Source organism: Marseilla massiliensis, from assembly GCF_016899955.1.
GTDB classification, from domain to species: domain Bacteria; phylum Bacteroidota; class Bacteroidia; order Bacteroidales; family Bacteroidaceae; genus Prevotella; species Prevotella intestinigallinarum.
Map to the genome: position 1 here is coordinate 1 of NZ_JACJJL010000021.1, position 57,671 is coordinate 57,671.

The following is a 57,671-nucleotide window of genomic DNA, read 5'->3' on the forward strand; positions in this document are numbered from 1 at the left end:
TGTTCCATGGGATGGTTTTTCGGTTTCAAACTGCATTTGATATGTAACGAGAAAGGCGAGCTGCTGAACTTCATGATAACTCCGGGTGATGTCGATGACAGGAAACCGTTGGAGTATAAGGCGTTTGTCGAATTCATCTACGGAAAGTTGGTTGCAGACAAGGGCTATATCGGCAAGAACCTCTTCCGACGCATGTTTGTTGACGGTATACAGCTTATTACAAAACTCAAAAGTAACATGAAGGGGGCTTTGATGAGTGTGTCGGACAAATTGCTGCTTAGGAAACGGGCTATTATAGAGACGGTAAACGACGAATTGAAAAACATTGCGCAAGTGGAGCATTCCAGACACAGAAGCTTTGACAATTTCATCGTAAACATACTGGGGGCGATTGCGGCGTACTGCATGTTTCCAAAAAAGCCGTGTATCAATGTACAACGTACATTTGACACACAGCTTGCTTTGTTTTGAATTCGTCGAATTCACGTTATTTTACAATATAGTATTTTTTCTGGGGATTATTTGGATATGGGCGAGCCGGATATAACATCAACAAAAATTACCCTGTGCTTTTCGGATGTCTCAAACAATAGTATAGAAAAACAGCCTGGTGGCTTAATAATAAGCCACCAGGCTGTGAGGATTAACGTTATATTCATTTACTGAATACATCGGAAACCCATTACCTCATACTGTTGCAGTATTACCCTAAATAACCTCAGCTATTACAGTGAATACAGATAACATTATTTCAAATAGTGTCTACAAAAGCATTAAACGAATTTATCATTGCAGACTAGCTCATTCTCTTTCCACTACCCAATAGTAACAAAGCAGAAAAACACGACAAAACGACAATGCCAATATACTGCATAGTCTCACACACCATGAACAACCTCTTCATTTTGCCTTTGCCACGTAGAATTGTCACAATAAGCCCAATACTGCTCATTACAGCCGTATGGTTATTAACACATTAATACAAGGCCCATTCACAGCGGAAACACGCTTACACAAATGTCGCGACGTAGCCCAACAAAGCCATCGGCACAGCAAACAACCTGTCTGGCCAACGATATAATAGACGTGTTCTGGACTGCATGATTGATTCGGAGTTTATCTCACAGATTGAGAGTATCAACCATGATTAACAGGCCAAGACATCTCATATCTCACAATATCCTCTTCAATAAGAGGAGAGCCTAGTTGCACTTCAACAAAACGAAGATCTGTCACCGCCCGTACGGCGTGCTTTTGCCCGACTGCAATATTGACAACATCACCCCTACGAACCGTTGTTACCTCACCATCAAGCATCAGTTCGCCCTCGCCTTCAATAAATGTCCAAACTTCTGAGCGATGGTTATGGGCTTGATAGCTAATGTTTTTACCCGCATTGAGGAAAATGTGCTTAACAAGCGTATCGGAGTTTGATTCTCCACCATTATGGTGTTCAAGCACCTTATATGTTCCCCAGCGGCGCTCCTCAAACATCGGGCGTGCACACAGGCGCTCAACATAAGGCTTGATTGACTCACAGCAGTCCTTGTCTGCAACGAGAATTCCGTCAGGACTGGCAGCAACAACCAAGTTCTTGACCCCAATACAAAGACACGGTATACCGAGTCTGTTTACCACATGAGTATTTACAGAAGCCGAGTCGAGTGTAGATTTACCGATAGTGCTACTGCCAAGAACCTCGCTTAATGCATTCCATGTGCCAAGATCCTTCCATACCCCGGCAAATGGCACAACAGCAACAGAGTCTGCCTTTTCAGCCACCTCATAATCGAAACTAATCTTCGGAAAACAAGAATAGCACGAACGCAAATCATCAAAGCTATGGCCACAGTCCACATATTTGGAAATAATTTCAAGAAGGTAACCAAGTCGGAAAGCAAATACACCCCCATTCCACAAGGCTCCCAGAGATATAAGTTCAACGGCTTTCTCCGCTGTAGGCTTCTCCGTGAAACGCTTCACCCTCATCGCGTCGGCTACATTGCTGCCGGAAGCCGCCTCTGGTACAATATAACCAAATTTAGTGGAAGGATAATCAGGACGGATTCCCATGAGCACCAGATTGGCAACATACCCCTTCACAGCCTCAACCATCCGGCCTATTGCATCGAAATAGCTATCGTCAATATATGGGTCACTTGGCATAACGACCACCGGTTCGTCGGCAGCACAACCTTTTTGCTTGGAAAGATAAAGGCATGCCAAAGCAATTGCAGGGAAAGTGTCGCGGCGTTCGGGTTCTGTCACAACACCCACGGTATCACCAAGCTGGCAGCTAATGGCATCACGTTGAGACTCGCCGGTAGCTATCGTTATGTCTGCCCCAAGCGCAGACGATTTTATCTGGCGCACTACCCGCTGAACCATCGACTCTTCGCCACCGTCTGGTGCAGGCAGGAGACGCAGAAACTGCTTTGAATAAGAATCGTTTGAAAGCGGCCACAGGCGTTTGCCTGAGCCGCCGGATAAAAGAACAAGTTGCATATTTATATTACCTTTCTGCCCTCATAGGATTAGTTAGGAAGTCATGATATGCAAGGCGGATGCCGTCTTCGAGCTCCGTCTTATATGTCCAGCCCAAGGCTGTGGCCTTTGATACGTCGAGAAGTTTGCGTGGCGTACCGTTTGGCCGCGTAGTGTCCCAACGGATTTCACCATCGTAGCCAACAACCTTTGCCACCAGTTCCGTCAGAGCCTTGATAGTGAGCTCCTTGCCCGTACCGGCATTGACAGTCTCGTTTCCGCTGTAGTTGTTCATCAGGAACACACAGAGATTCGCAAGGTCGTCTACATACAGAAACTCACGCAACGGCGAACCGTCGCCCCAGCAGGTAACGCTCTTTGCGCCAGCCTCCTTTGCCTCGTGGAATCGGCGGATAAGTGCAGGCAACACGTGGCTGTGCTCTGGGTGGTAATTGTCGTTCGGGCCATAGAGGTTGGTAGGCATCACGCTGATGTAATCGGTACCGTACTGACGGTTCAGAAACTCGCAATACTTAAGTCCGCTAATCTTCGCCAAAGCATAAGCTTCGTTGGTCTTCTCCAGTTCACCAGTGAGCAGGCAACTCTCCTTCATAGGCTGAGGCGCCATTCGAGGATAAATGCACGACGAACCAAGAAACTCCAACTTCTTGCAACCGTTTTTCCAAGCCGCGTGGATGACGTTCATCTCCAATATCATGTTATCATACATGAAATCCGCCAGTGCAGACTCATTGGCAACGATGCCGCCCACCTTGGCAGCGGCGAGAAACACATACTCTGGCTTCTCATCAGCGAAGAAAGCCTCCACGGCCTCCTGCCTTGTCAGGTCAAGTTCCTTGTGCGTGCGAGTGATTATGTTTGTATATCCCTGACGCTTCAGCTCACGCACAATGGCCGAGCCAACCATTCCACGGTGGCCGGCAACATATATCTTTGCGTTCTTTTCCATAATGCATTAATGCTAAGTTCCGCCGGACTGCAAATCCGACGGAACAAAGATTTGTTATTTTACAATACCCTTCTCAAGATATTCGGCAAGGTTCATCTTGCGCACCTTCTCGCTCGCATCCTCTGCAGCCACCTTGTGCATGTCATAATCCACCATGATGCGCACAAGTTCCTCGAAAGATGTCTTCTGTGGATTCCAACCGAGTTTTGCCTTCGCCTTGGTGGGATCCCCCCAGAGGTTCACAACGTCAGTCGGGCGATAGAAGTCCTTCGATACCTCAACAAGTGTTTTGCCAACAAGGTTCTCGGGACCGGACACACAGATGCCCTTCTCGTTTTCGCCCTCGCCCTCAAACTCCAGTTCAATGCCTGCATAACGGAATGCCAGTTGACAGAACTCACGTACACTGTGCTGAACTCCTGTGGCAATCACGAAATCTTCAGGATTCTCATGCTGCAGAATTAGCCACATGCACTCCACATAATCCTTGGCATAGCCCCAGTCGCGAAGCGACGAAAGGTTGCCAAGATAGAGCTTCTCCTGCTTCCCCTGTGCAATGCGTGCTGCAGCAAGTGTAATCTTTCGCGTAACGAAAGTCTCGCCCCGACGCTCACTCTCATGGTTGAAAAGAATGCCCGAGCAGCAGAACATATTGTAAGCCTCACGATACTCTTTAACAATCCAGTAACCATAAAGCTTGGCCACGGCATAAGGACTATAAGGGTGGAACGGCGTATTCTCGTTCTGAGGAACTTCCTCCACCTTGCCATAAAGCTCTGATGTGGAAGCCTGATAAATGCGGCAGGTGTCCTCCAGATGGCAGGCACGCACGGCCTCCAGCACGCGGAGCACGCCCGTGGCGTCCACATCAGCTGTGAACTCAGGCGAGTCAAAGCTCACCTGTACATGGCTCTGTGCGGCAAGGTTATAGATTTCGGTAGGTTTCACCTTGTCCACCACCTTAACAATCGACATAGAGTCACCCAAGTCGGCAAAATGGAGGTGGAAGTTGGGCTGGCCTTCCAAATGGGCAATCCTTTCCCTGTAGTCCACCGACGAGCGACGGATAATTCCATGCACATCATAACCTTTTGACATCAAAAATTCAGACAGGTAAGAACCGTCCTGACCGGTAACACCAGTAATCAATGCTACTTTTCTCATAACTCTTATTAATATACTATTTTCATTATTTCGTGTTGGGATACTGAGATTCAACACCTTCGACTTCGCGTCTACAAGCTTCATCTAAGGGAGTTTTTCCAAAAGAATGCAAAACCAAGACTTTATCTACTCCATAAGATTACTCATAATTATTGTTGTATAAATTATTCACATAATCCGTTATAGACTTCCGCCACTTTGTCAGCAATTTTCTCCCAATCGAACTTACTCATATCATAAGTCACGTGCTCGACAGGAGTCTCGATGATGGATTTTAGCTTAGCAGCAAGAGCGCCTACATCCCCACAAGTGAAATAGGCCTCCTTTGGTAAACCAACTTCAAGGTTGGCTGGAATATCGCTGACAACAACTGGTGCACCATAGCTCATGGCCTCTAGCAAGGCAATGGGCAGCCCTTCGTGTGATGATGGCAAGCAATAGCATCGACAGTTGGTGAGCAATGAATGTAACTTGCGGCCTTTAATGAATCCTGTAAGCACTGCACCATTCTTCTTTGCCAAGTCTTTCAGACCAAGAGAATAATTATCTTCAAAATCTGCATCACCTGCAAGCACCAGCTTGATTCCTTCTTGCTTTACCTTGGAAAAAGCTTCCACCAAATGGTGTAGGTTCTTCTCCGGAACGAAACGACACATACCAAGGATGTACTTACCTTTCTCTATGCCCAGTTCCCTAAAGTATTCTGGATAGTCACATATATATGGATTAGATACGCCATTATAAATAAGGTGCACTCGCTTTGTCCGCCCATACTTGCGTTTGATAAGATTACGTATCACATCTGATATCACAATAACATCGTCAGCAAATATGCAGCCCAGCCTTTCGCCAAGCTTTAGCATAGTCTTCGCTGCAAAGCCCCATTTTTCACGATTGTAATCAGGCCCATGGTTGGTAAACACCACCTTCATGCCTAGCATCTTGGCATACGGCACAAGTAGTGCAGGCCCAATGGCATGAATGTGGAGTATGTCTGCTCCTAACTTCTTTGCCTTGTTGATGGCACGGAACGTGTGTATTATGGCTTCAAATGATTTCTTCTTAGGGGTGTCCACATCCACGAGCTTCACCCCATTCCACTCCTTTAACCCATCGTTAACGTATGTGGAGCGGCGAATTACCGTAACATCAAATCCTCGTTTGACAAGCCTTTGGAAAAGTTCCTCGCAATGGCTCTCCACTCCTCCCATCACATTTGGGATGCCGCGAGTGCCTGTAACAACTATCTTCATAAAAGTGGTATTAATGTCTATCGTATGATTAATGGCCCATCAGAGTTTACGCCCCATTTCACAATCCAATCCTTGCCATAATCTTTTCCACAACATAGTATTTCACTATATGCGCAAAGCAAATGGCTCCGAGTATGGTCAGCAAACTTGTCGTTACATACAGCAGGTTTATATTAGTTATGACATTTTCTATATGCACTCTTTCCACCACTCTATACATCACCATATGGCATAGGTATATCTCCATACTAATGCCACTCAAATATTTTACTACTATATTGTTGAACACTACATCCTTTGATCCTATGGCATAGAGCAACCAAAGTGAGAAGAGGGTCAGTTCTGCCACATAATGGATGAATCCACCTGGGATTAGATGACGGAATGCCAAGTAGGCTACAGTCAGCACAATCGTGACTATGGCTGAAACTATTGCATTCTTGCGCGCCCAATCAAAGATATTCCCGCGGTAGATATAAGCCAGGCCGCCTGCCATAAACAGCGGGGCGCAGAAAATCATATTCTTCCTGTTGATAGGTTCGAAATGTGTCAGCGCGACTAGTACGAAAACAATCGCAAGTCCGAATGAAATCCAAGCCCTTATGCGGTTGTCCATAAGGAAGACAAAAAATGGGAAAAGCAAGTAGAAAAAGAAAACGACTCCAAGAAACCATCCCACGCCAATCACTGTGATATCCGCCGTTGATGGCAACAGACCGAAGCACAATGTGAGATTGGCAAATACCTCACATAGTGAGCCCAAGGAAGGCGAGAGTGCTAAATCCAACAAACATAGCAGTGCGAAGAAAGGCAGAATCCTCAGATAGCGCTTCTTATAGAAGGCATTAGGTGTTATCGCTCCGGTCTTTATTCTTTCGTAGTACCCGCAACAGAGAGAAAAACCGCTCACAACCATAAACAAAAGGGTGAAGTCGGTAAAGAACGGGATCAGCTTTGTTGTGAGGTAATTGGCCGTGGGTTTTGTCGCAATGTTTGCCAATACATGCATCAGCACAATACCTATCGCAGCGTAAGCCCTCAATCCATCTAGAGAATCGTACCTCTCCTGTTTTAATGTTTCTTTTGCTTTCGAGGGGGGTAACACTTTGTCACACATGCCTCTATTTTATCTATTAGAACATCTCTCTCAAATCGCCTTGTTGTGGGTCTTGACCGACGTCACACCATTTCGGTTCTATGCAAGCTGGTTTTCCCTGCATGGAACGCAACTTGTTTTGCAGTGCCCATTTTGCTGGGTACTTTACGTACTTGTGCATCACTGGGCTTGCAGTGCCCACCATCCAGCAATTCTTGGGGCACTTGCGAACCATGTCACGCACTTTCTGCGCCTGTTCGCTCTCCCATATCTCCATGAATGGTTTGTCGTGGATATTACCCATGCTCTCCTTCCAGTATTTCTCCTCCAGACCGTTGCAAGGCATTACCTCACCCCATGGATCGATGAAGAAGTTTACGGTACCCGCCTCGCAAGGAAGCATTCTTTTTCCTCCATCAATGTAGTTGATGAGACCCATATTAAACCAGGCCCTGAACCAGCTCTTAGGATGGTTCTCTTTGAGCTGCCATTCAATGAGCTGCTTGAAGTTATTGGTAACCTCGCCCTTGTTGGTGATTACATTGTCACTCTTGTGGAAGTAGTATGAATTATGGAATGCAGCGGTGGCGAACTCCATTCCCAGTGACAGGGACAACTGATACAGAGACAGCATGTCCTTGGAGTTGTGATTGGACACAGTGCAGCCGAAGCCGATGTCCTTGAGGCCCATCTGCTTTAATGTAAGCAGAGTGCGGAGCCCCTTGTCAAAGCCGCCGGCGTGACCGCGGAGCTCATCATTCTTCTGGCTGAGTCCCTCAATTGAGATACGGATACCAACATTGGGAAACTTCTTGGCAAGAGCCACCACCTTGTCCTCAAACCATCCGGATGTGGAAATCACAATGCGAGGAGAATGCTTGTAGCACTCCTCAACAATTTCCTCAAGATCTTCACGGATGAAAGGTTCGCCTCCGGTGAGATTGATGAACTTAAGTTGGGGAAGGCTCTTCAGATCCTCAGCCTTAATTTCCTCACTCTTTTTGGTAGGATTATTCCATATGTTGCACATCTGGCAGCGCATCGGGCAACGATACGTCAAAATAATACTTGCGTCGGTAGGACGCGGAATGTTGATGCTAAACATGATGTATCTAATTTTAATTATTCGTATATCTTGATTATATTCTCGTAGTATTCCTCGGCGTCATATTTAGATTGAGATGACATAGCGATACTGTGGTGATCGAAATGCGAGACAAACATATTTTCTATTTTGCCTTTCAAGTCAGATTCATTGCGGCTTTCGAAGGTCATACCTGTCTTGCCTTCCTCTATCAGTTCCGGAATACCACCAATTCTAGCACCCAGAACCGGAGTGCCCAGACATTGAGCCTCTATCACAGATAACGGGTTGTTCTCGTACCACTCGGAAGGTATCACTGTGAATCGTGCCTTGCCTATGAGTAATTTAATTTCATCCCACTGTTTGTAGCCCATGAACTCTACATTCTTTTTTGCAATGCCTTTTAGTTCAGCCTCCAAAGGGCCGCCGCCAATAACTTTTAGTTTATATGGCAGTTGGTTCGCGGCTTCAATTAGCGTCTTCACACCTTTTTCGTGGGAAAGTCGCCCAACGAAGCAATAGTAATCCTCGCGCTCTGTATAATTATCGCGCTTACATTTGCCAGCATCAATAAAGTTGCAAAGCACTTTTAGCTTAGTCCTATTAAAGCCACCCTGGGCCATCTTTTCAGCCATAAAAGCACTTGGACAGATATATAACTCAGTGCAAGCCTCCAATCTATCCCTTGTCCACATCTCCGCCTCCTTCCGACCAATAATAGATGCCAATGTAGAGCCTTTCATGCATTTGTTCGCTTGACAATGCGATTTATTCCCGTCGAAGCAAAGCTCACAAATATCTTCTCCGCCACGGAGACAGTCATAGCGTGGGCAAAGCAGTTTATAGTCGTGTAACGTCCAGACCACTTTGATACCTCTCTTGCGTGCAATCTCTGCCATCACAGGCGACAGCTGAGTGTGGACATTGTTCAGATGAACTACATCCGGCTTGAAGTCTTCAAGCAACTTACCAAACTTGTCCTTGACCTCTTTGGAGCCAAATGGCCTTGTGAAAGCCATCAATTTGCTCATATTGCCAGGGAAATATCTCTTCCACGGAGTGTCAATGTTCTCCGGATAGTCCATGGCAAACACCGCCACCTCGTGCCTATGAGCCTTCAACAGCTGCTCTAGGTTGAGCACATAGATGCAGTCGCCACCACGGCGGTAGTAGAATTTATTGGAGAGTAGTATGCGCATAGTTAATTTTGATATTTATTACATAAACATTAGGCCCTTACATTTATAGCATTTAATGAGAAACCATCAAATTTTCTACAGATTATTTTTAATTTGCAAGGATTCTTTATTTTGTGTGGACTCAGTATATACGACCAAATGATAGTATCAAGCAACTGTTGTTGCGTCAGAATCATATCAGTTCCTTCCCCTATTCTAGTTATGCCCGAACCAAGTATTGTTAAGCACACGTCTTTCTGACCGTAGTATTTATCTAATTCATTCCACATCGTAAAAAGGCAATCAACATATTCTTTCAAGGAAGTAAATCGGCCTCTACCATCTTTGTCGAGGGGAGCAAAAGCCATTAGTAAATCATCTCCATTTTGAATGATGGTGCCTGATTTATATCTATCCCTTTGCTTATAACAAGATTTGCGTTCTTCAGGTTTTATGCTAGACTCGTTTATAAGTTTTGCAATATCAAGCATTGAATTTTGCTTGAGATATTGACCACATAGCGATGTTGCCTTTATATCTCCGACATTATTACCCACTGTAGCCGTAAAGCACTCGTCAAAATTAATCACCCGCTTACAATTCGCTTGTTTAAGTATATCGCCATATTCCACCTCAATTGTATAACCATTACCTTTTATAGTAATCGACTTCCGTAGCAACAAACGGACGGAACAAAAAAATACACACAAAGCCACAGTCCCAAACAATACGATTGTTCTAGAGAACAAGACATCCCAATTGTTGGCATCTAAACACAAGTGACCATTTAACAAGTCTGAAAGTGAAAAATGGAAATGACTGAAAATAGAATCAGGGACAATCGTATAGATTACTGATATAAATCCCAGCGCAATTGCTAAACCTTCCTTAGCAGCTTTCTTAAAAGCCAAGCACACTTTTGACATAAGAGTAGTTCCCCACTTTCTGACCGTATGAATTATATATCCAAAATGGCACAGCATTATCTTCATAGCCTTTCATGTAATCAGGAAGCCACGCGACCTCTTTCCTAATTGAATTATACAAGATGATAATGGTTTTCTCCTTCTTCTTTGCTTGTTCGAATTCATGGCGCAAGTAAGAATAACTGTTGATGTAACCAAAATCTTCATCTACACCGGGAATGCATACAAAAGGTACTTTACAATACTCAGCTCCACAGAAGTTTTTCTTATAAGGCGTACATTTACAGCCTGATTGTTCGTGCGACATTCTATAGCACCCACTTCCGGCTGTTCTTTTTGCTGTCATATCACCTACTATAAAAACAACAGCGGATGAAGCATTTATCTGTCTGTTGAATTCCGCTTTTAAATCACAAATTCTGCAGTCAAGCGTATTGGCTACCGTACCGGATTTAACCTCTGACATATCTATGAAGTTAACTTTGTGAAGTGCGTCTTGTCCCCACTTGTTAAGTTCTTCTACTACTAAACGATCGCCATTATCTTCATCATAATCGGCGCTGATATAAACTCTTTTGCTCATAAGTATGTGATTTAGACTGATATATGGTCTTGTATTGTTCATTCTTCTTTGTAAAGACTAATTACGTAGGCATGTATAAGAACAGAGTTCTATTGCTTTGCAGGTTGCAAGAAGTTATCTTTGAACCTCACGCAACACTCGGCTATATATGTTGTTTAAAATCCCTACTCTACATTCCCATAGATATTGCTTCGAACATTCTATCACTCCCTCTGAAAGGTTTGTTACCTTATCAGGGTTTGACGATAACATTTCTATGTTATGAGCTATGTCGTCGGTTACTTGTTTATACGAATGTATCGGTATCTTTATGCCGCATTTTTCGCAAACTACTCCAGCCATTCCGCAGTGATCGAGCGTCATAGTTGGCACAGCCCATGACATTGCTTCCCATAGAGTTGTAGGGTTACCTTCACCAAGTGATGATATCACATGGAGATGTGCCGATTGTATCGTTTTCATCACCTCAGTTCTGGGAATCGCGCCTCGCCATTTAATGTTTTCGCTTATACCATACTGGTCTGCTTTTTGTCTCAACCGTTCAAGCAAGGGGCCATCGCCCAAGACGTCTAGGCGCCACGCCTTTGTCTTCACTTTGCTTAATGCGTCGATAAGCAATATGAGAGCCTTACGATGACAGACTGAACCTATCCATACTATGCGTAAAAGTTCATTTTTACTTTTATGTATGGGCTCCGTCCTGCACATGTGTGTTATACCATTCTCGGGTAGGTAGACAGTCTGTTTGCCAAACACTCGCTTCATCTGTTTTACCGTATTAGGCGTTGCTGCCATCAGACAATCAGCTCGTTTGACGGCTCGTCTTACTCTTGGGGAAAAGAACATTATCCCATTATGCAGCACGAGTCGTGCAATAGCATCTATAATGCCCGTTTTTCCCATTGCTTTCCATAAACAGAGCGGCCGATTTTCAACTCCTTGCATCGGCCCCCAAACGTATAACTTATCTTTTATTTGCCAACAGAACCCTGGCTCTTTAAAGCCAATGGGGTTTAAGTAATGGATTATGTCTATGTCTTGTTTCTCAACGATGGCTGTTACAATTTGATAAACTTTTTTGTGCCATTTCCTGTAGTTCCAGTTATATTTTATGTCGGTGATAAACCCTTTGCCATCAATTTCGACATAAGGTACGTTTATAAATGTTACGTTCTCTAGCTCGTTTGCTTGCAGATATTTCTCTATTTCTTCCTTTCCCCTTCCATATAGCACTATCAACTTATGATAAAACCGCATGTTGCAGACATAATTCCAACTGACAGAAGCTTCACTTCCTCTATATGGTGAAATGTCGTATGTAATTATTGCAATGGTCATCATCTTTGCTCGTTGTTGTAAATATTTATAAAATCTTGTGCTGCATATTCACTTGACAATTTATATCTATATTCCACACAGTTTTTCACATATTCAGTATTATTGTCCACGATTTCTTTAATATCGTTTTCATCCCACTCTTGTTTTGCTATCCCTAATTTGTACTTTATAACAAAATCAGCGGAAGCTGGTTGTAAATTCGTTAGAATTGGAGTACCGGAAACAATCGCTTCTGGGATGGATACCATATTTAAGTCTTTGCGCGTGTTGACTAGAAATGCCATTGATGTGCGAATGTATCTGTTTAGTTCTATTTGCGGCAGAAAGCCCACAAACTCAACAAACCCATCCAAATTCAAGCCCTTAGCGAGATCTTTCAATTGGCTCTCTTGTTCACCACGCCCTGCAATGATAAGTTTGAAGTTTTCATACCCAGGTATTTTGTGGAACTTGGCATATTTATGGATTATTCCATCAACATTCTTCCTGTGAATTAGCTGAGACGAACTGATGATTTGTTTTTCTTTGGAAGCTGAAAACTTGAATTTATCGATGTCTATGCCGTGATCAATAATTTTATCTGAAACTAAAGGCATATATTGGGCGATAAATTTTTTTGCCTTAGTTGATCGTGCTACTACGCATTTCACGTTTTTCATTAGAAATCTAGCAATAATATTGTGCCATATTTTTGAGGGAATTTTATGGAGTTTGTTTTGGTGCGCCGTGAGTTCCTGCCATATTATTGTCTTGTTTGGGCACAATAAGGCTGCAAAAAGTGAATGGAAAGAGAAAGTCTCACTCGATATGACCATATCAAATTTCGACTGGTTGATTTTAAGCCATTTCCAGAGCTGTGGAGAGAACGGCAATGCGTTGGTTAAAACCCTCTGGCACATCCCTTTCAAGAAAACAATTTCAAAGTCATAGTTCTCTGGCTGAGAAGCACGGTAGTCATCCAAGGCAATCAAAGTTACTTCATGTCCGAGCTTTTTAAAAGCTAGGCACATACCATAAATCATTGTGTCCTTGATTGTAGTAACTGTAGGGATTAATCCGTCTGTTGCTGTAAAAAGTATGGGGTTAAGTATGGCAATTTTCATGATTCTTAGTGAATTATTGCTTTGATGTGATAAAGTGCTGAAATTAACCACGATGCACATAGATAATGTCTTCGCAATATAAGCCACCTTGTCAATGCAAAATGAATTTTTGTGGGCCTTGATGATTTTATAATGTCGTATATAGTCTCATCTTCTACAATGTTTTTTATTGACTGGCCTCGTATAATATTTGATTCTAGATGCGCTTGGATTGATACATAAAAGTCATTACAAACTGTTAGTTTGTCAAAAGCAATATTCCAACTTTGGTGTAATTTACAAATATCCGCATAAAGTACTTTTATCGTTAAATAATAATCTTTAGGTAAGCGAAGTGCTCTATCCTTTCTAAGCACTCTATACATATATCCCGAGTAGTCGCAAACTAAGACATTACTAATATAATTATAGTACCGATAGTTAAAAACAACATCCTGAGAACGCCGTAAATCAGGAAACCGAATATTGTTTTGCTTGATAATACTATTTTTATATATCTTGCAGTGAGGTGCAGCTATAAGCCCTTTGCTTAATAATTCAACATAACTCTTTCTGACATCCTCTTGACCTTTGATAACTTTATTCTCTGAATGATATTCAACAATTGAAGTTTGTTTACCCTTGTCATTGAAATATACTGCAGTTTCTTTTGTTGTGACTAAATCATAATCATCTTTTTCAATTAGATGAACCATCGTTTCCACGAAATCCTCTTTCACCCAATCATCAGGATCAATGAATATCACAAATTGTCCATTAGCATGAATAAGTCCATTATTGCGTGCTGGCCCTGACCCAGCGTTTTCTTGCCAATATACGCTGAAACGCCTATCTCGTTGACAATATTCCTTTGCCAGCTCATAAGAGCCATCATTGGCCCCATCTATGACAATGATTACCTCAATATTCTTATATGTTTGGGCGACGATGCTATCTAGGCACTGAGCCAAATAGGAGTAGACATTGTATGTGGGAAGAATTATAGATATTAATGGGTTATTCATACTATTAAGATTTTGTTCTAGTCTTACTTACTTGCTATTTTTTTTGCGTATTGCTTATCGCTCAACACATTGTTGACATGTAGCGCAACGAATATTTTAATTGCTTCCTTTATTCCAAAATGCCGAAACTTATATCGAAACTGAACAAAGGGATTGTCGCCCATAGGGGAATATAACCGTTTGAAACGAGCGGCAATTGTAAGGCCATCTTTTCGTGCTCTATTATTGCGTACTGTATTTGGTGTGCACACTCCGAGGTACTTCCGAGTTGTAAGAACTTTTATCCCAGCTTCCCTTGCTCTGAGTCCATAGTCGAAGTCTCCAAGATGATGTTGAAACATGTAATCAAGCAATCCTATTTTCAACACGACGGCTCTGGACACCAACACACAATTGCCATTAAGCCAATACACGTCCTGCATGGTACCATTTGGAATGATGGCTGTATCATCATTCCTACGCCCACCATAACTGAAGTCGCCATTCTCTGAACAAAACGCTCCACAAATGATGCACTCGTCGTTGCACAAGCCTGAGCAATATATGAGCTCCCTCAAAGCATCATCGTTTAAAAAGGTATCGTCATTTAGCCAAATGTAGGCATCATAATCTTTAGTTTCACGAGCCTTTTCCCAAGAGGCTAGCATGCCACGATTCCAAAAAAGATTACCTGTACCACGAAAAACATGCACTTTAGGGTACGCAGAACTCACTGCTTCATAGGTCCCATCTGATGAGCCATCATCGCATAGGAAAACATCCATTTCAGCACTCTTTTGTTGAGCAAAAAGCTGTTTGAGACATCTTAATGTTGTATCCTTCCTATTGAAACATGTCAAGAGAATAGCTACTTTCTTAATCATAGTGCATCTTGTAAATTTAAGTTACCTCCAACATTGGGATAAAAATCACGTCTTGCAACGTTTTGTTTTAGAACTTTATTGGGCTTTCCGCCAAAAATCGAATTCGGGTTGTTGTACGACTCTATTATTGTTGAGCCATAGGGAAGTATAGTTCCATCAGCCAAGTTTACTCCTTTTAAAATAGATGTCTGTGCTCCCAGCCAACAATTATTCCCGATATGAATTGCCTTTGGCTCATTTAATATATCACTAGATCCATTGAGCGATTGCAACTCGTGATCATCTCCATCAATTATGGTTGAGTCCATCCAATATTACAATTTCTTCCTATAGTAATTTCTATCACAAGAAATGAGCAAAAAAACAATTGGGCTTAAAACCTTTACCCACCTCCAGATGTCCTTTCAAGTTGAGCACCGAGCCACAAGGTATATCTAACGTGTCTTCAATTACTAGTCTAGATTTACCCCCGATGCATAAATTTACTGGGTTGCCATTTCCACGAAGAAACGATCCCTTGGTCCTACCAATGGTTATCCGCTTAAACGAGACTCCCTTTTGGAACTCTATCCTGTTGCGGCATATTGTGCCACAACAAACATCCGCGCCACAAACTATTGGGAACTTCATCGCGTCTTTGAAACTAAAGGCTTTGAAATTCAAGTACAGTGTATTGTGACTCGCCTTTATAAGCTTTATCATTGCTATGGGCATCAACTTCTATGAGCAAATATAACGCATATTGCGTAGAAAGCAAGACTTGTAAAGCATGATTATAGCTTATCCTTTCGAGCCACTCCTGACTTGATAACTCTATTCGGCATACCTCCGAATATGCAATACGGCTCTTCACACTTCTTGGTGATAATGCTGCCATATGGTACTATTGTGTTATCGCACAGATGAGCGCCCTTCATAATAGTTGATTTAGCACCTATCCAGCAGCCTTTGCCAATCACAATATGCCTTGGGGTATTTATAACTTCACCTCTTTCTATATTGATAATGTCATGTCCATCACCATCAATGAAAGTACAATCCCATCCGGTACCCACATTGTCGTCGACTTTAATAAGTGAACTTGCGCTGATGATACTGTTGGCATTGATGTGCACATTGTTGCCAATGTTAATTTCACCTTTGTTATTGATGGCAATTGCGTAGCCCATATCTATAGAACAATGTCCCCTAAATACTAACCTGCAATCTGGTTCAATATAGATGGATGCTCTCTTCTGGCCTAGACAAAACGAACCTCTTCGAGTGCCGAATGAAATCATCCCCAAAGACAAAGATGATGAGTCGATAGCAATACCCCCTCGGCTAAGTGCACGAATTTTAACGTGGGGATTAATTGTTATCGGGAATTTTATAGCTTGTCTTAATGGCAAGTATCTGATATTGAAATACAGCGAATATATAAAAATACGTATTTTTAGGAACATGGTATTTTGTTTTTAATATTTGTTACTTGCTGCGTTATTGAGTTACATAATTTCTATTCCATGAAACGCCATCTTTTACCTTCCGCGCAGGATTGCCCACATATATTGAATTAGCGTCAATGTTTTTAGTTACAACAGAAGACATTCCAATAATTGAATTATCCCCTATAGACACACCTTTCAACACGGTACAATTCTTACCTATCCAAACGTGATTGCCAATTATTATTGGTTTGCTATTATTGATTGTTTTGCCATCAATGTCAGTAATCTGATGAGAATCAGTATTCCAAATATCTATGTTCTCAGAGAGCATGCAATCATCACCTATTATAATATAGTTATCTCTGCCCATGCAAGTTATCATACAATTTATATTTTCAGTGAAATGCTCACCAATAACAACACGACAGTCTTCGCCTCGAACTACAATTCTTAAACCGAAAATTACCGCTTTGTTTTTTATTTCAACCACGTTGTCATTACCATAAACCTTAATCGACAACCCGAAAATTTCCTGTGTTGTATCGCCTATTGAAATTTTGTTGTTGTTACCCCTAACAATAAATAGAGATTTTACTATTTTAAAATGGCCTAAATTGATATGGTTTACACCAGACTGGACCTCGAATGCACATTTCTTAACATACGCGTTTGAATGATAAATACTTTTGCCATATCGTATATTTAACAATATAGACGATATGAGATTGTATATTCTGTCTAACATCTTCTTGTATTTGGTTTAAAGATACTACGAGCCCAATTTTTGAAATCATTTTCTGTCATTTCTATAAATCTATTTGAATAGCACATGAATATTGGTATCCAAAGGTACAAGTTAATAAGATCAAACCGGTCAAAATCTTCAATCCAGCCATACAACCATCTGAAAGCTACATATACACCTATTATTTGCATTGTGAAGCTTCTACTTTGGTATACAGCTTTAAAGGCAGCAATCAAGTAAACTAAACTCACAATTATGACGCCTATAATTCCAAGATAGTTAAATACGTTTAGCATCCTAACTTCGCAACTCCATCGCTCATTACGTCCAGATTTCCAATCAATTCCACTAATTACAATGGAGTCGTAACCGCGCGCAAAAGAACGTCCGTATAACACATAGTTATTATCCAACGCGCTTTGAATTTCCTCTATATATAGAAAAGTTCTAGTGTCAGCGGTCAAATTTTCTTGTTCGCCCTTATTAAAAGAATCTTGTACTGAAACCTCGTCCCATCCTAATTCTTCTTGAATTTGGAATATATTAAACTGTCCAGATATACCCAACCACAAAAATACTATCGGTGAAACAACAAGTGTAATAAGAGTTATTTTTATTGCAAACCGTGGAATATATTTTTGAAAATATATTATTATCGCAAAAAATATAGATATAGCGAAGCGTAGTATAGAAGACCTCGCGCCTAATGCGCCAAACAACAAAACAAGGGCAACAGCAATGAGAACAATTATTCGCCATTTCCTTTCTAAATAAGGCAAAAATATCAATAAAAAAGCATATGGCGCTAAGAATCTACCAACAGCCTCGCCCTGCATAAATGCTAATAAAATGAAGAATAAGGGAATGGAATACTTACACCAATCGCGTGTTACTTTTGATATATTTGAGGGATTTTGAAAATATAACCATCCAAGACATAATGTCCAAGCAGTCAGTTTGGTTATCATTCCCTGAAAATCTTTATAACCTTCGGACATGAAGACACCATACAAAGTGCCTAATATGATTATTCCATATAGACATTTGAAAATTTTTGGCGTTTTTTGACAAAGAGTTTTATGATGAAAATAATATACAACAAATGACATAGGAAGCATTAATTTTAGAAAATGGTGTATCCACCATCCACCTAAAAATAAATTAAAACTCACCCATTGCTGCACGGACTCCCATGTCAATAACAGGATAAGGAAAGGGATTAATTTAACAATATCACGCATATCTACCAGTAACAAGCGCCTTCTACTTGATTTGCATTTTTGGGACGACCTTTCTCTCCTGGCCGTATCCAATATTCATTAATTAGTTTTGAATATGTACCAACAGGTATTCCCCATTCTTTGACACCATAATTAGGATTTTCCCATCTATTACCGATAATACCAAACAGCAGTTGTAAAGCACCTGCCAGATGAATCGCTTTCTTCCCCTGCCTTTTAACATGAGCAGCTAGACACATTCCATATGCTCCACAACCAATAAGGCACACGTCATAGTCGTGTTTATCTATCTCATCTTTCATCCATTGTAAAGCATCAAACCAATTTGTAAAACCATTGTCTTCTCCACCCAAACTCTGGACAGCTTGTATTACCTCCAGTCTAAAAGATGGTAGTACTAGTTTGTTATAAAATAGGTTCGCTCTACTGTTATTATATTGTTCCAACATTTGGCATGCAAAAGGATGTACCACAAGCACCTTTTTGCCCTCAAGAGCGCGTGTCCAAGGTGATTGCACCCAAAAAGGCTCCAAATCCTTAAGGAACACCTTGTGTGTATGAGCTAATTCGTCTTTAATATAGTTTTCCATTTTGAGCCAGGAGCCAAGCACATCAATTTGCTTAACATCCTCCAAAACAGTTTCTACGAACCTTGCCACCAAGTGTTCATCTGCGGGGAAAAAACCCGAAAAATCTCTTATTTTGCGGCATAGCACATCCTTGTTCCACCATATGGGGCAATCGCCCTTGATGAATTTCAAGATGTTATGCTTGTCTTTAGACATTTCTAGGAAGCCTATAATAGTAGTCAGCTCCGTACTCCCAAAGCGAGTTATCATGCAAGGCCTGTCAGATATAAGAAGCCCATATATCAAATCTGATGCTTCTTCTGGAGACACAGGAACATCCTCTGGCCGAACATGGAACCCATCACCACGAGAAAAACGTTGATACAGGTTACGAAGCCTTATTAAAACGCTGTAATATGCTTTCATCATTATTTAACATTAAAAATTTTTCACTAGCAATGTTCAATGCAACAGAGATTACACATGATGTAAAGAATAAGAGGGGCTTTGAAATAGAGTCCTCCACATAACGTGGTATACAATTAACCACACCATGAATCAAGAATAACTGGCACTTATATTACCAAACAACACGATTGATCTTATTGAAAGAACACGAGCTAATACCGAGTTTGTCTGCATTATAGATAATAGAAGTAGAGATAAAAATAATTCTGCCAATATCGGTTTTATATGGTCTATGAAGGAAGTGTTATTCAACAAATACGTCATCATTAGAATGAAGATGAAAGGTAAAAGATACCGTTCCCCGATCTTTTGTTCGTTGAACCGGTTTAGTAAAGCCAATCTAACGATAAAGCATCCCATTATGAAAAATCCAAAATTATAGAATGGGCTTAAATAACTAACCCTAGACATGTATATGTTAGGATTATTGATTGGTATCAGATGTGCCGGGGAAATATTACTAACAAATTTTATAAATTAATTGTATTGTTAATGTTACTATAACCGCACAATAACATTGCTTGATTGACATGCTATTTATAGAATTTACCTTTTGGGGAAAAGTGTATGCAATTATCCAAATTATAAATAGTGCCGAAATATACCATGCTGAACCATTATAGCTTATATTAATACTTACATGTGGAATTAAGTCTTGTGTATAGGTAAGGCATAACGGCAAACTAATGATTGCATAGATCCAATCGTAAGAGTGTTTGGTATTCTCCCACAACCAAAGAACACAATGATAAACGTTATAATGTATAGAAAATATAACTTATGAAATTTCTATCTGCAAACTCTTATTTTAGTTGACCAATTAAGTTCTGGGATTATTCTCATCTTGTTAGAAAAAAGAAATCCACTTAACATAAAGAAAGCAATTAAGCAACTACTTCCTTGGTCATCTGCAAACCTCCCCAATTCTCCTAGTCCCTCGTCAAACCAAAAAGTCTGTGTGCGCATGATTAATATCCCCATAATCGCCAAACCACGTACAGCTTGTAACTGGATGCCCCCCAATTTAATTGCCATGCTTTGCTAATTTTATAATTTTTTCTACTATCATGGTTTTAAGATGCTTAGGTAATGCAAATACAAATATTATTAGGGCGACAGAACATCCAGCAAGAATAGTACTGCAAATACAGCCAATTGCATTATGTGGTATTACTAAATACAACACAACAGGCGCAATCAAACAAATAACTGTGAACTTTGCCACGGGTATGATTACTTTTGAAATAAATATATGAACATCAAAGCTCACGATATTATGCAAAAGATATAAATGTATCGCCATGTTTATAATGCAAGATATAAGCACTGGGATATAACATGATATCGGAGAGAAACCTAAATAGAATAATAAATAGGCTGCGCCAACTACTAGAGCGTTAATAGATGCAATTATGACATTCAATCTTTTTACGTTTCCTGTAGCTTGTATACCCATTGCTACCGGATCAGTCATCGCATTTACAAAGGATACAGCAAAAATGAAACGCACGAAAGCAACAGTATACTCAGGTACCTCTACCAACCAAATTTCCAATAGTCCATCAATATTTATTGTCAACGGTATAATCACACACAAAAGTAGATATGAACAATATTTTGAATTATTGCATATGAGGGCTTGCATTTCTTTAATTTCACCTGCAGCATAATATTTCATTACTTGTGGTCGGCAAGGTGTTTGAAAGCTACTGTACATTTGGCGGACAATATTATTTACTTGCATAGCAACTCCACGAGCAGCGTTTACTACTGTGCCATAGAATACATTGATTAAGATATTTATTCCTTGATCTATCAGAAGAGTTGACAATGCACCAACCATATTCCAACTGGAATATGAAAGCATATTCTTGAACAAGTTTTTATCAAACCCGAATTTCATCGAGCATTCGTCAAACTTTCTTATGCAATACCATCTGTATATTAAAACATTTAAGAAATTAACCATAAACATCAACATCGCATATAACTTCAGTTTATCAAAATCAAACAATAACAGAAGATATACGATAAGGAGTTTCATTACTGCATCGAATATACTCATATAAGCATAGACATTCATACGCTCATGAGATATTATTGATGCGGAAAATGGTGTTTGTGTGATTGTGAGTATTGTCGAGAATAAGGCAAACTGATAGACCCAATTGGCCGCCTCCATTCTCACTGGGTCTATATTTAAATATGAGTTAACAAACCGAAGTCCAACTGTTTCACCTAGCAAAAGAATAATTCCTGCAGATACGGCGGATAATGTAACAGTCGTAGCAAAAGTCCTCTTAAGTTCTATTATATCTCCCTTGCCTAAAGCAATGGTGAGAAATCGTGATGTGCCACCGGACAATATCGTATTTACATATGTAAGAAGTACAATTATTCCACCGGTTACATTGTAGATGCCATAATCAGAAACCCCCAACACATCTAGAACGACTCTTGACGTGTATAGGCTTACAGCCATCGTCAAAATCATTCTTAAATATAGATATAGAGTATTCTTAGCTAATCGTTTGTTGTTATTGTTATAATTACTCATAACTTGTCGTTAGTTCTGTCTAATAACTTTGCATGGAATTCCTACTGCCACACAATTCGCTGGCAGGCTATGCGTCACTACGCTATTCATTCCGACCACGGTATTTGCGCCAATGGTAACACCTTTTTTTACAACGACGTTTGCGCCTAAAAACACATTATCTTCAATGATTATAGGCATGGGGGGGGTAGTTCTAGCATCTTCAAAATGAGCGTCCCCATCCATAATTAGTGTATTGGCACCACAACGGACATTGTTACCGATAGTGATTTCATTGAAACACCAAATTGATGTTCCACTGAAACCACAATTATCACCAATTGTTATTGAACATGTTCTAGAATGCAAAGGGGTTGCTGAAACAATTATTTTGTGATTTAGACCAATACGATTTGAAACCGGCGACGACCTAAATATGCATTTTTTACCAATTCTAATACTTCCCCCATTATTCAACTCAAAGTGTGGTTTACCATAGAAGATACAACTTTTACCAATTGCTACACCTTGCAGCTTCAGCAAAGTATATGTAAATGCTGTGACAATTTTCGATGCTAAGCTTATAGAATTCCGTCGAATATAGTTTAACAGCCGATTACATAAAGGGGATTTATTTGCAGTCATTTATAAGATAATATATTATCTGATTAATAGTTTGATCCTTAATAGGATTCTGTCAATCCTATTAATTGCGGGTACAACATAAATATTATATCTGTTCTTTATTATTCTTTTCAGATTACAACGGCTTGGTAGGCATTTCATTTATAAATCCTCTCACAGAGAAATCCATTTCAATATTATTATCTTTAAATAATTTGTAGCCTCACGAATCCACCGCCCTTTTACAATTCCTGTAAAGATATATCGTATGATTTCAAACTCATTGAGTTTAACCCACGTTCTATCAACGACAAAATATCGATGATTAAATATAGAGGAACGTTTAGAATCATATCTTTCAAACTGCCAAGCGTCTTCTCTCAACTTTAACAATTCAAAAATTCTTCCTTCCGCCATTATTTCTGGTCATATATTATGTTATCAAGATGCTCATATTCGGACTTTCCAGATGCAAGAAGAGACTGGTCGGTAAGGTGAATACATTTTATTTCGCTATTAGCTAACATCCAATCGGCGGAACTAGCGACAATCTCAGATTTTACTTTTGCTTTAAGAAAATTATCTTCATGGAGATACAAAATGATTTCATAATCAATTTGTTCTAATGCCCAATATAAACACTGACTCCAAGTGGCTCTTTTCTTTTTGGGGAAATTATTGCGTAAGCATCCTTCAATGTTAAATATTTAAATCCCGAATAATAATACTGTCTTAATTCTGTATTTAAGTATACATTGCCTTCATAATCTGGCCAATACTGGCAAATAGCGTGAAAAATGGATCCAAACAATCTTCAAACTTATCACAAGTATTTCTAAAATCGAGTATTTCAAAAATTCCAAACAATTGAGAATTCCCTTCGAATATAACTAATTAATCCCTCCTAAATATATCCCTTGTATACACCTTATCCACCACATCGTCCAAGCAAGCATCATAGCGGTTTGCGATGATAGCCTGGCTCTGCGACTTAAAAGCATTGAGGTCGTTCACCACTCGGCTGCCAAAGAATGTGCTGCCGCCTTCAAGTGTAGGTTCATAGATTATCACTTCAGCTCCTTTTGCCTTAATACGTTTCATTACGCCTTGGATTGACGACTGCCGGAAGTTGTCCGAGTTTGATTTCATCGTAAGACGGTAAACACCAACAACACATCTCTTTTCTTCTGACGGATTGAAGTCACCACGGTTGTAATAGTCATAGTAACCTGCTTTGTGAAGAACACGGTCAGCAATGAAGTCTTTTCTTGTCCTGTTACTTTCTACGATTGCTTGGATTAAGTTTTCAGGAACATCAGCGTAGTTGGCAAGCAGCTGTTTTGTGTCTTTAGGTAAACAGTAACCACCATAACCAAAGCTTGGGTTGTTGTAATGTGTCCCGATACGTGGGTCAAGACAAACGCCATTGATGATTGCTTGCGTGTCAAGACCTTTCATCTCGGCATAGGTATCAAGTTCGTTGAAATAGCTTACCCGCAGAGCAAGGTAGGTATTGGCGAAGAGCTTCACGGCTTCGGCCTCAGTCAACCCCATGAAGAGCGTGTCTATATTTTCCTTGATTGCTCCCTCTTGCAGTAGGGCGGCAAACTGCCGAGCAGCCTTATCTAGCCTTTCATCACCATCTGGACGGCCAACTATGATGCGACTGGGATAGAGATTATCGTAGAGAGCCTTGCTCTCACGCAGGAATTCTGGCGAGAAAATTATGTTCTCTGTATTCAGCTTTTTGCGTACACTCTCAGTATATCCCACAGGGATGGTGCTCTTTATCACCATAATGGCATTGGGGTTGACGCTCTTTACCAGCTCAATGACCTCTTCAACATGGCTCGTATCGAAGTAATTCTTAACTGGGTCATAGTTGGTTGGGGCAGCTATGACCACAAAGTCTGCATCAGAGTAAGCCTTTGCGCCGTCAAGGGTAGCAACAAGATCCAGAGGTTTTTCTGCAAGATACTTTTCAATATACTCATCTTGTATCGGAGACTTACGTTTGTTTATCAAATCAACCTTTTCTGGTATCACATCCACAGCCACTACATGATGATTCTGACTTAAGAGAGTCGCAATACTAAGCCCGACGTATCCTGTGCCGGCAACAGCTATATTTATATTCTTATCCATAATTTAAATGTATAATGATTTAAGCAATAATAATGTAAAGACATTTCTATTGCCATAGCATAACCAATATAACGAATTCGTATATATTTAATAGTACTGTGCCAACAATGGTTATGAATTATACCATATCGACCAGACTTACCTTATCTATTATTTATAATACATCCCTAACACAAACTACCGCAACATATACCCACCTCGCGAAACCAATCAACAAGCATAGTAAATTCACTCTACCATGTAACATCTGGCGTTGGGAGGAATGGCGGGAAGACTTGCGAATAAATTCGTGTTGATAAGTTATATTACAATTATCGTGAATTGCGCGGATAAGTTCAAACAACCTCGACATACTCGGGGCTGACGTCGACGCCGACGGAGAGGAGGTTGGGCAGCTCTACGAGCAGGCGGCGGGTGCGTGTGCCGCGCAGCTTGAGGAGCCGGCCTTCGTAGCCGTCGAGGGGGCCTCCGACGATGCGGACTGTGCGTCCGAGCATTGCCGGCGTTATCTCGTCGGGGCGGTAATAGCGTGGACTGTCGGCCGTATTTACCGCACGCATGAAGCGCTCCATCTCTTCGTCGGGCACGGTCATGTGGCGGTTGTGGTAATTGCGCACAAAGCGGTAACGCAATGTTGGCGTGGCCTCGATGATGGGCGAGAGCACCGACAGCGTGGAACGCGCGAAGAGCAAGTCTTGCACAACGGGCACCAACTCCCGCCGCCGTTTCCCCCCCTGCGTGAATACGCGTTCGTGCATGGGCGTGAAACATACAATCCCACGCATGGCAAGCAACTTGTAGGCCGGCAACTTGGCGTGCACCGGCTTCATGTCGCATAGCACAAACCACTGCCTCCGCTCGCCGGACTCTTCGTTTGGCAAAGCCGTCACACTGTCGTCAACGCTGCACATAAGAAAGGGGTTACGTATGTGTCATTCTTGCCCAAAGAGCAAACCTTTTAGTACCTCACGGCAGTGTATCTTACTGAAAGCCATGAAGTTACAATAGAATCATTAAGAAGTTGCGGGCAAAATGCGATTGCCATTTTATCTTTGTTTAAAGCCTTGTCCGGGAAGCCACCCGGGCCACATCACTCAGGCACGCATCACAGCTTGTGGCGCCATGGCGCCCTATGCGCAGCAGGCTTTTTCGCGTGCAAAAATACACAAAATACTTGAGACGGCGGCCTTTTCAATGCTAAAATAAGCGCATGTTGAAAATTGTTCTAATATAGATTATGGCCACACGAGGAGGGAAAAGAGTATGGCGGCGACCGTTTTTGAATTGTCCTTCAACACTTTAATTATCTTACAAAACAGAAGTAAAATGCGTTTATCACCTTATTTTTAACATTTGGCCGGGCCCACCAAGCCACAAGAGCCGGGCCGCCCGAATACCCCCGGCGCAAGGCAGGCGGCGGCGCGGGCCACGTCGGCCCCCTACGGCGGATGCCGCCCGGCCGCTACAACACCCATGAACAGGTTTGCGGCCTGCCGGCGTATACCTTGCCGGCAGGCCGCATTCACATTTGCGTGGCGCCCCATCCCGCCGCCGGGGGCCGGGCTACGGCAGCCACAAGATGCGGTTTAAAGCTTGTGCAGCCATTTCGCCGACGGCACATCCATCTTCGGATTGCCCTTGTAACCGATAGAGGCTGCACCGCTGCGGTCGACCTTCAGCGAGGCCACCGCATGGCAATTAACCTTGCTGGCGCCCGAGGCCGAGGCCGAAACGCGCTGGGCCACACACTTCTCGGCATTGACATTCGCCGCGCCCGAGGTGGAATAGTCGGCGTCGACGGCCGTGCCCTTAACAAAGGCCTTGCTGGCGCCCGACAGGCCGATGGTTGATTTCTCAACCTGCTGGTCTACGTCTACCTTGCTCGCCCCAGACATGTCAAACGATGCCGTCTTGGCCTTCAGCTTGCCAAGCGACAGGTTTGAGGAGCCGCTGGCATCGACGTCGAGGTCGGTACAGCTGACCGATGCCCCCGAAAACCTTGAAGCGCCCGAGAGCGACAAGTCCAGCCTGCGGGCCGATATGGCGCCGTCGGCCACAAACCTTGACGCTCCCCTGAGATCGACGCCACTGAGTGAAGGCGACGAAACGCGCACCTCAAACTTGTCGAGCGACTGTATGGCGCCATCATACTTGATGCCCACCAAGAGGTTTCCGTCGTTAACCTTCACATAAACATATTCCATCAGATTGTCAGACGTGCAAACCTCCACTTTCTGCGGGCCTGAAGTCTGGGTGTAAACCACCGTGGCCACACCCGAAGCCTCTATGGTGCTGAACTTGCCAACGCTGTAACTCTTTGTCACATAGTTGCCGCTTGCCTTTATAGACTTGCCGCCGCTGCCAATCTGATGCAGCACCGTCTGCGCTGATTTTTCAGTGCAAGCCCCCAGCGATAAAAGCGCTACAGAGGCAAATAAAAATGCCATCAATCTCATAATACACTGTTTTTGGTTAATACTTATATTATATAGACGCATTGGAAGAAACAAATGTTGCATCGGAACCTAAATATTTATCCGATGCTGCAAAATATCCGCACAACAGAACAAACGGTGGAAGCCAGGGCCACCGTCTGCGCCGCCATTTCACCGAATGCGGCAAAAACAGACTTGCCAGGCCGCAACCGGGCATCATACAGACCATGGCCTGTTTCTGAAATTACCTGCAACAGGCCACCATGCGCTGAATGTTTGTTCCGCCATCAGCATCATGCCCCACAAACGCCAACATCACGCAGCCGCGCCGCCCCACCACGGGCGCCGCCCGAAGACAAGCCGGGGCAAGGCTGCCGCCACACCTGCGGCTGCGCTGACAGCAAGCAGGGCACTGCTGCCCCACCCCGCCGCACCGCCGGTGTTTGCGGTTGCCTTGCCCCGAAAGTCAGGCCACGGCCATACCGGTCAGCTGCCCTTGCTCCATAGCTTGGTCATGTCTTCGAGCGTCTTGCCCTTGGTTTCGGGCACAAGCTTCCAGACGAAGAATGCCGCAACCACGCATATCACGCCATAGAGTCCGTAAGTGAACCAGTGGCCGAAGTCGGGGTCGCCGGCCGTCTTCATGTTGAACATGGGCACAAACGTAGAGCTTACAATCCAGTTGAATATCCACTGGAACGCCACGGCGATGGCCACGGCCTTGCCGCGTATGGTGTTTGGGAATATCTCGGCAATGAGCACCCAGCATATCGGGCCCCACGACATCATGAACGATGCGCTGTAGACCATGATGCTCACCATGCACACCATGCTCATCGAGGCATTGCCGAAGGTGAGGGCCACGCCAAAGGCTCCCACGGCCATGCCTATGCTGCCTGTGATGAGCAACAGCCGGCGGCCCCACTTCTCGACGGTGAAGATGGCCACAAGGGTGAACAGGATGTTGACAACGCCCATCACGACGGTGTTGACCATGGGGTCGGTCATGCCCATGTCGCCGAAGATGCGCGGAGCATAGTACAGCACGGCGTTGATGCCTACGGCCTGCTGGAACACGCTGAGCATGATGCCGATGAAGATTACCATGACGCCATAGGTGAACAGTCGCTCGGTCTTCTCGGTGATGGTGGTCTTTATCTCGTGCAGAATCTCGCTGCCCACGGTGGCTCCGTTGATGCGCTGCAGTATGGCCAGGGCCTTGTCGTCGCGCCCGGCCATGACAAGGTAGCGCGGAGTCTCCGGCACGAGGCATATCAACAGCGTGAACAGCCCTGCCGGCACGGCCTCGCTGCCGAACATATAGCGCCATCCCGTAGATATGGTCCATGCGGCCTCGTCGGCGTTGAGCACCTTCATGGCCTCAATCACCGGGTTGGCGTTCTCGCCAAGGATGATGAAATTGACGAAGTAGACCACGAGCTGGCCGAAGATGATGGCAAACTGGTTCCACGAGACGAGCGTTCCGCGTATGTTCGACGGCGCCACCTCGGCAATGTACATGGGGCAGATGGCCGAGGCAAGACCCACGCCCACGCCTCCGATGATGCGGTAGATGTTGAACGCCACGAGCAGTTCGAAGTTTGGCACGCCATGCTCGAATATCAGGAACTCGGGCTCCATCGACCCCAAGGCCGATATGAAAAACATCACGCCTGCAAAGAACAGCGACTTCTTTCGGCCCCAGTTTGAAGCCAGGTAGCCCGAGATGGCGCTGCCTATGATGCATCCCACCAGGGCGCTGGCGCAAGTGAATCCGTGCCACGCGTCGGTGTATGTAAAGTCGTCGGCTCCGAGGAAGAACGCCTGCAGGCCCTTCTCCGCCCCCGATATTACGGCGGTATCGTAGCCGAACAGCAAGCCGCCGAGCACGGCGACCAGCACGATTGAAATGAGGTAGCCCATGCTACCCTTCTCTTTTTGTTCCATTGTCTTATTGCTATTTTAGGTTTTCAATTGTCGTATGCCTGCCGGCCGGGCCCCGACGGATGCCCCGGGCCTGTGGCCGGCTATATAATAATACGTATAAACGGCCATATCCCCCCGAAGAAAGTTGGCCGGCCGGAAGTAGCGCAGCCTGCGGTGGCCGGCGGGGTTTATTCATAACATTGTAACACGGAATGCAACCGGCACGTCGGGCTAATTGATTACTTTTGCACGGTTTTAACAAACAGTCGACATGATGAATACCACTGCAAACATTAAATCAGCCATGATGGCCTGTGCCGCCGGCATGATGCTCGCGCTCACGGCCACGGCCCAAACGCGCGCCGAGCGCGAAATAGAAGCCAACCCGCGCCTGGCCGCCGGCAAGTATATGGCGTATGAGGCCCCGCAGGGGCGCCCCACGCCGCCACCCGAGGGCTACAGCCCCTGCTACATAAGCACTTACGCCCGCCACGGCTCGCGCTACCTGACCGGCGAAGACAAGTATGAGCCGGCGCTCACGGCGCTGGCCGAGGCCGACCGCCGCGGCGCGCTGACGCCCAAGGGCAAGCGGGCGCTGGCCGTGGTCGAGGCCCTGGCCGAAGAATGCGGCGACCGCTACGGCGAACTGACGCCCAAGGGGGCCGCCCAGCACCGCGCCCTGGCCGACCGCATGTTTGCAAACTATCCGGAGATATTTGCCGACGGCACCCATGTCGACGCACGCTCTACATACAAGACGCGCGCCTTCCTGTCGATGGCTGCGGCATGCATCGAACTGAAAGGGCTCAACCCGCGCCTCAACATAACCACCGACGCCAGCGAGCACGACGCTTACTACCTGAAATACAAGAACCCCGTCTACTCAGACAGTTGCCAGCAAAACGCCGACTCGGCCTTCGCCGCCGCGCGCGAGCGGTTTGTCAGGCCCGACAGGCTGATGCGCAGTCTGTTTGCCGACGACTACCTGGCCGAGATCGACGACCCGCAGCAACTGATGGTCGACCTCTTCGAGTATCACGGCATAAGTCAGAGCTCATACGCCCAGCCCGACCTCGGCTTCCTGTTCACCACCGAAGAGCTGTTCGACCTGTGGCAACTCAACAACTTCGAGTGGTACTACGAGCAAGGCCCGTCGCCACTGAGCGGAGGCCACATGCCCCGACTGGCCCGCAACCTGCTGCGCAACATCGTTGAGACGGCCGACACCTGCCTGGCCTCGGGGCGCCCGGCGGCCACGCTGCGCTTCGGCCACGACACCAACCTGGCGCCTCTCGTGGCACTGATGCAGATGGAAACGTTCGACCGGCCCACCGCCGACTGGGACTCGATAGCCGAGTATTACCAAACCTACCGCATCATACCCATGTGCGGCAACGTGCAGCTGGTGTTCTTCCGCAAGGCGGGCAGCGCCGACATACTGGTAAAGCCGCTGCTCAACGAGCGCGAAGTACGCCTGGCCAACGCCACTACCGACGTGTGGCCCTTCTACCACTGGGCCGACCTGCGCCGGATATGGATGCATACGGTAGAGAGCATCACGCTGCCCAAGAAGCCGGAAGGCATGAAGACCGACTGACGCCGACGGCCCAACGGACGAGCCCCGGCCGGGCCGACATGGGCGGGCACAGGGCCACGCGCGGCGGCTGCGGCGGCAGGCCGGGCACACGGCGACCAACCGTCTGACTGTCAAGGCATTGCAACAAGGCCTGTTTTACAGCGCGATATGGGCCGTTTGGCATTGTCAAACGGCCCATATAGCAAGCCCGAACGGCCCATACTGCAATAGCATGCTGCACTCACGGGCAACCGGCGGACGGCAGGCGCCATGGCTGCACCGCCTGCGTTTGCACTCGATAGCAACAAAAACCCGTGCCGGTCGTCAAACAGACGGTGGCATGCTTTTGTGGTTTTTCACAGCCTTCAAAGTGCTTTCGTACCGTTGTCGACATCTTTCCGGCCGTTTTGCCTAAGCCTTAACCGCCGCGCCTTAGGCTAAGCGGACTGACTATCTGAACGGCAACAGCACCGAACCACGCCGGGCCCCGATGACCGACACGTGCAAAACTACCGCCACCGCCATCCACTACTTGCAAGCCAACCGGCCCACCGCGCCCTTGCCACACCGGCGGCAACCCACGAGATTGGCATATATTTCAATGAATATTGATTGCCGCCCCAACCTAAAGCACAGCATACTGCACCGATGCAGGGCAGAAAGCAATGTGCCGGAAAGGGCATGGAACAGTTTGCGAAGCACTGCCCCGAAGCGCGCCCACCACCGCAACACGACGACAGAATCCCACAGCCAAACCGCAACCAGACAGGCCCGGAAACAAAAAACAAATCATAAAAAAAGCAAATACGCATGTATTTATCCATAAAATGTGTATATTTGCATCGGTCATAATAATGTATTTACACATACGTCCAATGCCTATACGACTAAAAAATGCAAAAATCCATGGTGCCACACCTTAAGTATTGATGCCGTCGGCCGGTAGGATGTGGCAAACGCAACCATGCGTTCAGCGCCCGGGCCAAACGACACCGCGGCCCATGGCGCCGCGGCCCGACAACAGAAAGGCATCATGCCATCATGCCTGACATCTAACCTCTGCTATCAAACTAATGCAAAAGCAGTAACCGGCCCATCCGGGCCACGGCCGACGGGCACCGTGCCACATGCCGGCCGCACACTGTTGCCGGACTGGCCGGGTCTGGCCGGAGCCACTGCAACGGCGGCTACACCACACTCTATTCGAGTGGTTGGCATGCCAGACAAACCGTAGGCCATGGCGAGGAGTAGTGATATTGCTTGCCATGGCCGTTTTGCGGCCATGGCGCCCCCTGCCTACCTACGGCAAACATTAACCATACATATAAACAAAAGGAACAATGACGAAAACCAATCTCACGCTGATTTCATTGCTGATGGCATTGTCACAGGCTGCAAATGCCCAATGCACAGCCAAATCCACCACCACCAGTTGCCCCCAGGCCGGGCATTGCGCGCAGACAGCAGCTGCTGCCACAGACAGCACAAACAACGCAACGGCAACGGGAAAAGGCCGCGACAAGGGTGTTTTTGTATGCCACATAGATGAAATGCCGCAGTTTCCGGGCGGAGAAAAGGCCCTGATGAAATACCTGAGCAACAACGTCAGATACCCCAAGGGCGCCATGAAATCGGGCGCACAAGGCCGGGTAGTATTGCAGTTCGTGGTAGATGAAGACGGTAGGGTGACTGATGTAAAGACCGTAAAGTCGGTACATCCGCTGCTCGACGCCGAGGCCGAGAGGGTGGCCAGGGGCATGCCCGACTGGAAGCCGGGCCGGAGGGAAGGCAAGAACATGAGCGTGAAATACACCTTGCCCATAAGTTTCAAAATGCCAACGGGCACCATAGTCAACCCAAAAGCCTATCAGGAATGGCGGAGATACCTGAAAGCACAACGAGACAGCACAGGCATGAAACGGCCGAACAAGGAGAAAAGCAGCAAAAAAACGGGCAAACAGGAAGCAAAACAGAAATAAATTGCTAACTTTGTGGCATTAACTTATATACCAACTGTATTTGAATATGAACAAGAAACTGCTAACTTGTGCACTCGCACTCTCCGCAGCCATGGCCTCATTCGCGCAAACCCACGTGATGGACGTGAACACGAAGAAGGCGGGAGCCACAGTCCAGAACACCATGTACGGCCTGTTTTTCGAAGACATCAACTATGCCGCTGACGGCGGTCTGTACGGCGAGCTGGTGAAAAACCGCTCTTTCGAGTTTCCGCAGAGCTTCATGGGCTGGCAGACATTCGGCAACGTGACGCTCAAAAACGACGGCCCGTTTGAGCGATGCCCGCACTATGTGGAGCTGGGCTACGCCGGACACTCCGAGCGCCGCACGGGCCTGGTGAACGAAGGCTACTTCGGCATCGGCGTGATTGAGGGCGAAGAATACCGCTTCACGGTCTGGGCCAAGGCGCCCAAGGGCACGGCACGCATACGCGTACAGCTAATAGACGCCAACACCATGGGCGAACGCCAGGACTTCGCCACGGCAAAGCTCGACGTCAACGGCACGGAATGGAAGAAGTATGAGGTGCGCATCAAGTCGCCGCGAACCGACAACAAGGCTTCGCTGCGCATCTTCCTCGACGGCAAGAACCCCGTGGCCCTCGAGCACATCAGCCTCTTCCCCGTCAACACATTCAAGAACCGGGAGAACGGCATGCGCCGCGACATAGCCCAGGCGCTGGCCGACATGCACCCGGGCGTGCTCCGATTCCCCGGCGGATGCATCGTCGAGGGCGAGTGCCTCGACAACCGCTACCAGTGGAAGAACACCATCGGCCCGGTGGAAAACCGCCCACTGAACCGCAACCGCTGGGAGTTCACCTTCGAACACCGCTACTATCCCGACTATTTCCAGAGCTACGGACTGGGCTTCTTCGAGTTTTTCCAACTCTCGGAAGACATCGGCGCCGAGCCGCTGCCGGTGCTCAACGTGGGCATGGCCTGCCAGTATCAGAACCGGAACAACGAGAAAGCACACGTGCCCGTTGACGAACTCGACCCTTATATACAAGACTGTCTCGACCTGATTGAGTTTGCCAACGGCGACACTACTACCACATGGGGCAAGAAGCGCGCCGAGATGGGCCACCCGGCACCGTTCAACCTCAAGTTTATTGCAGTGGGCAACGAGCAGTGGGGCGACTTCTACTTTGTCAGGATGCAGAAGTTTGTCGACGCCATACGCGCCAAGTATCCCAAGATTCAGATAATAGGCACGAGCGGACCCGACTCCGAAGGCAAGAACTTCGACCTCGGATGGGAGGCCATGAAGCGCCAGAAGGTAGACCTGGTAGACGAGCATTTCTACCGCCCCGAGTCGTGGTTCCTCACCAGCGGGCTGCGTTACGAGAAGTACGACCGCAAGGGCCCGAAGGTGTTTGCTGGCGAATATGCCTGCCACGGCAAGGGAAAGAAGTGGAACCACTACGAGACTTCGCTCTACGAAGCGGCCTTCATGACCGACCTTGAGCGCAATGCCGACATAGTGCACATGGCAACCTACGCCCCGATGCTGGCCCACGTGGAAGGTTGGCAGTGGCGTCCCGACCTGATATGGTATGACAACGTGCGCCTGTTCAAGTCTGTTAGCTACTACGTACAGCAGATGTATGCCATGAACAAAGGCACCAACGTGCTCACCATGACCATGGACGGGCAGCCCATAGCAGGCCAGGAGGGACAGGACGGACTGTTTGCCAGCTCTGTGATCGACAAGCCGTCGGGCACCGTTATCGTGAAAGTCATCAACACAAGCAAGCAGAAGCAGCCCGTGAGCATCAACCTCTCGGGGATTAAGGGCGAGCGCAAGGCTGAGACGATAACGCTGACCTGCACCGACATGATGGCCGAGAACACTCTCGACGAGCCAGAGAAGATTGTCCCGCAGGAGGGCTCTCTCAACTGCGAGGCAGGCAAAAAGAACACCGTCATCAACGACGAGATAGCACCGATGACCTTCCGCATCTACAAGGTAAAGAAGTAAACGTGGATTGAAACAGCGAAAGCCGCGGCCTCCCGACAACGGGACGTCGCGGCTTTCGCCGTTTTCAGGCCGCATTGGGCGGCGTCAGCCCTGGCCCTGTCCGGCCTCGGGCCATGTGCGCACAATGCGCCTCAGGTGCCTGGCACGCCCCGAGACAATGAGCGGCACGCGCTCAACCACCACCACCGACGTGTCGAGCCCGAGTGCCTTGGGCTCGTCGATGCCTATCTTCCGGATAATGGCGTAAAGGCTCATGAGCATGTTCTGGCGGCGGTTTGACGAGTCTTCGGGGTAGTAAATGTGGTGGATGATGATGAAACGGAAGTCGCCCGGTATGCCGTTCTTGCAGAGCGAGGGGTAAGTGCTGGTCAGTTCAAGCTCGCGCGAGCTCACCAGGTCTTCCACAACCTGCCTCAGGTAAAGGCTTACTCGGGGCTCAATCCTGAACCCTATGCGCAGGTTGACGCTGAAAAGCGTGCCCGGCACGAGCTGCCTGACGGTGTACTCAAGGGTCTCCGGCTCGTCCACGAAGTCGAGATGCAGCAGCCAGTAGTGGTCGGCCCGCTTGGGTTGCTTGTTTATTATCGAATATAGCAGCTTGTCGTCTACCTCGTCCTCGCCCGGCGCATGGTTCACGTAGACAAGGTTAGAGGCATACTTGGGTATGCTGTCGTCTGCCTTTATGGCCGAGATGATGCCGTAGTAGTCTGACATTTTCTTCAAGTGCATGTACCTCCGGCGTATGTTCCGCGCCCCGACCCACACAAACATGACGAAACAAAGCAGCCCTCCGATGAGCAGGGTGAACCATCCGCCGGCCGCAAACTTAGAGAGATTGGCTGCCAGGAACAGCCCCTCTACAGCTGCATAGAAGCCGAGGAAGAGCCCGGACACAAGGCGTGAAGCCCCCATCATGCGCATATAAAACGCCAGGAGCAGCGTAGTCATCAGCATGGTCACCGTGATGGCAAGCCCGTAGGCGGCCTCCATGCGCGCCGAATCTCTGAAAACGACCACCGTAAGCACCACCGCCACAAACATGACGTTGTTTACCAGCGGTATGTAAAGCTGCCCCTTGACGCTTGTGGGGTGCTTTATCCTCATGCGGGGCCAGAAGTGCAGGTTCATGGCCTCGCTCAGAATAGAGAACGAACCGCTGATGAGCGCCTGGCTGGCCACTATTGCCGCGCCTGTGGCCATGGCCACCCCGAAAGGCAGCATGGCCTGCGGCATGATGGCGTAGAACGGGTTTACGGCCCCGGCGGCCTCGGCCGGATGTGACAACACCCACGCCCCCTGCCCCAGATAGTTGAGTATGAGCATGGCCTTGACAAACATCCAGCTCACCGTTATGTTGCGCCTGCCACAGTGGCCGAGGTCGGAGTAGAGCGCCTCGGCACCCGTTGTACACAGGAAAACGGCGCCGAGTATGAGAAACCAACCGGGCGAACGCACCAAGAGCATTACCGCATAGTGGGGGCTGAAAGCCTTGAGCACGGCCGGAGAACCCGCAAGCCACACCACGCCGAGCGCCCCGAGCATGAGGAACCACACAAGCATGAACGCCCCGAACGAGCGCCCCACGCTCTGCGTACCGAAGCGCTGGACGAAGAACACCACCGTGATGACAGCCAGGGCCACGGGCAACACCGGCAGGTCGGGGCTGATGCCGCGCAAGCCTTCTATGGCCGTGGTGACGGTGATGGCCGGAGTTATCACCCCGTCGGCAAGCAAAGTGCTCGCCCCGATGATGGCTATGGCATATATCCAACGCCGCCGGTGGCGCCTCAACAGAGCATAGAGAGCCAATATTCCGCCCTCTCCGCGATTGTCGGCCCGCAGCGCCAAGAGCACGTACTTTACGGTGGTCTGCAGCGTGAGCGTCCAGATTATGCACGACAACGCCCCGAGCACATAGTCGTCGGTGAGCGTCTCGCCGGTGTGGGTGATGGCTTTCATCACGTAGAGCGGCGACGTTCCGATGTCGCCAAACACGATGCCGAGCGTCATGAGCAGCCCCGCCAGCCCTGCGCGGCCTGTAGCTGAGGCCGCATTTTCTTGAGATAGCTGTGTCATTTCATTGCTTTTTAATACCTATAATAATCGTCTACATCGTGCAAAATTAAGACATATATCCGTAAAAACATCCGTTTTAGGGTATTTTTACGCGTGTTTCGGTTGTGCAACGGCTTCTGTCGGCCATGCACAGCCATCCCCACAACATGTCCGCCAAGCCTCCTTGCGCCAGTGGCCGCAACCCCTCGGCCAACCACGGCCATCGCCCCCGGCTGGCGCCCGAGGTTTTCTTAAATTATCTTTCCGCCCCCGCCGTTACGTTTTTTTTTCGTAAATTTGCAGCGAATTGTATATTTACGCCAAATGACAGTTGCAGAATTATTAAGCAAAGAAACAGACAAGAAGCACTTCTCCTACGAAGTCCTGCCCCCATTGAAGGGCACAGGGACCGACAAGCTCTTTGCCACCATAGGCAAGCTGAAGGAGTTTTGCCCGCTGTTCATCAACATAACAACCCACCATAGCGAGTTTGTTTACAAGCAACTCGACAACGGACTGCTTGAAAGGCGCCGCATACGCCGGCGCCCGGGCACCATAGCCATTGCGGCGGCAATACAGCAGAAGTTTGGCATACCGGTGATGCCACACATCATCTGCAGCGGCGCAACGGTGGAAGACATTGAGTATGAGCTGCTCGACCTGCAGTTTCTGGGCATCACGAGCCTGCTTCTGCTGCGCGGAGACAAGGCAAAGGAAGACCGGTTTTTCACCCCGACGCCCGGCGGCCACGAGCACACCACCGACCTGATACGCCAGGTCACTCAGTTCAACAAAGGCTTCTTTGCCGACGGCGAGCCCATAAAAGTGCCCGGAGAGACGTTCGACTTCGGCGTGGCATGCTACCCCGAGAAACACGACGAGGCGCCAAACATGGAGATGGACATGGGTTTTCTCAAGATGAAACAGGACATGGGGGCGCAATATGCGGTAACGCAGCTGTTCTACGACAACAAGAAATACTTCGACTTCGTGGCAAAGGCACGCGCCATGGGCATAACAATACCTATCATTCCGGGCCTGAAGCCACTGGCAAAGCTGAGCCAGCTGGGCGTGGTACCGAAGACTTTCCACTGCGACATACCCCAGGAGCTGGCCTCGGAGGCCATAAAGTGCAAGACCGACGAAGAGGCGCGGCAGCTTGGCATTGAGTGGACCGTGGCGCAATGCCGCGAACTTTACGCCCACGGAGTGAACAACATACACTTCTACACGGTGTCGGCCGTCGACTCGGTGGCCGAGATAGCACAAAGACTGCTTAGAAGTTGAAAGATGAAGGATTGATAACTAAGAATTGAAAGTTAAGAATCAAAGGGGCGGAAAACTAAGGATTAAGTATCAAGGATTAAGGGGTAAGGGAACAATATTAAAGAAACAAGACAAGGGGGCGGCCGCCACATGGCCGCCATAGCCGCCGGCAAAGACTGCCACCAGGCAGCCATGGGCCCCGAAGGCCGGTCACGTCAAGTGGCGGAAGGCGGTGGAAACAGGAGCTAAATGTAAAACGCTAAAAGGCAAAGACGGCCGTACACGCATGGCAGGCGCCACGAAGCGCACGCCGAGATGCGGTAGGCAAACAAACCACAAGGTATGAGATTCAGCGAGGTGATAGGCCAGGAAGAGGCCAAGAAGAGACTTAAGGGCATGGTTGCCGACGACCGTCTGCCCCACGCAATGATGCTCTGCGGCCCCGAGGGCAGCGGAAAGATGGCGCTGGCACTGGCTTTCGCCTCCTACCTGCTGTGCGAACGGCGCAGCGACGCAGACGACTCATGCGGCCAATGCAGGCAATGCGCCATGCTCAGGAAATGGGCACACCCCGACCTCCACTTCACTTTCCCAACCATAAAGCTTCCGTCGATGAGCCCCGAACACAAGCCCGTGAGCGACGACTTCGCAGCCCAGTGGCGACAACTGCTGGCATCGGGCCCGTATTTCTCGCTTAACCAATGGATGGAAGCCATAGGCGCCGAAAACCAGCAGGCCATAATCACGGCCGGCGAGAGCGACGAACTGTCGCGCAAGCTGAGCATAAAGTCGAGCCAGGGCGGCTACAAGGTGTCGCTGATATGGCTGCCGGAGCGAATGAACGCGGAATGCGCCAACAAGCTCCTGAAGCTCATCGAAGAGCCACCAAGCCAAACTGTGTTCATCATGGTGTGCGAAGAGCCCGACAAGCTGCTCGACACCATACGCAGCCGAACGCAGCGCATTGACATCAAACGCATTGACGACGCGAGCATCAGGCAGGCGCTCATGGAGCGCCGCGGGCTCGACGCCGACACTGCCACACGCATCATGCGCATTGCCAACGGCAGCTGGCTAAAGGCTGTAGGCGCCCTCGATGCCGACAACGAGAACGAACAGTTTCTTATGATGTTCCAAAAGCTGATGCGACTGGCCTACTCGCGCAAGGTGAAGGAGCTGAAGCAGTGGAGCGAGGCCATGCAGACAATGGGAAGGGAGAAGCAGAAACGGTTTCTTGCATACTTCCTCAGGCTGGTGCGCGAGAACTTCGCATACAACTTCATGCAGCCGGAACTGAACTACATGACGCAGCAGGAAGAAGACTTCGCGCGCAATTTCGCACGCTTTGTCAACGAGAAAAACGTGCTGCAGATGAACGAGCTGGGCAACCGCGCCATACGCGACATAAGCCAAAACGCCAACGCCAAGATTGTATTCTTCGACATGGCGATGCAAATGATAGTGCTGCTGCTGGCCAAGTGACGCCCGCACAACGGCGCAACGGCAGCAGAGACGAAACAACGAAACCATCAAATCACAATATATGGACTATAGCAACAAAGAATTCGAAATATGCCACGACTGCGACAGGGGGCTCTGCAAAAGGGCCGTCGGCAGGCAGGACAGGCAACTGAACACTTACGACTGGCTGGCCGATATACCCGGCAACGCCATGAGCACCGACCTTGTGGAGGTGCAGTTTAAGCACACCCGCAAGGGATACTACCACAATGTGAACAACCTCGAGCTGAAAAAAGGCGACATCGTGGCCGTGGAAGCCAGCCCGGGCCACGACATCGGGGTGGTGACGCTCACGGGAAGGCTGGTAAAGATGCAGCTCAAGAAAGCCAACATCAAGTCGCCCGACGACATCAAGCGCATATACAGGATTGCCAGGCCGGTAGACATGGATAAATTCCACGAGGCAAAGTCGCGCGAGCACGCCACCATGATAGAGAGCCGAGAGATAGCCAAGAGGCTCGGGCTGCAGATGAAGATAGGCGACGTTGAGTACCAAGGCGACTGCAACAAGGCCATTTTCTACTACATTGCCGACGAGCGCGTAGACTTCAGGCAACTCATCAAGGTGCTGGCCGAGACGTTTCACGTGCGCATAGAGATGAAGCAGATAGGCGCAAGGCAGGAAGCCGGGCGCATAGGTGGCACCGGGCCGTGCGGCCGCGAGCTGTGCTGCGCCACATGGATGAAGAACTTCGTGAGCGTGAGCACCAACTCGGCACGCTTCCAGGACATCTCGCTCAACCCGCAAAAGCTGGCCGGCATGTGCGCAAAACTGAAGTGCTGCCTCAACTACGAGGTAGACAACTACGTGGAAGCGGGCCGCAAACTGCCAAGCAAGGAGGTGATGCTGCAGACTCAAGACGCCGACTACTACTTCTTCAAGGCCGACATCCTGACCGGAATGGTTACATATTCGACAGACAAGAACATTGCATCGAACCTCGAGACCATCACTGCCGACAGGGCCAAGGCCATAATAGAGATGAACCGCAACGGCGAAAAACCGCTCTCGCTGCAGGAAGACGGAAAGATAAAGGAGACAAGGAAGACCGTAGATCTGCTGGCCAACGAGAACATAACGCGCTTCGACAAGAACAAGAAGAAGCGCAAGCAAGGCAACAAGGGCGCACAGAAGGCCGCTGCAAACGGCGAAAGGCAGCAGGCGCAGGGACCGGCCGCACGCAAGGCCGACAACCGCAAGGACTCGCAAAAGCAACCGCGCAACGAACGGCAACAGCCCAAAGCCGAGCGGCAGCAAGACAGGCAACAACAGCAACCGCGCAGCACGCAAGACAAGGAAGGGCAGCAAAAGGGTGCCGGAAGGCGCCAGCCCAACAGGCAACAGCGCGGCCAGCAACCTTCTAACGGCCAGCAGCAGGATGCCAAGGAATAGCGTTTGCAAGGCACTGGCCGCCATGGCTGCCGCGCTTGTCGCCCTGTCGGCCTGCGACGAAAACACGGTTTACAACAGCTACAGGCCTGTAGGAGTGTGGGAACGCACCGACACGGTGAAATTCGCGGTGCCACAGGCCAAGGCCGAAGGCACCTACACAACCGAAGTGGGACTGCGAATAAACGCGCGATACCCGTTTACTGGCATTTGCATCATTGTCGACAGACGCATCATGCCCGGCGACATAAGGCACAGCGACACGCTGAACTGCAAGCTGATAGACAAACGAGGCAATGCCCTCGGCCACGGGCTCAGCAACTACCAATACCTGTTTGCCACATCACAGTGCAGGCTGAAAAAGGGCGACTCGCTATTCGTCAATGTGAGGCATCACATGAAACGCGAGACGCTGCCGGGCCTGGAAGACATCGGCATCAAGGTGACAAGGCGGTGAGACGGGCCATGGCTGCCCCCTGCAGCGCCGACAACAAAAAGCAATGGCAAAGGACACGGCCCACGGCCGGCTTCCTTTGCCATTGTCATTTTTACATCAACAAATCATTACAAGCCACCCGCCTTATGCACACCGGCACCGTAGCGCAAGCCCGGACGGGCCGGAATGCAGTGCAATACAGGCCGTTCGGCCGGCCCAAACGGGCCATACGGCAACGCAAAACAGGCCCTTGCGCAACCCTCTGTAGGCGAGGGCGTTGCGCAAGGCATGGCCGGCAGTAAACCATTTTTACAACCACCGCCCTCAGCCGGCAATGGCGCAGGCTACGTGCGCACAAGGTTTCGCCCTGCGTCTATGCGCAGAAAGATGAAGAGCAAGAAGGTGAATCCCCACAGCGACGACCCCCCGTAGCTGAAAAACGGCAGCGGTATGCCAATGACAGGAGTAAGGCCGAGCACCATGCCTACGTTGATGAACACGTGGAAAAGAAATATTGACAGCACCGCATAGCCGTAAATGCGCCCGAAACGGAACGGCTGGCGCTCGGCAAGGTGGATGAGCCGCAATATGAGGGCAAGGAAAAGTATCAGCACTCCGGCCGACCCGAGAAAGCCCTCTTCCTCGCCCACGGTGCAGAAAATGAAGTCGGTGTCTTGCTCCGGCACGAATTTCAGCTTTGTCTGCGTGCCGTTGAGGAAGCCCTTGCCTTCGAGGCCGCCCGACCCGATGGCTATCTCGCTCTGGTGGACATTGTAGCCTGCCCCCGACAAATCTTCGTCGAGGCCAAGCAACACGTTGATGCGCACGCGCTGGTGGGGCTCGAGCACATTGTTGAGCACATAGTCGGCAGAATAGAAAAAAGCCATCGAGCCTATGGCAAACGCCGTGATGAGCCAGAAGTTGCGCATGCGGGTGCCGAGCGCCACCACCACAAGCCAGCCCACCATGAGCACCGACACGCCCAGCTGAACCCACACAACGTCGAACGGTATGACGAAGACCGAGAACAGCAGGGCCACCAGCGTGATGCCAACGCTATAGGCCAGCATGGCCCAGGCCATGCCGCGCAATGGTGTGTAGGCACGCACCATTCCCGCGGTGAATATGTGGACGAGCAGCAAGACCACAAACTTGCCCACCGACGTGGGCGTGTCGAGCAGCAGAACCTGCTCGAACCGTATGCCCACAACAAAATAAACCACTGCGGCCACGCCCGTGAACAGCACGCAACCGGGCATGCCCTCGCGGTAGAACACGAGGAAAAAAGCCAGGTAAACGAGCGCCGAGCCCGTCTCGCGTTGCAGGATGATGAAGAGCATGGGGGTGAGTATGATGGCCAGGGTGGCCACGAAATGCTTCCAACGGTGTATGTTGTAGCCGTAGGTGCTCATGAACTTGGCCAGAGCCAGGGCCGTGGCAAACTTGGCAAACTCGGCGGGCTGCAACCGCAGCGGGCCGAGCACAAGCCACGAACGCGACCCCTTTATCTGGTGGGGATTGAATATGGTGGCGAAAAGGAGCAGCAAGAGGGCCCCGAAGATGACGTAGGCAAAGGTGTCGTAAAACCTGTCGTCGAGCATCAGCAGCACAAAGCCAAGGCACACCGACGTGCCTATCCACACTATCTGCATGCCCGACCGCGTGTCGAGGCTGAATATGTCGGTGTCACCATACGTATAGCTCGCGCCGCAAACGCTGAGCCACCCGAAAGTGAGCAGCGCGAGGTATATGCCTATTGTCCACCAGTCGAGCGAGCGCAAAACGCCCGGTTGCTTATCTGTTCCTTGAGTCATACGCTATACGTCTGTGCTGAAATTCATCAGCTTTCTTTTCCGATTCGGGCGAAAGGTGCCCGTTGATGTACTTCTCCATCATGAGCGAGCCAATGGGAACGCCGTAGTCGGCACCCCAACCGCCGTTCTCAACATAAACGGCAATGGCTATCTTGGGATTGTCCATGGGGGCGAAGCCCATGAACACCGAGTGGTCGTGGCCGCGGTTCTGGGCCGTTCCGGTCTTTCCGCATGCCTCGTATTCGGGCCGGTTGGCAGCCCGGCATGTGCCGCGAATCACCGAACTGCGCATGCCCTGCACCACCGTCTCGTATGCCGAGCGGCTGGCCATGGAGTAATGGCGGCGGGTGAAGGCGGTGTCGAGCGGCTCGCCCTGCACCTTGCGCACAACGTGGGGCACGTAATAATAACCACGGTTGGCAATGGTGGCACCCAGGTTGGCTATCTGCAGCGGCGTGAGCGTCACCTCGCCCTGCCCTATCGAGATGCTTATCACTGTGAGCCCGTTCCACGAACCGTTGTATGCCTTGTCGTAAAACTCGGCATTCGGTATAAGCCCGCGCTTCTCGCCGGGCAGGTCGATGCCCAGCCTGTAGCCGAATCCCATGCTCACCATGTAGTCGCGCCACGTGTTCATGGCCTGCTGCACGTCGTGATACTTGCTCCGATTGCCTATCATGTAGTACAGCCCCCAGCAGAAATAGGCGTTACACGAGGTGCTGATGGCATCAACAAGGGCCAGCGGCGACTTGTGGCCGTGGCAGCCCACGTGCAGTCCGCGGTAGTAGAAGCCGTGGTGGCAGGGGAACATCGTGCCCGGAGAGATGATGCCCTCGCTCAGGAAAGTGAGGGCCTGGGTGGTCTTGAACGTCGACCCCGGCGGATAAAGGCCCATGATGCTGCGGTTGAGCAGCGGCTTCCATGGGTTGACGGCCAGCCGTGAGTGATTCTTGCTGCGGTTGCGCCCCGACATTACCCGCGGGTCGTAAGTAGGCGAGGACACCATGCACAGCACTTCGCCCGTCGACGGTTCGATGGCCACTATGCTGCCTATCTTGCCCTCAAGCAGGCGCTCGCCCAAAGCCTGGAGCTCGAGGTCGATGCTCAGGGTGAGGTTCTTGCCCGGCACGGGAGAGCGGTCGAAGCGCCCGTTCTGATAGCGCCCCTGTATCTGTCCGTGGGCGTCGCGCAGCAGAATCTGCACGCCCTTCTCTCCGCGCAGCTGCTTCTCATACCTGCGCTCTACGCCGAGCTTGCCTATGTAGTCGCCCGGCTGGTAGTAGTCGTCGTTCTCTATGTCCGACGGCGACACCTCGGCCACGTCGCCGATGACGTGGGCCGCATACGGGTACTCATACTGGCGGACACTGCGTTTCTGTATGTAAAAGCCCGGAAACCTGAATATCTTCTCCCTGAACTGGCTGAACTCCTTGTCGGGTATCTGCCCCATGAAGAGCTGTTGGGTGAAACGCGAGTAGCCGGGATTCTTCGACCTGTCCTTGATGGCGTCCATGCGGGCCACAAACTCTTCCTTGGTCATTCCCACCGTGCGGCAAAACTCCATGGTGTCGAGCCGCCCCCGGGCCTCGTTCATCACCACAAGTATGTCGTAGGCCGGCTGGTTGTAAACCATCAGGCGGCCCTTGCGGTCGGTTATTATGCCCCGCGACGGATAGTCGATGCGCTTGAGGAATGCGTTTGAATCGGCATTCTTCTTGTAGTCATCGCTCATTATCTGCAGCGTGAAGAGGCGTATGATGTAGATGACAACGATAAATGTCGCCACGCCGCCGATGACGTATCGCCTGTTGCTGAGCTCGTAGTCTTTCACCGCTTCCTAACGCTCTCTAATGTCAACACAAGCAAAACGGTAAGCAGAGTGCTGCCCCCAACACACTCGAGCCACCAAAGCCAGTGGAAGAAACTGAACATCTCGAGCGCGAAAAAGACAACACAATAAAGCAGTACGAGCACAAACACGTAGAACGAATACTTCATCAGTCCAAGCGACTGCACCGACGGGCGTATGCTCTCGGGCTCGTCGCGCTGCACGAACAGGGCGAAGAAATAAGGCTGGATGGCCCCGATGAGCGTCAGCGAGGCCGAAGCCACACCCGGGGTATTCGAGAATGTGTCGATGGCCAGGCCCAGGGCGAAGCTCCACAGCAACACCGCCCACTTCGGATAGCCCATGGGGAAAGACAGCACCATGTAGACATAAAGCAGAGGGGTGGCAAAGCCAAACAGGTGGATGTGGTTCAACACCAGTGCCTGGGCCACGCAAAAGACGCACAAAAGCAGCAATCGCCTCAGTATATCTATAGCCATTTTACATTTGACATTAGGGAAACAAACTAATCATCGGCACCTATGCGCAGTGAGTCGCGTGCCGCGTCGAGCAGCTTGACGCGCTCGGCCACGGTGCTGTCGGTAATGACCAGCACGTCGCGCAGGTTGCTGAAGTCGGTTGTAAGCTGCACCTTGAGCCTGTATGAAAGGCCGTCGCGCGAGTTGTACACCTGCAGTATCTTGCCCACGAGTACGCCGGGAGGGAATATCGACGAGTATCCGCTCGTCTCGACCCAGTCGCCACGGCGGAAGCGGGCGTGCCTGGGAATGTCTTCAACGTATGCCACAGTAGGGTCGCCGCCATACCACGCAAGGTAGCCCACGTAGCCGCGGCGGCGTATGGTGCAGCTTATGCGCGACTTGAGGTTGAGCACCGGCATGACCACAGAGTAATGGTCGGCCACGAGGTAGACTATGCCCACTACGCCGTTGCCGCAGGCCACGCCCATGTCGGGCTTCACTCCGTCGAGCCGCCCGCGGTTGATGGTCATGAGGTTGTAGGGCTTGTCGAGCGAATTGTCGACCACCTTGGCCGGCAACAGCTGATACTGCGACAGCAACTGGCGCTCGCTGCGCTCGAGGAAAGACGTGTCGCGGGTGAGCTCGCCGTACAGCCTCGACAGCTGGTTGACCTGCCGCTCGAGATAGAAATTGCGCAATGCTAGCTCTTCGTTGACGCGGGTCAGCGAGAAGAACGACTCAACCGCCGAGTTCCACTCATACACCTTGCCTGCCACGGCGTTGGCCGTGGAAAACCATACGCTGCCCTGATAGGTGTTGTAACGGAACAGAAGCACCGCGCTGACCACCTCAAGCAGTACGAAGATTATCCAATGATTGTATTTTGCAAGGAACTCTAAGAGGTTTCGCATAACAGATGTTTTAACCCTGCGCCCCACAACCCACAGCCCACAACCGGCTGCACTGCCGACGCCTTACGGCATGGCAACAGAGCCACGCCGCAAGGCGCCGCCGCTGCCATGGCCGGCACGAGCCGTCCGCGGAGCAGCCGATAATGGATTGACGGTCACGGGTTGCGCAATGACCTCATCGCATGAGGAACGAAAAACGGTCCACATTCTTAAGGGCAATGCCCGCGCCCTTGGCCACGCTGTGCAACGGGTCTTCGGCAATATGGAACTTGATGCCTATCTTGTCGGCAAGGCGCTTGTCGAGACCGCGCAGCAATGCGCCGCCGCCGCTGAGGTAAATGCCGTTCTTGACGATGTCGGCATACAGCTCGGGCGGTGTGTTCTCAAGGGCAGAGAGCACCGCATTCTCTATCTTTGCCACGGTCTTGTCGAGGCAGTGGGCTATCTCCTGATAGCACACCGGCACCTCCATGGGCAGGGCCGTGATGCGGTTGGGGCCGTGGACAACGTAATCCTCGGGAGCCTCCTCGCCCAGGTCGGTGAGCGCCGAGCCCACATGAATCTTTATCCGCTCTGCCATGCGCTCGCTGACCTTAACGTTGTGCTGGCGGCTCATGTACTCCTGGATGTCGGCAGTGAGGTCGTCGCCGGCTATGCGTATCGAGTTGTTGCTCACAATGCCGCCGAGCGATATCACTGCAATCTCGGTTGAGCCGCCTCCGATGTCGACAATCATGTTGCCTTCGGGCGCCTCTACGTCGATGCCTATGCCTATGGCAGCCGCCATGGGCTCGAAGATGAGGTAGACGTCGCGGCCGTCGGCGTGCTCGGCAGAGTCGCGCACGGCGCGCAGCTCAACCTCGGTTGAGCCCGAGGGCACGCCGATGACCATGCGGAGCGACGGCGAGAAGAGCCGGCTGCCCGTATGAACCATCTTTATAAGTCCGCGCATCATCTGCTCACAAGCCGAGAAGTCGGCTATCACTCCGTCGCGCAACGGGCGGATGGTGCGTATGTTGTCGTGTGTCTTCTCATACATCATCTTGGCTTTCTCGCCCACGGCAATCATCTTGTCCGTGCGGCGGTCGAGCGCAACGACCGACGGTTCGTCGACCACAATCTTGTCGTCGCTGATGATGATAGTGTTAGCTGTGCCCAGGTCCATTGCTATTTCCTGGACGAAAGAAAAGAATCCCATAAACCCTCCTTGATGCTTATATATGATTGATATGCGGGATTAACGTGCGAACCAGTTGTGGATGGCCGTGTCGTAATGGCTGCTTACGCCAAAGGCACGCTCGGCAAACATCTTCCGGTCGGCCAGGTCGGTCTGTGCGCCTTTCTTGTTGAGTATGTCAAGAAGCACGCCATACTCGGCCTTGCTCGGCACGATTACCACGTCTTTGAAATTCTTTGCACCGGCGCGGATGAGCGAGATGCCGCCTATGTCTATCTTCTCGATGATGTCGGCATCGCTTGCCCCACTGGCAACGGTGTCCTCAAACGGGTACAGGTCGACGATGACGAGATCTATCTCGGGTATCTCGTATTGGGCCATCTGGGCGCGGTCGCCTTCGTTGTCGCGGCGGGCAAGGATGCCGCCAAACACTTTCGGGTGGAGCGTCTTTACGCGCCCGCCGAGGATTGAGGGGTATGTTGTAACGTCCTCTACCTTCTGGCAATCATAGCCAAGCGACTCAATGAAACTCTGCGTGCCCCCCGTCGAGAGGAATTTAACGCCTTCTGAATTGAGCTTACGCAAAAGCTCGTCAAGCCCATCCTTGTGAAACACCGAAACCAACGCGGTCTTAATCTTTTTTGTATCAGCCATAAATCGAAATATAACGTTATATATAATCAGGCTGCAAAGTTACTAAAAAGGAAGTGACTAAGCAACACTTTTACGGCGAAAAATGTTTTTGGGCGCCAACCTATTGCGCACATGGCTGCATTACGCCTGCCCCGGCGCTTCTCATAGCGACAAACAGCATGGCAACGTGGAACAACCGCAAAGCAATGTGGTGGCGCAATGCTCGCGGCGATGCAGGGTGAAATGCAAAACGGGCGGCACACAGACTTTTGTCGCGACACGACGTTACAGACTGCAAAACAGCGCGTTTACCAGTGCCATAGGCCCGGGCGGCGATATAGGGCCGCGCATGTGGCCGCACTGTTGCCACTCTGCAAAGAAACGCCGCCACAAGGGCCGCCAACAATTCGGGCAAACACCAACCGGCCCAAACGCTCAGGCCAAGACTTTGCCCAACCGATTTGCGCAAATGCTACAGGCATTAACCGGGGACGACTGGCCTTTGCCCTGGCGGTGCAGGCGGCGCTCGGGCAATTCCAAACGAGTTTGATTGCCGCTCGCTGGCACTGTCTTTGGATAAAACAGGCGGCGCTCGGGCAATTCCAAACGAGTTTGATTGCCGCTCGCTGGCACTGTTTTTGGATAAAACAGGCGGCGCTCGGGCAATTCCAAACGAGTTTGATTGCCGCTCGCTGGCACTGTTTTTGCAATGGGGATGGCGCATGGCTTCATTTTGTGAAGCCGAAACTATTGGCAAACATACAAGTAAACAAAAGCATGGCATCAAAAGATTATCTGGAAAAAGTGACGATTGGGGAATTGGAAAAGCCCCACGGCAAGATTGTGTTGCAAGAATATGACGCACGGTGGCAGGATATGTTCGACCGGGAAAAAGCCAAGATTGACCGCGCACTGGCCGGAACACGGCACACGGTGGAACACGTTGGGTCGACCTCGGTGACGGGCCTTTGCGCCAAACCGATAATAGACATACTGCTCACAGTGGAAGACTCCGGCAACGAAAGTATGTATGTCGGGGCATTGGAGGCCGAAGGGTACAGGCTGAGGGTGAGGGAACCGGAGTGGCACGCCCACCGCATGCTGAAAGGGAAAGGGCCCGAAGTAAACCTTCACGTGTTTTCGGAAGGGTGCGCAGAGGCCAAGAGGATGTTGGACTTCCGCGACCGTCTGAGAACCGACGATGCCGACCGGCAACTGTATGCAGCTACGAAAAGGGCGCTGGCGGAAAAAAACTGGGAGTGCATTCAGGACTATGCCGACGCAAAATCGGCCGTAGTGGCGGAAATACTAAGTCACACCGAACGGTGAACGGGGCGGCCGAAAGGCCCAAGGCTGAGGACAACAAGAAAACACGTACGGGGCGCAGGGCGCCGACCACGGCAACAAACGCGCGGCAGCCACCTGCTGATGGCCGCCGCGCAAACCCACGCCTGCAATACGGCTGGTGGCCTGGCTAACGTTCAGATGCGCACACCGAGGCCAAAGGCCAGCTGGTAGCACTTTGGGGCTGAGGCTGTCTTCAGCAGCGGTGTGAGGGCCGCACGCCCGTAAACCACTACATACCGATAGCCCATGCGCAACTCGAGGTTGAGTCCGAGCGGGTTGATGTTTGTGTCGGAGGTCTCGGTGCGTTTCTCGTCGCCTACGTAATAGCGCGAATGGTCCTTCCAGCGCATCTCGACCGAGGGGCCCAGCGCCACGAACAGGTCGTCGCCGCCGGTACGGCTTTGCCACTCTATCATGAGCGGTATGCGCATATAGCCATAGCTGATGTAGCTTTTCCTCACGTCGCCATCGTCGACAAGGCGCATCGATGTGGCTCCGTCGGTAGTAGATAGCACGTAGTTGCCCTGGAAATGATGGTGCACGCGCCCCATCTGGCAGGCCGACGTGAGTGCCAGTCCCGACGTCAGCCGACAAGCCATGGTGGCGCAGGTGATGCCCCACTCCCACGACTTTGAGTCGCGTGTGTGCATGGCTGGATTTCCCCCGGTTGAGAAAGCCGACCGCTGCAGGGTGTTGAAGCCCATGAAAAACAACGGGTAATGCGCCTTGGGGCTACGCTTTTTTCTGCCAACGGTTTGCGGGATGAAAGGCGAAGAGATGTATACCCGCTCTATCTCCTGCCCGTCAACATAAGATGTCTCGTAGGTTCGGGTGAGCCTTGAGTTGTCGGTGGAATAAACGCTCACGCGGGTATGACCGGCCGAGTCGGTCAAGACGATGCGCTTGCCGCTGACGGTGAAGGTGGTGTCGACGGGCGAAGCGGCCTTTGCAGTCATGGCTGCAGTGGCGGCAATGGCCATAAGTAACGTTTTCATATCGCTTGTTTTTTTTAGTTCATATGGTGTGAATCTATCAATCAATTGTGGGTGCCGCAAGGCAGACTGTTGCCGCGGCATCGGCTTCTGTCTTTATCTAACGACGGCAATTTAGGTCCGGCGCCCTACCGTAACGTTGTTGCCGGGTCCGAGGCCGGGGGCTGGCTGCTGACGGGCGGCAGCCCTTCTGCCGTTGACAGGATGCCGGAGAATGGCGCTCCGGCCCGGAAGCGGACGGCCGTCTACGGCACCGCCGCCACAGCAGGGCCCACGTCGAGGCGTGGCGGCAGCGGTCAGCGGCGCGAGAAACATAGTTTCATAATGTCGTCGGGCGACAGTCGCCCCTCAATGTATATCACTGCGCCATTGCCCTTGCCCGCATCGACAAAGAGCACATAGCGATTGCGTCCTCCCGAGAGCGGGGGCATCATGTAGTAGCCGCTGACCACCTTGCCGCTCTCAACCACCTCGCGTATTTTCGACGCCCGGCGGCGGTCGGCCTCAAGGTAAGGCTCGATGGCTGTGCCCAACCTCTCGTAAGTGAGGCTCTTGTATATGTCGAGGCGATGGCCGCCGAGCTTGGCGTCGTGCATCTCGACCATGGTGCATCCTTTTGCACGGCCAAAACGGCTGAACACTTCGTCAACGGCCAGCCCCCTCTGGGCTGTTGCCGTCGCGACCGACAGCAGCCACGCAACCGCAACAAGAACGCCCAGGCGCAAGGCAACCGTGGCGGCAGACGAGAGCCCGCGGGCACTATGGCTGTTTGTTGTAATCATCATAATGAAAGGTTTTAGCGTTGTTGTTGTTCACCATCCGCCCCCACAGGGGCACAGGGAGCGGCGCGCATCATGTCGATAGCGCCAAATGTGTCGTAATCGTCGGAAGCAACTATCCTCAAGGCCCGCATGGCCTCACGGCGCACCACGTCGGGGTCGGTGACCACCCTGCCGTCGATGACGGCGTAACTCTGCGGGGTGGGCGGCGACGTGAGCACAACCACGGCCACGACAGTGGCTGCAGCCGCAGCAGCAGCGCCCACCCAGGCCGCAAGGCGAAGCCTCGAGTGATGCCGGCGGTGGCCTGTGGCACGTGCGCGCCCGGCCGCCACATAGGCAAACATTGCCCGGCAGGCACGTAGGTCGGCAGGCAGGCTGCCGCCCGCATCGTCAAGCAGCCGGGCGAGCTGTCGCTCTTCGGCAGCGGTGGTGAGCCCATCCATATACTTGTCTGCCAGCTCCCTTATGTATTCTTCGTTCTCCATCATAATATTGTTTTGCGTTTGCATGTGTTGCATGCAGGTCACGGTCGCGACGTGATGCGCATAAACTCATCGCGTATCTTGCGTCGGGCCCGCGACAGGTTCTGGCGCAGGGCCTCGGCAGTGCAACCGGTTACGAGCATTATGTCTGCCGCATCATAGCCCTCTATCTCTTTCATGCGGAACACGGTGCGCTGCAACGACGGCAACCTGTCGACGATGGCGGATATCAAGGCAACATCGTCGTGCAGTTCCATGTCGTATGGCGCCACGGCACGGGCCGCCTCGGGCAACTCTCGTCCGCGTTCCAGCGCTGCATGACGGCGGCTGTCGCAGTATTTGTTGCGCATGACGGTAACGGCCAGCCCTATCAGGCTTTCATACCGTGAGAGCGACGAACGCATGGCCCACAGCGCAAGCAACGCTTCCTGCACCAAGTCTTCGGCGCGGTCGTCGTCACCGGCTATGCCTCGCGCCGCCACCTTCAGGCGGGCCCGCATCGGGGTCATGATTCTGTTGAACTCTTCGGGTGTCATGATGTGCATACATTTAATTGACGTTTGAACGCCATTTTTGTGACATCCGAAACATGTTTTATTTATCAAGCAAGCATCTGTTTTCATGCCGAAAACGGTAATAACAACGAAAAGTGAACATTAATATCCAAAAACAGCCCAAACCCTTTGAGGCAGTCGGCAGGCGCACACCGACGTTAACTATTTTAAGTTAAAGGCAACGGCAACGGCCCTTACAGTTAACCACCTGCCTTACAGCGGGTTGCAATACGTGCCGTTTTGAATGGCAGGATGCGCCGTTCATCATGCTGAAACAGGCCATATCATTGGGCAGAACTTGCCGTTTGGCGTCGCAACATGGCATATGGTGGAAGACAATGAATCTAAGGGATGTTGGTAGCTGCATATTTGCAAGCATGCACAATTAGCGGGTATTAAGTAAGTGTTCAATATTAATTGCCATCAAATTGTGCGCTATTTCGGAGATGCATGCCAAAGTCTGAAGAGAGAGCGTAGCGGGCTACGCCACCGATGAGACATTGGTATGCGGCCCGAAATAGCGCACAAGATGGTGGCAAAGATGTGGAAGACACCTGCAAGGGCAATTGTATCGGTTAATTTTGGACAGCTACTTAATAAAAAATCAAATGGATTTCCGCATTCTGCCAGATGCGAGCGGTTAGCAGGGGTAAGAAGAAGACACCAATCGATGTGCCCGCTGATGTTGTTGGCTGAGATTACCCGCTAAGCCGTTGTCACCTAACTACGGGCGGCCGTGATGAAACCTTACTCCCGGCAGATACATACAAGTGATTGCCAACTTGCGGATTTCAATGAAAAACAATGCCTTACCCCAATAAACAGGAACGGCCATTTGACAGAAACCGGCAACGGCACAAAGACCACAACGCAAAATCTCCCGCTGCGCAATGCACAACGGGAGATCAGCATAACTAATAACCGTCGGTCAAACGGCATCCTATAGATGCCAAAGTGACGATTTATCTTTATCGGTTTGTTACTTTGTGGTAAGGGTCAGGGCCTGCCTGGCAATCTCGTTCTCAGGATCGATGGCGAGAATCTTGTTCCAATATGATGTTGAAGTGGCCTTGTCTTCCTTCAGCAGATAGTAGTATCCAAGGTAACGATAGCACTCAACGAGACGTGCGTTGTCGGAAGCCGACTTCTCGGCACGCGGCTCAATCATGCCCATTACCTTCTCATAATATGGCTTGGCAAGACCTTCCTTTGTCTCGGGGTCCATGTATGAGTTTACACGGGCACGCATGAATGTAACATACTCGAGGGCATCGGGATACTTCTTCTCCATGTCTACATACACCTGCTCGGCCTTCTTGAACATGTCGAGGCGAGCTGTATCAGACAGGGTGTCGGCATACTGGATGTAAATCTGGGCCAGGGCAGCGGCATCATTGGCCGACGCATTGCCCAGAGTGGTCAGATAATCCTGGTAGTACTTGATGGCGTTAGAGTAGTCTTCCTTAGCCAGATAGCAATCAGAGAGCTGCTTGATTACTCCGGCGCGCTTCTCGTTGTTGTCTATCTTCTGCTCAAGGGCCTTCTGGTACATGGCTACAGCCTTGTCGTACTCTTTGTTGCCGTTGTATGCATTGCCGTAGTAAGTGTAGTCGTAATATGAGAACTTGGCGCTGTCAGACTTGTTGAAAAGCGCGTCGGCATAGTTCAATGCGCTGGGATAGTCCTCCATGTCGGTGCAGTTGAAGAAAGCCAGGCGGTTGAAGGCGGCGTCACGCGGCAACTTGGTCAGGCCGAACTTGGCTATCTCGAGGCTCTCGGAGTATTTCTGGCCGAAGTACAATGCCATGGCATACTCGGTGAGCTCTTTCTCTGTGAGCTTGTTTCTGTCGGCCTTGGCATAGCTCTCGGCAGCCTTGTCAAACTCGTTTGAGATGTAATATATGTGACCAATCATTCCATCAACTACCACATCTGGGCGCTGTGCGCGCAACTCCTCAAGACGGCCTACAGCCTCCGTAGGACTGATTTTGCGGTAAACGCTGGCATACTTGTAGTATCCTTCGGGATCCTTCGGGTCGAAATAAATGGCCTGGTTGTAATAACCGGCAGCAGCACCACCGTCGTTGTTGAGAGCGGCGATGTCTCCCTGGAGGATAAACGCAGGAGCATACTTCTTGTTTGCCTTAAGGGCGTACTCCACGTACTGTGTTGCGTTGACAGTATCCTTGATGTCGAGGAAAGCCCTTCCCATGGCAACAAGAACGTCTTCGTTCTTCTTGTTCTTCTTGTAAACGGCCTTTACCTGGTCTTCCAAGTCGGCAGGCTTGCTCTTGATTACTTTCGTTATTGCATCGATAGTGGCTTTGTTATCGTCTTGAGCCATTGCAGGCACTGAAAGCGCCAGCATAAAAGATCCAATTAATAAATACTTCAAACTCTTCATATTAACCTTAAATTGCTTAAATTCCTTTCGATAATTCTAGTCGATAATTCTAGTAGTCAAAGCCCAAGGATGCCCCGGGCTAATAGATTTCACATCATAACGCATGCCGTCACTCATCACTTACACTCACCTCCCTGACGGTCATGTTTCCCCTATATGGCAACAGACCTGCCTTGAAGAATATCCGCTGCCCACGACTGTCGGCAGACATGAAATTGGCAAAACCCCATGGCAGGCCATGACGGGGGTCGTTAAGCAAAGCGTAAATGGTGCGGACAAGCGGATAATTGCCATTCCACAAATAATACTGGTATGGCTTCCAGCTGCTCTCAACTGTCGCGGGGTGTATACGGCTCACACCCATCACACGTATGTTCCGCTTAAACGTCACATTGGTAGTATCGCGCTTGTCGTTAAGCCAATTAGACCCGATAATCCCAATGGCATTTGGATGCTTCTCGACAAAGTCTATGACTTCGGCCGATTTGTCCACCGCATAGATGTTGGGGCTGTTTATTGGCTTTCCGCCAAGCAATGAATCAACACAATAATGCACTGTGCTCGATTGCTTATTGTCGAAGGCCACCTCAATGCTGTCTAACTTGGAGTTTGGATAAAGCGCCTTCCATTTCGCAACCTTTCCACTCAATATCTGCTTTATGTCATTGACAGAGATTATCGTGTCGGGATTGGAATTGTTGACAATAAGAGCCAAGCCGTCAAAAGCCAACGGTATTGCTATCGGCTGGAAACGCCGGGCCTCAAGGTTGGCCACCTCCTTGTCTGTAAAATTGCGCGAGGTTATGGCAAGATACACCTGCTCTTTCATGAGCATGTTAACACCATCGAGCTCGTTGGTATATATAGGCACCAGCTTTGCCTTTGGATAAACAAACTCGAAAATCTCACGCTGTTCGTCAATAATAGGACTGAAACTCTCATCAGAGACAAACTTAATTGTCCCTGATGAGTAAGTGTCAGTTCTACCATTCTTAGGCTTGTCCTTGCAAGATGCGAACAAGCCTAAGATGAGAGTCAATCCAACAAAGGTGTTGAATACGTTAATCTTCATTATTTATTGCAGTCTGAATGTCACAGGTACAGTGTACTTAACACGTACAGCAGAACCATTCTGCTTACCGGGAATCCACTTAGGCATGCCTGCCACCACGCGGGATGCTTCCTTGTCAAGTGAGGGGTCAACAGACTTGACCACTTTGACGTCGGTGATAGAACCGTCACGCTCTACAACGAACGTCACGGTTACGCGGCCCTGAACACCGTTCTCCTCGGCAATGGTAGGATACTTAATGTGTGTGGACAGGTATTCAAACAGTGCGGCATCGCCACCGGGGAACTGGGGCATCTGCTCTACAACGTCGAACACTTTCTCTTCAACAGGCTTCTCCTGTGCAATCACTTCCTTGGCCTTGAGCACCTCGCCGGCGGCCTCGTCGTTACCCTTAACGTCGAATGAACCGATGGCTACGGCTGTCTTGGCAAGGTCGTCCTGAGACTTCAACTCGTCTTCTGGCGCAACGTCCTCGTCCTTCTTGATGACAGGGGCAGTAAACTTAACAGAGCTCTTTACTTTCTCTACAACCTTCTGCTCCATCTCAATCTTGACGGGCTCCTTACGCTCAACCTTAGCTTCCTTCTTCTTGGCCAGCTGCGAAAGCTCCACATCTGTGGTAATGGCAACCTTCTTAGGCATTGCATTCTCAATGGCTATCTTTGCCCATACGGCAGCCATGATTACCACAATGGCAACAAGCACAATGATGATTGACGCCAAGTTGCGCTTTCCTGTGTTCTTACGCAGACGGTAGGCACCATAAGAATGATTCTTACCTTCAAAGACGAGATCGACCCAGCTATTGTCTATTAGATCTATTTTTGACATAGTTCTTCCTTTTTAATTATCTTCTGTCACCGATTCGATTACTTGATTCCTTTCAGAGAGAGAAGCTTCTCGTCATCAGGAGTTATCTTGTCAATGACGTACTTACCAATGCTGCATATCTGCATCTCGTCAAGAGCCTCAACCATATTATTATAGCTGGCAGTATCCAAAGGCTTTATAATAATGGTAAGAGTAGGTATCTTCTCACCGTTGATATTACCTTTGCGCAGTTCATCAAGCTCCTTGTTGTACTGCTCCTCAGTCATTGTCGACCCTGGGGCGGTCTTGCGGGCGTCAAGATCCTGCTTCGCTTTCATGATGCGGGCCACGGGGTTGATGCCTTCCTCGGTTGTGTGCTTGATGAGCACGCTACGGATTCCGTCCTTGCCCCATGTGGTCTCTTTCACGCATTCCGGATTGTCGTACTGCGGGATGCCGGCAACATAATATATCTTGTCATTAGAACCAAGATATATGGTGATGGTATGAGAAGCTTTCGTTACAGACTTTTCCTCGTCAGTCAGCTTCTGGTCGTTCGACGGCATGGTAAGCTGCATTGCCGAAGGCTTGCTAAGGGTCGTACAAAGCATGAAGAAGGTGATAAGAAGCATCATCATGTCCACCATCGGCGTGAAGTCCACGCGGGTGTTCATTTTCTTCTGCTTGCTTTCTTTTTTCTTTGCCATGGATTATTCCTCCCCTTGTTTAAGATTTGTGATAAGTCTGTAACGGTTCTCGTTCATGTCCTGAAGCTCAGACATCATGGTCTTAACGACCTTGTATGGTGTCTTTGCATCACACTTGATGGCTATCGTCATGTCCGGGTTGGCTTCACGCGCAGCCTTGACCCACTCCTGGAACTCGCTCATGCCACCGTCAATGCTGTCGGTGGGTATGCCGAGAGTCTTGATAGCTTCAGCCATCTGTTCTTTTTCAAGACTGAGGTAATCT

Annotated in this window: 50 protein-coding genes (1 of these 50 running past the window's edge); 9 read left to right on the forward strand and 41 right to left on the reverse strand. The window is 49.5% G+C overall.

Features of this window, described 5'->3' with window-relative positions:
• Nucleotides 1-471, forward strand: a 471-nt coding sequence (locus H6B30_RS11660; protein WP_205110787.1) for an IS982 family transposase, incomplete at its 5' end; no start/stop codon positions are given.
• A 666-nt stretch (nucleotides 472-1,137) separates the two neighbouring features.
• Here H6B30_RS11660 and H6B30_RS11665 read toward each other — a convergent pair.
• From H6B30_RS11665 to xylE, 25 genes are all read right to left on the reverse strand, one after another.
• Nucleotides 1,138-2,505: a sugar phosphate nucleotidyltransferase gene (locus tag H6B30_RS11665; protein WP_205110789.1), complete on the reverse strand. Its 1,368-nt coding sequence runs from the start codon at nucleotides 2,503-2,505 to the stop codon at nucleotides 1,138-1,140.
• A gap of 7 nt (nucleotides 2,506-2,512) precedes the next feature.
• Nucleotides 2,513-3,457, reverse strand: a complete 945-nt coding sequence (locus H6B30_RS11670; protein ID WP_338088989.1) for a GDP-L-fucose synthase family protein — start codon at nucleotides 3,455-3,457, stop codon at nucleotides 2,513-2,515.
• 51 nt (nucleotides 3,458-3,508) lie between these two features.
• Entirely contained in the window at nucleotides 3,509-4,618 is a 1,110-nt protein-coding gene (gmd, locus tag H6B30_RS11675) for a GDP-mannose 4,6-dehydratase (protein WP_205110791.1), read from the reverse strand.
• Between the two features lie 164 nt (nucleotides 4,619-4,782).
• Nucleotides 4,783-5,871 carry a glycosyltransferase family 4 protein gene (locus H6B30_RS11680; protein ID WP_205110792.1) on the reverse strand — a complete coding sequence of 363 codons (1,089 nt, stop codon included), beginning with the start codon at nucleotides 5,869-5,871 and terminating at the stop codon, nucleotides 4,783-4,785.
• 58 nt (nucleotides 5,872-5,929) lie between these two features.
• Nucleotides 5,930-6,988, reverse strand: coding sequence for an acyltransferase family protein (locus H6B30_RS11685; RefSeq protein ID WP_205110793.1), 1,059 nt, complete (start codon nucleotides 6,986-6,988; stop codon nucleotides 5,930-5,932).
• Between the two features lie 16 nt (nucleotides 6,989-7,004).
• The gene (locus H6B30_RS11690; RefSeq protein WP_205110794.1) at nucleotides 7,005-8,072 is read right to left on the reverse strand and encodes a radical SAM protein; all 1,068 of its coding nucleotides are present in this window, start codon (nucleotides 8,070-8,072) and stop codon (nucleotides 7,005-7,007) included.
• A 17-nt stretch (nucleotides 8,073-8,089) separates the two neighbouring features.
• Nucleotides 8,090-9,250, reverse strand: a complete 1,161-nt coding sequence (locus tag H6B30_RS11695) for a glycosyltransferase (protein WP_205110795.1) — start codon at nucleotides 9,248-9,250, stop codon at nucleotides 8,090-8,092.
• Between the two features lie 29 nt (nucleotides 9,251-9,279).
• On the reverse strand, nucleotides 9,280-10,221 hold the full coding sequence (locus tag H6B30_RS11700; protein WP_205110796.1) for a macro domain-containing protein: 942 nt from the start codon (nucleotides 10,219-10,221) through the stop codon (nucleotides 9,280-9,282).
• Nucleotides 10,130-10,738 carry a hypothetical protein gene (locus H6B30_RS11705; RefSeq protein ID WP_205110797.1) on the reverse strand — a complete coding sequence of 203 codons (609 nt, stop codon included), beginning with the start codon at nucleotides 10,736-10,738 and terminating at the stop codon, nucleotides 10,130-10,132. The genes H6B30_RS11700 and H6B30_RS11705 overlap by 92 nt, the downstream gene beginning before the upstream one ends.
• Before the next feature lie 114 nt (nucleotides 10,739-10,852).
• Entirely contained in the window at nucleotides 10,853-12,079 is a 1,227-nt protein-coding gene (locus tag H6B30_RS11710; RefSeq protein ID WP_205110798.1) for a glycosyltransferase family 4 protein, read from the reverse strand.
• Nucleotides 12,076-13,179: a glycosyltransferase family 4 protein gene (locus H6B30_RS11715; protein WP_239483951.1), complete on the reverse strand. Its 1,104-nt coding sequence runs from the start codon at nucleotides 13,177-13,179 to the stop codon at nucleotides 12,076-12,078. The genes H6B30_RS11710 and H6B30_RS11715 overlap by 4 nt, the downstream gene beginning before the upstream one ends.
• A 5-nt stretch (nucleotides 13,180-13,184) precedes the next feature.
• Entirely contained in the window at nucleotides 13,185-14,183 is a 999-nt protein-coding gene (locus H6B30_RS11720) for a glycosyltransferase (protein WP_205110800.1), read from the reverse strand.
• Between the two features lie 23 nt (nucleotides 14,184-14,206).
• A complete protein-coding gene (locus H6B30_RS11725) occupies nucleotides 14,207-15,046 on the reverse strand; it encodes a glycosyltransferase family 2 protein (protein ID WP_205110801.1) in 840 nt (279 codons plus the stop codon).
• A complete protein-coding gene (locus tag H6B30_RS16380) occupies nucleotides 15,043-15,354 on the reverse strand; it encodes an LbetaH domain-containing protein (protein ID WP_239483953.1) in 312 nt (103 codons plus the stop codon). Before H6B30_RS16380 ends, H6B30_RS11725 begins: the two co-directional genes overlap by 4 nt.
• A gap of 465 nt (nucleotides 15,355-15,819) precedes the next feature.
• Nucleotides 15,820-16,491: an acyltransferase gene (locus H6B30_RS11735; RefSeq protein WP_205110803.1), complete on the reverse strand. Its 672-nt coding sequence runs from the start codon at nucleotides 16,489-16,491 to the stop codon at nucleotides 15,820-15,822.
• 34 nt (nucleotides 16,492-16,525) lie between these two features.
• Complete coding sequence (locus tag H6B30_RS11740) at nucleotides 16,526-17,221, reverse strand: acyltransferase (protein ID WP_205110804.1); 696 nt, start codon at nucleotides 17,219-17,221, stop codon at nucleotides 16,526-16,528.
• Nucleotides 17,215-18,477 (reverse strand): hypothetical protein, encoded by a 1,263-nt coding sequence (locus H6B30_RS11745; protein ID WP_205110806.1) that lies wholly within the window; start codon nucleotides 18,475-18,477, stop codon nucleotides 17,215-17,217. Before H6B30_RS11745 ends, H6B30_RS11740 begins: the two co-directional genes overlap by 7 nt.
• Complete coding sequence (locus H6B30_RS11750) at nucleotides 18,465-19,460, reverse strand: hypothetical protein (RefSeq protein WP_239483955.1); 996 nt, start codon at nucleotides 19,458-19,460, stop codon at nucleotides 18,465-18,467. Before H6B30_RS11750 ends, H6B30_RS11745 begins: the two co-directional genes overlap by 13 nt.
• Nucleotides 19,461-20,523: 1,063 nt before the next feature.
• Nucleotides 20,524-22,056 carry a lipopolysaccharide biosynthesis protein gene (locus tag H6B30_RS11755; protein ID WP_205110807.1) on the reverse strand — a complete coding sequence of 511 codons (1,533 nt, stop codon included), beginning with the start codon at nucleotides 22,054-22,056 and terminating at the stop codon, nucleotides 20,524-20,526.
• 9 nt (nucleotides 22,057-22,065) lie between these two features.
• Nucleotides 22,066-22,680, reverse strand: coding sequence for an acyltransferase (locus tag H6B30_RS11760; protein WP_205110809.1), 615 nt, complete (start codon nucleotides 22,678-22,680; stop codon nucleotides 22,066-22,068).
• Nucleotides 22,681-22,833: 153 nt separating this feature from the next.
• Complete coding sequence (locus H6B30_RS16385) at nucleotides 22,834-23,076, reverse strand: hypothetical protein (RefSeq protein WP_239483957.1); 243 nt, start codon at nucleotides 23,074-23,076, stop codon at nucleotides 22,834-22,836.
• A gap of 477 nt (nucleotides 23,077-23,553) precedes the next feature.
• Nucleotides 23,554-24,804, reverse strand: coding sequence for a nucleotide sugar dehydrogenase (locus tag H6B30_RS11770; RefSeq protein WP_205110815.1), 1,251 nt, complete (start codon nucleotides 24,802-24,804; stop codon nucleotides 23,554-23,556).
• Between the two features lie 335 nt (nucleotides 24,805-25,139).
• Nucleotides 25,140-25,715, reverse strand: coding sequence for a UpxY family transcription antiterminator (locus H6B30_RS11775; protein ID WP_205110816.1), 576 nt, complete (start codon nucleotides 25,713-25,715; stop codon nucleotides 25,140-25,142).
• 675 nt (nucleotides 25,716-26,390) lie between these two features.
• Entirely contained in the window at nucleotides 26,391-27,260 is an 870-nt protein-coding gene (locus H6B30_RS11780; protein ID WP_205110818.1) for a head GIN domain-containing protein, read from the reverse strand.
• Nucleotides 27,261-27,725: 465 nt separating this feature from the next.
• Nucleotides 27,726-29,186 carry a D-xylose transporter XylE gene (gene xylE, locus H6B30_RS11785; RefSeq protein ID WP_205110819.1) on the reverse strand — a complete coding sequence of 487 codons (1,461 nt, stop codon included), beginning with the start codon at nucleotides 29,184-29,186 and terminating at the stop codon, nucleotides 27,726-27,728.
• A gap of 250 nt (nucleotides 29,187-29,436) precedes the next feature.
• On the opposite strand from xylE, the gene H6B30_RS11790 reads away from it, so the two are divergent.
• The 3 genes from H6B30_RS11790 to H6B30_RS11800 all read left to right on the forward strand — a co-directional run bounded on the left by H6B30_RS11790 (nucleotide 29,437) and on the right by H6B30_RS11800 (nucleotide 34,743).
• Nucleotides 29,437-30,762, forward strand: coding sequence for a histidine-type phosphatase (locus H6B30_RS11790; RefSeq protein WP_239483959.1), 1,326 nt, complete (start codon nucleotides 29,437-29,439; stop codon nucleotides 30,760-30,762).
• A gap of 1,319 nt (nucleotides 30,763-32,081) precedes the next feature.
• Nucleotides 32,082-32,720 carry an energy transducer TonB gene (locus H6B30_RS11795; protein ID WP_205110821.1) on the forward strand — a complete coding sequence of 213 codons (639 nt, stop codon included), beginning with the start codon at nucleotides 32,082-32,084 and terminating at the stop codon, nucleotides 32,718-32,720.
• A gap of 46 nt (nucleotides 32,721-32,766) precedes the next feature.
• Entirely contained in the window at nucleotides 32,767-34,743 is a 1,977-nt protein-coding gene (locus H6B30_RS11800) for an alpha-L-arabinofuranosidase family protein (RefSeq protein WP_205110822.1), read from the forward strand.
• 84 nt (nucleotides 34,744-34,827) lie between these two features.
• On the opposite strand, the gene H6B30_RS11805 is transcribed toward H6B30_RS11800, so the two are convergent.
• On the reverse strand, nucleotides 34,828-36,819 hold the full coding sequence (locus tag H6B30_RS11805) for a KUP/HAK/KT family potassium transporter (protein WP_205110824.1): 1,992 nt from the start codon (nucleotides 36,817-36,819) through the stop codon (nucleotides 34,828-34,830).
• Nucleotides 36,820-37,122: 303 nt separating this feature from the next.
• On the opposite strand from H6B30_RS11805, the gene H6B30_RS11810 reads away from it, so the two are divergent.
• From H6B30_RS11810 to H6B30_RS11825, 4 genes are all read left to right on the forward strand, one after another.
• Nucleotides 37,123-38,085 carry a methylenetetrahydrofolate reductase gene (locus H6B30_RS11810; RefSeq protein ID WP_205110826.1) on the forward strand — a complete coding sequence of 321 codons (963 nt, stop codon included), beginning with the start codon at nucleotides 37,123-37,125 and terminating at the stop codon, nucleotides 38,083-38,085.
• A 321-nt stretch (nucleotides 38,086-38,406) separates the two neighbouring features.
• Nucleotides 38,407-39,546, forward strand: coding sequence for a DNA polymerase III subunit (locus H6B30_RS11815; RefSeq protein ID WP_205110827.1), 1,140 nt, complete (start codon nucleotides 38,407-38,409; stop codon nucleotides 39,544-39,546).
• Between the two features lie 61 nt (nucleotides 39,547-39,607).
• Nucleotides 39,608-40,978, forward strand: coding sequence for a PSP1 domain-containing protein (locus tag H6B30_RS11820; protein WP_205110829.1), 1,371 nt, complete (start codon nucleotides 39,608-39,610; stop codon nucleotides 40,976-40,978).
• On the forward strand, nucleotides 40,965-41,432 hold the full coding sequence (locus H6B30_RS11825) for a gliding motility lipoprotein GldH (protein ID WP_205110830.1): 468 nt from the start codon (nucleotides 40,965-40,967) through the stop codon (nucleotides 41,430-41,432). The genes H6B30_RS11820 and H6B30_RS11825 overlap by 14 nt, the downstream gene beginning before the upstream one ends.
• 323 nt (nucleotides 41,433-41,755) lie before the next feature.
• Here H6B30_RS11825 and rodA read toward each other — a convergent pair whose 3' ends face one another.
• The 6 genes from rodA to H6B30_RS11855 all read right to left on the reverse strand — a co-directional run bounded on the left by rodA (nucleotide 41,756) and on the right by H6B30_RS11855 (nucleotide 48,277).
• On the reverse strand, nucleotides 41,756-43,225 hold the full coding sequence (gene rodA / locus H6B30_RS11830; RefSeq protein ID WP_205110832.1) for a rod shape-determining protein RodA: 1,470 nt from the start codon (nucleotides 43,223-43,225) through the stop codon (nucleotides 41,756-41,758).
• Nucleotides 43,206-45,056 (reverse strand): penicillin-binding protein 2, encoded by a 1,851-nt coding sequence (gene mrdA / locus H6B30_RS11835; RefSeq protein WP_205110833.1) that lies wholly within the window; start codon nucleotides 45,054-45,056, stop codon nucleotides 43,206-43,208. The genes rodA and mrdA overlap by 20 nt, the downstream gene beginning before the upstream one ends.
• Nucleotides 45,053-45,553: a rod shape-determining protein MreD gene (gene mreD / locus H6B30_RS11840; RefSeq protein WP_205110835.1), complete on the reverse strand. Its 501-nt coding sequence runs from the start codon at nucleotides 45,551-45,553 to the stop codon at nucleotides 45,053-45,055. Before mreD ends, mrdA begins: the two co-directional genes overlap by 4 nt.
• Before the next feature lie 26 nt (nucleotides 45,554-45,579).
• Entirely contained in the window at nucleotides 45,580-46,446 is an 867-nt protein-coding gene (gene mreC, locus H6B30_RS11845; RefSeq protein ID WP_205110836.1) for a rod shape-determining protein MreC, read from the reverse strand.
• A 175-nt stretch (nucleotides 46,447-46,621) separates the two neighbouring features.
• Nucleotides 46,622-47,644, reverse strand: coding sequence for a rod shape-determining protein (locus H6B30_RS11850; protein ID WP_205110838.1), 1,023 nt, complete (start codon nucleotides 47,642-47,644; stop codon nucleotides 46,622-46,624).
• A 39-nt stretch (nucleotides 47,645-47,683) separates the two neighbouring features.
• A complete protein-coding gene (locus tag H6B30_RS11855; protein WP_205110840.1) occupies nucleotides 47,684-48,277 on the reverse strand; it encodes an IMP cyclohydrolase in 594 nt (197 codons plus the stop codon).
• A 756-nt stretch (nucleotides 48,278-49,033) separates the two neighbouring features.
• On the opposite strand from H6B30_RS11855, the gene H6B30_RS11860 reads away from it, so the two are divergent.
• A complete protein-coding gene (locus H6B30_RS11860) occupies nucleotides 49,034-49,585 on the forward strand; it encodes a GrpB family protein (RefSeq protein WP_205110842.1) in 552 nt (183 codons plus the stop codon).
• Nucleotides 49,586-49,737: 152 nt separating this feature from the next.
• Here H6B30_RS11860 and H6B30_RS11865 read toward each other — a convergent pair whose 3' ends face one another.
• From H6B30_RS11865 to H6B30_RS11905, 9 genes are all read right to left on the reverse strand, one after another.
• Complete coding sequence (locus H6B30_RS11865) at nucleotides 49,738-50,598, reverse strand: hypothetical protein (protein WP_205110843.1); 861 nt, start codon at nucleotides 50,596-50,598, stop codon at nucleotides 49,738-49,740.
• Nucleotides 50,599-50,891: 293 nt separating this feature from the next.
• Complete coding sequence (locus H6B30_RS11870; RefSeq protein WP_239483961.1) at nucleotides 50,892-51,380, reverse strand: DUF6108 family protein; 489 nt, start codon at nucleotides 51,378-51,380, stop codon at nucleotides 50,892-50,894.
• A gap of 11 nt (nucleotides 51,381-51,391) precedes the next feature.
• Complete coding sequence (locus H6B30_RS11875) at nucleotides 51,392-51,865, reverse strand: PG0215 family putative anti-sigma factor (protein ID WP_205110844.1); 474 nt, start codon at nucleotides 51,863-51,865, stop codon at nucleotides 51,392-51,394.
• 35 nt (nucleotides 51,866-51,900) lie between these two features.
• Nucleotides 51,901-52,404 carry a GFO_1088 family ECF-type sigma factor gene (locus H6B30_RS11880; RefSeq protein ID WP_205110846.1) on the reverse strand — a complete coding sequence of 168 codons (504 nt, stop codon included), beginning with the start codon at nucleotides 52,402-52,404 and terminating at the stop codon, nucleotides 51,901-51,903.
• A 988-nt stretch (nucleotides 52,405-53,392) separates the two neighbouring features.
• Nucleotides 53,393-54,757, reverse strand: a complete 1,365-nt coding sequence (locus H6B30_RS11885) for a tetratricopeptide repeat protein (RefSeq protein WP_239483963.1) — start codon at nucleotides 54,755-54,757, stop codon at nucleotides 53,393-53,395.
• Nucleotides 54,758-54,926: 169 nt separating this feature from the next.
• A complete protein-coding gene (locus H6B30_RS11890) occupies nucleotides 54,927-55,889 on the reverse strand; it encodes a PstS family phosphate ABC transporter substrate-binding protein (protein ID WP_205110848.1) in 963 nt (320 codons plus the stop codon).
• A 3-nt stretch (nucleotides 55,890-55,892) separates the two neighbouring features.
• A complete protein-coding gene (locus tag H6B30_RS11895; RefSeq protein ID WP_205110849.1) occupies nucleotides 55,893-56,720 on the reverse strand; it encodes an energy transducer TonB in 828 nt (275 codons plus the stop codon).
• Nucleotides 56,721-56,758: 38 nt separating this feature from the next.
• Nucleotides 56,759-57,406, reverse strand: a complete 648-nt coding sequence (locus H6B30_RS11900) for an ExbD/TolR family protein (RefSeq protein WP_205110850.1) — start codon at nucleotides 57,404-57,406, stop codon at nucleotides 56,759-56,761.
• A 3-nt stretch (nucleotides 57,407-57,409) separates the two neighbouring features.
• Nucleotides 57,410-57,671: the end of an ExbD/TolR family protein gene (locus H6B30_RS11905; protein ID WP_205110851.1), read on the reverse strand. It continues 350 nt past the right edge of the window; the window shows 262 of its 612 coding nt (coding positions 351-612); its start codon lies off the right edge, out of view; it ends in the stop codon at nucleotides 57,410-57,412.

Bases quoted from the DNA above. Each gene is read 5' to 3' on its own strand.
- H6B30_RS11665 (WP_205110789.1), bottom strand. From the start codon at position 2,505: ATGCAACTTGTTCTTTTATCCGGCGGCTCAGGCAAACGCCTGTGGCCG.
- gmd (WP_205110791.1), bottom strand. From the start codon at position 4,618: ATGAGAAAAGTAGCATTGATTACTGGTGTTACCGGTCAGGACGGTTCT.
- H6B30_RS11680 (WP_205110792.1), bottom strand. From the start codon at position 5,871: ATGAAGATAGTTGTTACAGGCACTCGCGGCATCCCAAATGTGATGGGA.
- H6B30_RS11685 (WP_205110793.1), bottom strand. From the start codon at position 6,988: ATGTGTGACAAAGTGTTACCCCCCTCGAAAGCAAAAGAAACATTAAAA.
- H6B30_RS11690 (WP_205110794.1), bottom strand. From the start codon at position 8,072: ATGTTTAGCATCAACATTCCGCGTCCTACCGACGCAAGTATTATTTTG.
- H6B30_RS11695 (WP_205110795.1), bottom strand. From the start codon at position 9,250: ATGCGCATACTACTCTCCAATAAATTCTACTACCGCCGTGGTGGCGAC.
- H6B30_RS11700 (WP_205110796.1), bottom strand. From the start codon at position 10,221: ATGAAGATAATGCTGTGCCATTTTGGATATATAATTCATACGGTCAGA.
- H6B30_RS11705 (WP_205110797.1), bottom strand. From the start codon at position 10,738: ATGAGCAAAAGAGTTTATATCAGCGCCGATTATGATGAAGATAATGGC.
- H6B30_RS11710 (WP_205110798.1), bottom strand. From the start codon at position 12,079: ATGATGACCATTGCAATAATTACATACGACATTTCACCATATAGAGGA.
- H6B30_RS11715 (WP_239483951.1), bottom strand. From the start codon at position 13,179: ATGAAAATTGCCATACTTAACCCCATACTTTTTACAGCAACAGACGGA.
- H6B30_RS11720 (WP_205110800.1), bottom strand. From the start codon at position 14,183: ATGAATAACCCATTAATATCTATAATTCTTCCCACATACAATGTCTAC.
- H6B30_RS11725 (WP_205110801.1), bottom strand. From the start codon at position 15,046: ATGATTAAGAAAGTAGCTATTCTCTTGACATGTTTCAATAGGAAGGAT.
- H6B30_RS16380 (WP_239483953.1), bottom strand. From the start codon at position 15,354: ATGGACTCAACCATAATTGATGGAGATGATCACGAGTTGCAATCGCTC.
- H6B30_RS11735 (WP_205110803.1), bottom strand. From the start codon at position 16,491: ATGTTCCTAAAAATACGTATTTTTATATATTCGCTGTATTTCAATATC.
- H6B30_RS11740 (WP_205110804.1), bottom strand. From the start codon at position 17,221: ATGTTAGACAGAATATACAATCTCATATCGTCTATATTGTTAAATATA.
- H6B30_RS11750 (WP_239483955.1), bottom strand. From the start codon at position 19,460: ATGATGAAAGCATATTACAGCGTTTTAATAAGGCTTCGTAACCTGTAT.
- H6B30_RS11755 (WP_205110807.1), bottom strand. From the start codon at position 22,056: ATGAGTAATTATAACAATAACAACAAACGATTAGCTAAGAATACTCTA.
- H6B30_RS11760 (WP_205110809.1), bottom strand. From the start codon at position 22,680: ATGACTGCAAATAAATCCCCTTTATGTAATCGGCTGTTAAACTATATT.
- H6B30_RS16385 (WP_239483957.1), bottom strand. From the start codon at position 23,076: ATGGCGGAAGGAAGAATTTTTGAATTGTTAAAGTTGAGAGAAGACGCT.
- H6B30_RS11770 (WP_205110815.1), bottom strand. From the start codon at position 24,804: ATGGATAAGAATATAAATATAGCTGTTGCCGGCACAGGATACGTCGGG.
- H6B30_RS11775 (WP_205110816.1), bottom strand. From the start codon at position 25,715: ATGTGCAGCGTTGACGACAGTGTGACGGCTTTGCCAAACGAAGAGTCC.
- H6B30_RS11780 (WP_205110818.1), bottom strand. From the start codon at position 27,260: ATGAGATTGATGGCATTTTTATTTGCCTCTGTAGCGCTTTTATCGCTG.
- xylE (WP_205110819.1), bottom strand. From the start codon at position 29,186: ATGGAACAAAAAGAGAAGGGTAGCATGGGCTACCTCATTTCAATCGTG.
- H6B30_RS11790 (WP_239483959.1), top strand. From the start codon at position 29,437: ATGATGAATACCACTGCAAACATTAAATCAGCCATGATGGCCTGTGCC.
- H6B30_RS11795 (WP_205110821.1), top strand. From the start codon at position 32,082: ATGACGAAAACCAATCTCACGCTGATTTCATTGCTGATGGCATTGTCA.
- H6B30_RS11800 (WP_205110822.1), top strand. From the start codon at position 32,767: ATGAACAAGAAACTGCTAACTTGTGCACTCGCACTCTCCGCAGCCATG.
- H6B30_RS11805 (WP_205110824.1), bottom strand. From the start codon at position 36,819: ATGACACAGCTATCTCAAGAAAATGCGGCCTCAGCTACAGGCCGCGCA.
- H6B30_RS11810 (WP_205110826.1), top strand. From the start codon at position 37,123: ATGACAGTTGCAGAATTATTAAGCAAAGAAACAGACAAGAAGCACTTC.
- H6B30_RS11815 (WP_205110827.1), top strand. From the start codon at position 38,407: ATGAGATTCAGCGAGGTGATAGGCCAGGAAGAGGCCAAGAAGAGACTT.
- H6B30_RS11820 (WP_205110829.1), top strand. From the start codon at position 39,608: ATGGACTATAGCAACAAAGAATTCGAAATATGCCACGACTGCGACAGG.
- H6B30_RS11825 (WP_205110830.1), top strand. From the start codon at position 40,965: ATGCCAAGGAATAGCGTTTGCAAGGCACTGGCCGCCATGGCTGCCGCG.
- rodA (WP_205110832.1), bottom strand. From the start codon at position 43,225: ATGACTCAAGGAACAGATAAGCAACCGGGCGTTTTGCGCTCGCTCGAC.
- mreD (WP_205110835.1), bottom strand. From the start codon at position 45,553: ATGGCTATAGATATACTGAGGCGATTGCTGCTTTTGTGCGTCTTTTGC.
- mreC (WP_205110836.1), bottom strand. From the start codon at position 46,446: ATGCGAAACCTCTTAGAGTTCCTTGCAAAATACAATCATTGGATAATC.
- H6B30_RS11850 (WP_205110838.1), bottom strand. From the start codon at position 47,644: ATGGGATTCTTTTCTTTCGTCCAGGAAATAGCAATGGACCTGGGCACA.
- H6B30_RS11855 (WP_205110840.1), bottom strand. From the start codon at position 48,277: ATGGCTGATACAAAAAAGATTAAGACCGCGTTGGTTTCGGTGTTTCAC.
- H6B30_RS11860 (WP_205110842.1), top strand. From the start codon at position 49,034: ATGGCATCAAAAGATTATCTGGAAAAAGTGACGATTGGGGAATTGGAA.
- H6B30_RS11865 (WP_205110843.1), bottom strand. From the start codon at position 50,598: ATGAAAACGTTACTTATGGCCATTGCCGCCACTGCAGCCATGACTGCA.
- H6B30_RS11870 (WP_239483961.1), bottom strand. From the start codon at position 51,380: ATGATGATTACAACAAACAGCCATAGTGCCCGCGGGCTCTCGTCTGCC.
- H6B30_RS11875 (WP_205110844.1), bottom strand. From the start codon at position 51,865: ATGATGGAGAACGAAGAATACATAAGGGAGCTGGCAGACAAGTATATG.
- H6B30_RS11880 (WP_205110846.1), bottom strand. From the start codon at position 52,404: ATGCACATCATGACACCCGAAGAGTTCAACAGAATCATGACCCCGATG.
- H6B30_RS11885 (WP_239483963.1), bottom strand. From the start codon at position 54,757: ATGGCTCAAGACGATAACAAAGCCACTATCGATGCAATAACGAAAGTA.
- H6B30_RS11890 (WP_205110848.1), bottom strand. From the start codon at position 55,889: ATGAAGATTAACGTATTCAACACCTTTGTTGGATTGACTCTCATCTTA.
- H6B30_RS11895 (WP_205110849.1), bottom strand. From the start codon at position 56,720: ATGTCAAAAATAGATCTAATAGACAATAGCTGGGTCGATCTCGTCTTT.
- H6B30_RS11900 (WP_205110850.1), bottom strand. From the start codon at position 57,406: ATGGCAAAGAAAAAAGAAAGCAAGCAGAAGAAAATGAACACCCGCGTG.